Annotated in this window: 59 protein-coding genes and 1 tRNA gene (2 of these 60 cut by a window edge); 34 read left to right on the top strand and 26 right to left on the bottom strand. The window is 72.6% G+C overall.

From position 1 onward, the window contains the following. The 4 genes from LG396_RS28935 to LG396_RS28920 all read left to right on the top strand — a co-directional run. Positions 1-107, top strand: the end of a protein-coding gene (locus LG396_RS28935) for a DUF3052 domain-containing protein (protein ID WP_018839008.1). It extends 334 nt beyond the left edge of the window; 107 of the gene's 441 nt are visible here — the last part of the coding sequence; its start codon lies off the left edge, out of view; it ends in the stop codon at positions 105-107. A 179-nt stretch (positions 108-286) separates the two neighbouring features. Next, a complete protein-coding gene (locus LG396_RS28930; protein WP_027743949.1) occupies positions 287-772 on the top strand; it encodes a peroxiredoxin in 486 nt (161 codons plus the stop codon). A 289-nt stretch (positions 773-1,061) separates the two neighbouring features. After that, the gene (locus LG396_RS28925) at positions 1,062-2,216 is read left to right on the top strand and encodes a DUF475 domain-containing protein (RefSeq protein ID WP_100302683.1); all 1,155 of its coding nucleotides are present in this window, start codon (positions 1,062-1,064) and stop codon (positions 2,214-2,216) included. A gap of 90 nt (positions 2,217-2,306) precedes the next feature. Then, the gene (locus tag LG396_RS28920) at positions 2,307-3,041 is read left to right on the top strand and encodes a TerD family protein (RefSeq protein ID WP_018839011.1); all 735 of its coding nucleotides are present in this window, start codon (positions 2,307-2,309) and stop codon (positions 3,039-3,041) included. Between the two features lie 15 nt (positions 3,042-3,056). On the opposite strand, the gene LG396_RS28915 is transcribed toward LG396_RS28920, so the two are convergent. Beyond that, positions 3,057-3,860 (bottom strand): TerD family protein, encoded by an 804-nt coding sequence (locus LG396_RS28915; protein ID WP_225797022.1) that lies wholly within the window; start codon positions 3,858-3,860, stop codon positions 3,057-3,059. 162 nt (positions 3,861-4,022) lie between these two features. On the opposite strand from LG396_RS28915, the gene LG396_RS28910 reads away from it, so the two are divergent. Genes LG396_RS28910 through LG396_RS28895 form a run of 4 tightly spaced genes read left to right on the top strand, consistent with a single transcriptional unit; the run spans position 4,023 to position 9,416 of the window. Further along, positions 4,023-5,207: an HpcH/HpaI aldolase/citrate lyase family protein gene (locus LG396_RS28910; protein WP_225797021.1), complete on the top strand. Its 1,185-nt coding sequence runs from the start codon at positions 4,023-4,025 to the stop codon at positions 5,205-5,207. Then, a complete protein-coding gene (locus tag LG396_RS28905; protein WP_225797020.1) occupies positions 5,207-7,933 on the top strand; it encodes a phosphoribosyltransferase in 2,727 nt (908 codons plus the stop codon). The genes LG396_RS28910 and LG396_RS28905 overlap by 1 nt, the downstream gene beginning before the upstream one ends. Beyond that, positions 7,930-8,742: an HAD family hydrolase gene (locus tag LG396_RS28900; protein ID WP_225797019.1), complete on the top strand. Its 813-nt coding sequence runs from the start codon at positions 7,930-7,932 to the stop codon at positions 8,740-8,742. Before LG396_RS28905 ends, LG396_RS28900 begins: the two co-directional genes overlap by 4 nt. Continuing rightward, positions 8,739-9,416, top strand: coding sequence for an O-methyltransferase (locus LG396_RS28895; RefSeq protein WP_018839016.1), 678 nt, complete (start codon positions 8,739-8,741; stop codon positions 9,414-9,416). The genes LG396_RS28900 and LG396_RS28895 overlap by 4 nt, the downstream gene beginning before the upstream one ends. Here LG396_RS28895 and LG396_RS28890 read toward each other — a convergent pair. From LG396_RS28890 to LG396_RS28880, 3 genes are all read right to left on the bottom strand, one after another. Next, entirely contained in the window at positions 9,394-10,083 is a 690-nt protein-coding gene (locus tag LG396_RS28890; RefSeq protein ID WP_225797018.1) for a DUF4383 domain-containing protein, read from the bottom strand. The two genes, LG396_RS28895 and LG396_RS28890, sit on opposite strands and share 23 nt — an antisense overlap. Before the next feature lie 110 nt (positions 10,084-10,193). Continuing rightward, complete coding sequence (locus LG396_RS28885) at positions 10,194-10,418, bottom strand: FmdB family zinc ribbon protein (RefSeq protein WP_026276536.1); 225 nt, start codon at positions 10,416-10,418, stop codon at positions 10,194-10,196. 59 nt (positions 10,419-10,477) lie between these two features. Then, positions 10,478-11,749 carry a coiled-coil domain-containing protein gene (locus LG396_RS28880; RefSeq protein WP_018839019.1) on the bottom strand — a complete coding sequence of 424 codons (1,272 nt, stop codon included), beginning with the start codon at positions 11,747-11,749 and terminating at the stop codon, positions 10,478-10,480. Positions 11,750-11,889: 140 nt separating this feature from the next. Between LG396_RS28880 and LG396_RS28875 the strand changes: the two genes are divergently transcribed. After that, a tRNA-Val gene (locus tag LG396_RS28875) sits at positions 11,890-11,961 on the top strand. Positions 11,962-12,462: 501 nt separating this feature from the next. Here the strand turns inward: LG396_RS28875 and LG396_RS28870 are convergent. Genes LG396_RS28870 through LG396_RS28860 form a run of 3 tightly spaced genes read right to left on the bottom strand, consistent with a single transcriptional unit; the run spans position 12,463 to position 14,064 of the window. Further along, complete coding sequence (locus tag LG396_RS28870) at positions 12,463-13,317, bottom strand: helix-turn-helix domain-containing protein (protein WP_018839020.1); 855 nt, start codon at positions 13,315-13,317, stop codon at positions 12,463-12,465. 5 nt (positions 13,318-13,322) lie between these two features. After that, a complete protein-coding gene (locus LG396_RS28865; RefSeq protein WP_225797017.1) occupies positions 13,323-13,838 on the bottom strand; it encodes a DUF6879 family protein in 516 nt (171 codons plus the stop codon). Beyond that, positions 13,813-14,064, bottom strand: coding sequence for a hypothetical protein (locus tag LG396_RS28860; RefSeq protein ID WP_018839022.1), 252 nt, complete (start codon positions 14,062-14,064; stop codon positions 13,813-13,815). The genes LG396_RS28865 and LG396_RS28860 overlap by 26 nt, the downstream gene beginning before the upstream one ends. Positions 14,065-14,233: 169 nt before the next feature. On the opposite strand from LG396_RS28860, the gene LG396_RS28855 reads away from it, so the two are divergent. The 5 genes from LG396_RS28855 (at position 14,234) to LG396_RS28840 (ending at position 15,864) form a co-directional block, all read left to right on the top strand. After that, the gene (locus LG396_RS28855) at positions 14,234-14,416 is read left to right on the top strand and encodes a hypothetical protein (protein ID WP_225797016.1); all 183 of its coding nucleotides are present in this window, start codon (positions 14,234-14,236) and stop codon (positions 14,414-14,416) included. 2 nt (positions 14,417-14,418) lie between these two features. Beyond that, on the top strand, positions 14,419-14,631 hold the full coding sequence (locus LG396_RS28850; protein ID WP_225797015.1) for a hypothetical protein: 213 nt from the start codon (positions 14,419-14,421) through the stop codon (positions 14,629-14,631). A 138-nt stretch (positions 14,632-14,769) separates the two neighbouring features. After that, positions 14,770-14,892: a hypothetical protein gene (locus tag LG396_RS39440; RefSeq protein WP_018839024.1), complete on the top strand. Its 123-nt coding sequence runs from the start codon at positions 14,770-14,772 to the stop codon at positions 14,890-14,892. A 68-nt stretch (positions 14,893-14,960) separates the two neighbouring features. Further along, the gene (locus LG396_RS28845; protein WP_225797014.1) at positions 14,961-15,398 is read left to right on the top strand and encodes a hypothetical protein; all 438 of its coding nucleotides are present in this window, start codon (positions 14,961-14,963) and stop codon (positions 15,396-15,398) included. Between the two features lie 286 nt (positions 15,399-15,684). Next, the gene (locus LG396_RS28840) at positions 15,685-15,864 is read left to right on the top strand and encodes a superinfection immunity protein (protein WP_225797013.1); all 180 of its coding nucleotides are present in this window, start codon (positions 15,685-15,687) and stop codon (positions 15,862-15,864) included. A gap of 76 nt (positions 15,865-15,940) precedes the next feature. Here LG396_RS28840 and LG396_RS28835 read toward each other — a convergent pair whose 3' ends face one another. Both LG396_RS28835 and LG396_RS28830 read right to left on the bottom strand, forming a co-directional pair. After that, a complete protein-coding gene (locus LG396_RS28835; RefSeq protein ID WP_225797012.1) occupies positions 15,941-16,465 on the bottom strand; it encodes a hypothetical protein in 525 nt (174 codons plus the stop codon). Between the two features lie 196 nt (positions 16,466-16,661). After that, positions 16,662-17,297 (bottom strand): GH25 family lysozyme, encoded by a 636-nt coding sequence (locus tag LG396_RS28830; protein ID WP_225797011.1) that lies wholly within the window; start codon positions 17,295-17,297, stop codon positions 16,662-16,664. Between the two features lie 352 nt (positions 17,298-17,649). Between LG396_RS28830 and LG396_RS28825 the strand changes: the two genes are divergently transcribed. The 3 genes from LG396_RS28825 to LG396_RS28815 all read left to right on the top strand — a co-directional run bounded on the left by LG396_RS28825 (position 17,650) and on the right by LG396_RS28815 (position 19,061). Then, positions 17,650-18,015 carry a hypothetical protein gene (locus LG396_RS28825; RefSeq protein ID WP_225797010.1) on the top strand — a complete coding sequence of 122 codons (366 nt, stop codon included), beginning with the start codon at positions 17,650-17,652 and terminating at the stop codon, positions 18,013-18,015. Then, positions 18,012-18,218: a hypothetical protein gene (locus LG396_RS28820; RefSeq protein WP_018839030.1), complete on the top strand. Its 207-nt coding sequence runs from the start codon at positions 18,012-18,014 to the stop codon at positions 18,216-18,218. The genes LG396_RS28825 and LG396_RS28820 overlap by 4 nt, the downstream gene beginning before the upstream one ends. A gap of 69 nt (positions 18,219-18,287) precedes the next feature. Further along, positions 18,288-19,061 carry an MBL fold metallo-hydrolase gene (locus LG396_RS28815; RefSeq protein WP_225797009.1) on the top strand — a complete coding sequence of 258 codons (774 nt, stop codon included), beginning with the start codon at positions 18,288-18,290 and terminating at the stop codon, positions 19,059-19,061. A gap of 124 nt (positions 19,062-19,185) precedes the next feature. Here the strand turns inward: LG396_RS28815 and LG396_RS28810 are convergent, their stop codons facing one another. Then, positions 19,186-20,592 (bottom strand): pyridoxal phosphate-dependent decarboxylase family protein, encoded by a 1,407-nt coding sequence (locus LG396_RS28810; RefSeq protein ID WP_225797008.1) that lies wholly within the window; start codon positions 20,590-20,592, stop codon positions 19,186-19,188. Between the two features lie 291 nt (positions 20,593-20,883). On the opposite strand from LG396_RS28810, the gene LG396_RS28805 reads away from it, so the two are divergent. After that, complete coding sequence (locus LG396_RS28805; RefSeq protein ID WP_225797007.1) at positions 20,884-21,921, top strand: glycoside hydrolase family 113 protein; 1,038 nt, start codon at positions 20,884-20,886, stop codon at positions 21,919-21,921. Between the two features lie 200 nt (positions 21,922-22,121). Further along, a complete protein-coding gene (locus tag LG396_RS28800; protein ID WP_225797006.1) occupies positions 22,122-23,096 on the top strand; it encodes an SGNH/GDSL hydrolase family protein in 975 nt (324 codons plus the stop codon). A 40-nt stretch (positions 23,097-23,136) separates the two neighbouring features. Here LG396_RS28800 and LG396_RS28795 read toward each other — a convergent pair whose 3' ends face one another. After that, positions 23,137-23,739 carry a DedA family protein gene (locus LG396_RS28795; RefSeq protein WP_018839035.1) on the bottom strand — a complete coding sequence of 201 codons (603 nt, stop codon included), beginning with the start codon at positions 23,737-23,739 and terminating at the stop codon, positions 23,137-23,139. Between the two features lie 313 nt (positions 23,740-24,052). Beyond that, the gene (locus LG396_RS28790) at positions 24,053-26,146 is read right to left on the bottom strand and encodes an MDR family MFS transporter (RefSeq protein ID WP_225797005.1); all 2,094 of its coding nucleotides are present in this window, start codon (positions 26,144-26,146) and stop codon (positions 24,053-24,055) included. A gap of 225 nt (positions 26,147-26,371) precedes the next feature. On the opposite strand from LG396_RS28790, the gene LG396_RS28785 reads away from it, so the two are divergent. Continuing rightward, entirely contained in the window at positions 26,372-27,628 is a 1,257-nt protein-coding gene (locus LG396_RS28785; RefSeq protein ID WP_225797004.1) for a peptidoglycan-binding protein, read from the top strand. A gap of 15 nt (positions 27,629-27,643) precedes the next feature. Here LG396_RS28785 and LG396_RS28780 read toward each other — a convergent pair whose 3' ends face one another. Further along, the gene (locus LG396_RS28780; RefSeq protein WP_018839038.1) at positions 27,644-28,222 is read right to left on the bottom strand and encodes a helix-turn-helix domain-containing protein; all 579 of its coding nucleotides are present in this window, start codon (positions 28,220-28,222) and stop codon (positions 27,644-27,646) included. 90 nt (positions 28,223-28,312) lie between these two features. Between LG396_RS28780 and LG396_RS28775 the strand changes: the two genes are divergently transcribed. The 4 genes from LG396_RS28775 (at position 28,313) to LG396_RS28760 (ending at position 31,165) form a co-directional block, all read left to right on the top strand. After that, complete coding sequence (locus LG396_RS28775) at positions 28,313-29,635, top strand: MFS transporter (protein WP_225797003.1); 1,323 nt, start codon at positions 28,313-28,315, stop codon at positions 29,633-29,635. Positions 29,636-29,722: 87 nt separating this feature from the next. Next, positions 29,723-30,343 carry a TetR/AcrR family transcriptional regulator gene (locus tag LG396_RS28770; RefSeq protein WP_225797002.1) on the top strand — a complete coding sequence of 207 codons (621 nt, stop codon included), beginning with the start codon at positions 29,723-29,725 and terminating at the stop codon, positions 30,341-30,343. Then, positions 30,340-30,807, top strand: coding sequence for a DUF6069 family protein (locus LG396_RS28765; protein WP_225797001.1), 468 nt, complete (start codon positions 30,340-30,342; stop codon positions 30,805-30,807). Before LG396_RS28770 ends, LG396_RS28765 begins: the two co-directional genes overlap by 4 nt. A 49-nt stretch (positions 30,808-30,856) precedes the next feature. Continuing rightward, positions 30,857-31,165, top strand: a complete 309-nt coding sequence (locus LG396_RS28760; RefSeq protein ID WP_018839043.1) for a hypothetical protein — start codon at positions 30,857-30,859, stop codon at positions 31,163-31,165. Positions 31,166-31,242: 77 nt separating this feature from the next. On the opposite strand, the gene LG396_RS28755 is transcribed toward LG396_RS28760, so the two are convergent. Beyond that, complete coding sequence (locus LG396_RS28755; protein ID WP_225797000.1) at positions 31,243-31,779, bottom strand: DUF2087 domain-containing protein; 537 nt, start codon at positions 31,777-31,779, stop codon at positions 31,243-31,245. A 99-nt stretch (positions 31,780-31,878) separates the two neighbouring features. Beyond that, positions 31,879-33,297 carry an amidase gene (locus LG396_RS28750; RefSeq protein ID WP_225796999.1) on the bottom strand — a complete coding sequence of 473 codons (1,419 nt, stop codon included), beginning with the start codon at positions 33,295-33,297 and terminating at the stop codon, positions 31,879-31,881. Between the two features lie 100 nt (positions 33,298-33,397). Between LG396_RS28750 and LG396_RS28745 the strand changes: the two genes are divergently transcribed. Further along, positions 33,398-33,991, top strand: coding sequence for a TetR/AcrR family transcriptional regulator (locus tag LG396_RS28745; RefSeq protein WP_225796998.1), 594 nt, complete (start codon positions 33,398-33,400; stop codon positions 33,989-33,991). A gap of 85 nt (positions 33,992-34,076) precedes the next feature. Beyond that, entirely contained in the window at positions 34,077-34,739 is a 663-nt protein-coding gene (locus tag LG396_RS28740) for an HAD-IA family hydrolase (RefSeq protein ID WP_225796997.1), read from the top strand. 174 nt (positions 34,740-34,913) lie between these two features. Here LG396_RS28740 and LG396_RS28735 read toward each other — a convergent pair whose 3' ends face one another. Together LG396_RS28735 and LG396_RS28730 are read right to left on the bottom strand one after the other, a co-directional pair. Then, positions 34,914-35,495: a TMEM165/GDT1 family protein gene (locus LG396_RS28735; protein ID WP_027768003.1), complete on the bottom strand. Its 582-nt coding sequence runs from the start codon at positions 35,493-35,495 to the stop codon at positions 34,914-34,916. 193 nt (positions 35,496-35,688) lie between these two features. Beyond that, positions 35,689-36,540, bottom strand: a complete 852-nt coding sequence (locus LG396_RS28730; RefSeq protein WP_225797068.1) for an ABC transporter permease — start codon at positions 36,538-36,540, stop codon at positions 35,689-35,691. A gap of 182 nt (positions 36,541-36,722) precedes the next feature. On the opposite strand from LG396_RS28730, the gene LG396_RS28725 reads away from it, so the two are divergent. From LG396_RS28725 to LG396_RS28715, 3 genes are all read left to right on the top strand, one after another. Then, positions 36,723-37,385 carry an HNH endonuclease family protein gene (locus LG396_RS28725; RefSeq protein WP_037749510.1) on the top strand — a complete coding sequence of 221 codons (663 nt, stop codon included), beginning with the start codon at positions 36,723-36,725 and terminating at the stop codon, positions 37,383-37,385. A gap of 244 nt (positions 37,386-37,629) precedes the next feature. Continuing rightward, a complete protein-coding gene (locus LG396_RS28720) occupies positions 37,630-38,352 on the top strand; it encodes a hypothetical protein (protein WP_372483580.1) in 723 nt (240 codons plus the stop codon). Then, positions 38,349-38,948: a hypothetical protein gene (locus LG396_RS28715; protein WP_225796995.1), complete on the top strand. Its 600-nt coding sequence runs from the start codon at positions 38,349-38,351 to the stop codon at positions 38,946-38,948. The genes LG396_RS28720 and LG396_RS28715 overlap by 4 nt, the downstream gene beginning before the upstream one ends. A 304-nt stretch (positions 38,949-39,252) precedes the next feature. Here the strand turns inward: LG396_RS28715 and LG396_RS28710 are convergent, their stop codons facing one another. After that, a complete protein-coding gene (locus tag LG396_RS28710) occupies positions 39,253-39,645 on the bottom strand; it encodes a winged helix-turn-helix transcriptional regulator (protein ID WP_225796994.1) in 393 nt (130 codons plus the stop codon). Positions 39,646-39,764: 119 nt separating this feature from the next. Between LG396_RS28710 and LG396_RS28705 the strand changes: the two genes are divergently transcribed. The 5 genes from LG396_RS28705 (at position 39,765) to LG396_RS28685 (ending at position 47,891) form a co-directional block, all read left to right on the top strand. Further along, positions 39,765-42,005: an LLM class flavin-dependent oxidoreductase gene (locus tag LG396_RS28705; RefSeq protein WP_225796993.1), complete on the top strand. Its 2,241-nt coding sequence runs from the start codon at positions 39,765-39,767 to the stop codon at positions 42,003-42,005. Beyond that, complete coding sequence (locus LG396_RS28700; protein WP_225796992.1) at positions 42,002-42,904, top strand: LLM class flavin-dependent oxidoreductase; 903 nt, start codon at positions 42,002-42,004, stop codon at positions 42,902-42,904. Before LG396_RS28705 ends, LG396_RS28700 begins: the two co-directional genes overlap by 4 nt. Next, a complete protein-coding gene (locus tag LG396_RS28695) occupies positions 42,904-45,675 on the top strand; it encodes an AAA family ATPase (protein WP_225796991.1) in 2,772 nt (923 codons plus the stop codon). Before LG396_RS28700 ends, LG396_RS28695 begins: the two co-directional genes overlap by 1 nt. Before the next feature lie 158 nt (positions 45,676-45,833). Further along, positions 45,834-47,273: an aldehyde dehydrogenase family protein gene (locus tag LG396_RS28690; protein ID WP_225796990.1), complete on the top strand. Its 1,440-nt coding sequence runs from the start codon at positions 45,834-45,836 to the stop codon at positions 47,271-47,273. A 27-nt stretch (positions 47,274-47,300) separates the two neighbouring features. Next, positions 47,301-47,891, top strand: a complete 591-nt coding sequence (locus tag LG396_RS28685; RefSeq protein WP_225796989.1) for an antibiotic biosynthesis monooxygenase — start codon at positions 47,301-47,303, stop codon at positions 47,889-47,891. A 31-nt stretch (positions 47,892-47,922) separates the two neighbouring features. Here LG396_RS28685 and LG396_RS28680 read toward each other — a convergent pair whose 3' ends face one another. From LG396_RS28680 to LG396_RS28645, 8 genes are all read right to left on the bottom strand, one after another. Next, positions 47,923-48,174, bottom strand: coding sequence for a hypothetical protein (locus LG396_RS28680; protein WP_225796988.1), 252 nt, complete (start codon positions 48,172-48,174; stop codon positions 47,923-47,925). A 43-nt stretch (positions 48,175-48,217) separates the two neighbouring features. Continuing rightward, a complete protein-coding gene (locus LG396_RS28675; protein ID WP_225796987.1) occupies positions 48,218-49,360 on the bottom strand; it encodes a Gfo/Idh/MocA family protein in 1,143 nt (380 codons plus the stop codon). Between the two features lie 167 nt (positions 49,361-49,527). Then, positions 49,528-50,250, bottom strand: a complete 723-nt coding sequence (locus LG396_RS28670; RefSeq protein WP_225796986.1) for an alpha/beta fold hydrolase — start codon at positions 50,248-50,250, stop codon at positions 49,528-49,530. 51 nt (positions 50,251-50,301) lie between these two features. Continuing rightward, positions 50,302-51,207, bottom strand: a complete 906-nt coding sequence (locus LG396_RS28665) for an NADP-dependent oxidoreductase (RefSeq protein WP_225796985.1) — start codon at positions 51,205-51,207, stop codon at positions 50,302-50,304. Between the two features lie 115 nt (positions 51,208-51,322). Next, positions 51,323-52,405 carry an MBL fold metallo-hydrolase gene (locus LG396_RS28660; protein WP_225796984.1) on the bottom strand — a complete coding sequence of 361 codons (1,083 nt, stop codon included), beginning with the start codon at positions 52,403-52,405 and terminating at the stop codon, positions 51,323-51,325. Positions 52,406-52,452: 47 nt separating this feature from the next. Next, positions 52,453-53,568, bottom strand: a complete 1,116-nt coding sequence (locus tag LG396_RS28655; RefSeq protein ID WP_225796983.1) for an NAD(P)-dependent alcohol dehydrogenase — start codon at positions 53,566-53,568, stop codon at positions 52,453-52,455. Between the two features lie 194 nt (positions 53,569-53,762). Continuing rightward, positions 53,763-54,854: a Gfo/Idh/MocA family protein gene (locus LG396_RS28650; RefSeq protein WP_225796982.1), complete on the bottom strand. Its 1,092-nt coding sequence runs from the start codon at positions 54,852-54,854 to the stop codon at positions 53,763-53,765. 77 nt (positions 54,855-54,931) lie between these two features. Continuing rightward, on the bottom strand, positions 54,932-55,243 hold the 3' portion of the coding sequence (locus LG396_RS28645) for an aldo/keto reductase (RefSeq protein WP_225796981.1). The gene runs 660 nt beyond the window's last position; the window shows 312 of its 972 coding nt (coding positions 661-972); its start codon lies beyond the right edge, outside the window; the stop codon is at positions 54,932-54,934.

Below are 55,243 nucleotides of genomic sequence, written 5' to 3'. Positions count from 1 at the left end.
CGGCGCAGACCGCAGGTCTGGCCCAGACCAAGAGCATCAACGCGGGCAAGGACTGGAGCGGCAGCCGCCTGGTCACCCCGAAGGGGGCCCGCTCGACCAAGCGCTGACGCACCTGCCACCGGGACTGCTCGGACGGTCCCGCCGGGGCTGCCGGGCAGTCCCGCGGCTGCCGCGCGGCCGGGTGCCGGCCGGCGCGACGGCATCCCGGCGGGGAGCGGAGCACGCCCCCGCCGTACGCTCGTGACCCGGTTCGGGTTCGGCCGGCCGACAGGACCGGAGGTCACGCATGGCACTGGACGGGATCGAGGCCCTCGCGCCCGGCGCCGAGGCGCCGGACTTCGTGCTGCGCGACGAGCACGGGCAGACGGTGCGGCTCTCGGACTTCCGCGGGGAGAAGGCGGTCGTCCTGCTCTTCTTCCCGTACGCCTTCACCGGCGTCTGCACGGGCGAGCTGTGCGCGCTGCGCGACCGGCTGCCCGCGTTCGTCAACGACGAGGTCCAGCTGCTGGCCGTCTCCTGTGACACGCCCTTCGCCCTGCGCGTCTTCGCCGACCGGGAGGGCTTCGGCTACCCGCTGCTCAGCGACTTCTGGCCGCATGGCGCCACCGCGCGCGCGTACGGCGTCCTCGACGAGCAGAAGGGCTGCGCGGTCCGCGGCACGTTCGTCATCGACACCGCGGGCACCGTCCGCTGGACGGTCGTCAACGACCTGCCGGACGCCCGCGACATCGACGAGTACGTCACCGCGCTGAAGGCCCTCGCCGCCGCCTGACGTCCCGCGGGCGGTCCCGGCCGGCGGTCCCGTCGCGCGCGGGACCGGTGTTCGTTCGGGTGTTCGGCGAGGTGGACCTCCGGGGAGTGGAATCCCGCACGATCCGGCAGCGGTGCGGCTCCTGACGCTTCCGGACCCGGGAAGTGTCAGGGCTTGACACCGCCGGGGAAGATGGGGGCACGACGTACGTGCCGGGTCCGGGTGAACCGTGCGGGTACGGTGACGACAGCCCGGTGCCGTGCAGCGCCGCGGAGACGGACGGACACACGATGAGAATGGACGACTGCCAGTGGTGCTGAAAACCTTCGGCTGGTCTTTCGCGGTGACCGCCGCGGGCCTCGCCTGTGCCGCGATCTTCTGGGGGTGGGAGGCGTTCGTCCTGGTGGCGATCCTCTCCATCCTGGAGATCTCGCTCTCCTTCGACAACGCGGTCGTCAACGCCGGCGTGCTGAAGAAGATGAACGCCTTCTGGCAGAAGATCTTCCTCACCATCGGCATCCTCATCGCCGTCTTCGGCATGCGCCTGGTCTTCCCGGTGGTGATCGTCGCCATCACGGCGAAGGTCGGGCCCATCGAAGCGATCGAGCTGGCCGTGGACGACCCCGACCGCTACGAGCAGCTGGTCACCGACGCGCATCCGTCGATCGCGGCGTTCGGCGGGATGTTCCTGCTGATGATCTTCCTTGAGTTCCTCTTCGCCGAGCGGGAGCACAAGTGGATCCCGATCATCGAAAAGCCGCTCTCGAAGGTCGGCCGGATCGACGCGATCTCCGTGTGCATCGCCCTGATCGTGCTGCTGACCACCGCGATGACGATCGCGACGAGCGCGATCCAGCACGGCGGCGGACATGTGGACAAATCAGGGACGGTCATGTCCGCCGGCATCGCCGGCCTCATCACATACCTCATCGTCGGCGGCCTGTCCGGGCACTTCGAGAACAAGCTCGAAGAGGAGGAGGAACGGGAGCACGAGGCGGAGGAGGCGGCCAAGCGCTCCGGCCAGCAGCCGAGCGCCGTGGGGCTCGCGGGCAAGGCCGCGTTCTTCATGTTCCTCTACCTGGAGGTGCTGGACGCCTCGTTCTCCTTCGACGGAGTCATCGGCGCCTTCGCCATCACCAACCACATCTTCTGGATGGCGCTGGGCCTGGGCATCGGCGCGATGTACGTGCGGTCCCTGACCGTCTACCTGGTCCGGCAGGGCACCCTCGACGACTACGTGTACCTGGAGCACGGCGCGCACTACGCGATCGGCGCCCTGGCGACCATCCTGCTGATCACCATCAAGTGGCACATCCACGAGGTCATCACCGGCGTCATCGGTGTCGCCTTCATCGGCCTCTCCCTCTACTCCTCCATCCGCCGCAACCGGCGCATCGAGCGGGAGGGCGGAGACGGGGGAGGAGAAGACGAACCGGCCGAAAAGGAGCTTCCCTCCCGCGTGTAGGTTCCGCGCGCTCCCCGATGCGGAAGGATTCCCCTCGGGGCCGGTCGTCCGGCCGGTCCCGAGGGGTTTTCTCATGCCTGGGGGTGCGAGGTGTCGTTCTGGGGCAACTGGCGGCGGGAGGGGGTGCCGCAGTTCGACAGCGCGGGTGCGTCGTACTCGGTGCAGCTCACCAAGCGCAAGCCGCTGCTCTCGCTGACCAAGCAGGGATCCGACACCGGCAACCTGCGCATCAACCTCTCCTGGCGCATGCGCACCTCCGACCTCGGCGGCCGCACCCGCAGGAGCGGCGGGACGCTGCTGCACCCGGCGAAGCTCTTCCGGCCCGAGATGGTGCAGGCCCAGGGGCCCGCGGTGGTCAACGTCGACCTCGACCTGGCGTGCATGTACGAGCTGGCTGACGGCACGCGGGGCGTGGTGCAGCCCCTCGGCAACCTCCTCGGCGACATCAACGACGCGCCGTACATCAAGCTCAGCGGCGACGACCGGTTCGGCTCGGGCTCCGGCGAGACGGTGTACGTCAACCTCGACCACAAGGACGCCTTCCGGCGGCTGCTGGTCTTCGTCTACATCTACGACGGCACGCCCGCCTTCGACCGCACCCAGGCGGTCGTCACGCTCTACCCGTCCAGCGGCCCGCGCGTGGAGATCGCGCTCGACGAGCGGGCGCCGGAGGCGCGCTCGTGCGCGGTGCTGCTGATCGAGAACAAGAAGGGCGAGCTGACGGTGCGGCGCGAGGTGCGGTACGTGTACGGGTTCCAGTCGGAGCTGGACCGGCTGTACGGCTGGGGGCTGGTGTGGGGGCGGGGCTTCAAGTCGAAGACCTGACCCCGTGGGCGGCGGTCAGCGGCCGATGAACTGGGGGCCCTGCGGCGGGAGGGTGAACGCCGGGGGGTAGCCGTACGCGATGGGGGGCGCGGGCTGCGGGGCGGCTTGGGGCTGCGCCTGCGGCTGCGCGGACTGGGGCTGCTGGGCCGGGGCGGACCGGGCGCTCTGCGCGGACGGGGCGCTGTGGGCGCTCTGCGCGCTGTGCCGGTCGCCGGACGCCGGGTCGTTCGCGGCCTCCGGCGTCGGGTGGTGCCCGGTGTCGGTCTCGTCCACGGAGATGCCGAACTCGCCGGCGACGCCGACCAGGCCCGTGCCGTACCCCTTCGTCACCGCCCGGAACTGCCAGCCGCCGCCCGCCCGGCGCAGCTCGCCGCAGATCAGCGCGGAGGACGCGCCGCCGTCCGGCTGGATGTCCACGTACGCGAACGGCTCCCCGCCCGCCGCCTCGCCGGCGCCGGCGCCGGCGTCGTGCAGCTCGACGCGCAGGTTCCGCACCCGCGCCAGGGTGCCGCCGTCGGCGGAGGCGATCAGCACCATGCGGTCGACCGACGGGTCCTGCCGGGTGAGCTGCGCCTCCACGGAGTCGGTCAGCCCCTCGCCCTGCCGCTTCTTCGGCAGCTTGCGGGCGAGCCCGGAGGGGTGCCGGGGCTGGTTGTAGAAGACGAAGTCGGCGTCCGAGCGGACCCGGCCGCCCTCGTCGAGGAGGATGACGCAGGCGTCGACGTCCGGGATCCCGGCGCCCGGGGTCCAGCGCAGCACCGCCCGCACCGCAGCGACGGATACGGACATGTCGGATCCCTGCGCCATGGCGTGCGTCATGCGGGCTATCCTGCCCTGTCGCCAGCGGCGTCGACAATGCGGGGCGATCGGGGAACGGTGGAGGTCTCCCGGACGTCCCTTTTACCGAATCATCGCCTTACTTCGACGTTCCTTTACCCACCCCGGCCCCGACCCGGCCGCGACGACCCCCGGGAGTACCGCATGCGCCACTTCGGGCACGTCTCCCCGGACGTACGTGCCGCGCTGTTCCACCGCGAGCCCGCCGAATTCACCGCCGACGCCCCGCCCGCCGAGCTGGCCATGGCCCTCGGCGCGACCCTCTACAGCCCCGCCACCCGCCCGCAGCTCGCGCGCGACATCCGCGTGCAGGCGGCGCGCGGGGTGGTGTCGATGGTGCTGTGCCTGGAGGACTCCATAGCGGACGACGAGGTGCCGGAGGCGGAGGCGAACGTCGTACGGCAGCTGAAGGAGCTGGAGCGGCAGGACGCCGGCGGTGTCCTGCCGCTGCTGTTCGTCCGGACCCGGGAGGCGGGCCAGATCCCCGACCTCGTGGCGCGCCTGGGCCCCGCGGCGCGGCTGCTGTCGGGGTTCGTGCTGCCGAAGTTCACGGCGGTGCAGGGGGTCGCCTTCCTGGAGGCGGTGATCAAGGCGGAGCAGTCGACGGGGCCGGGGGGCCGGCGGCTGTACGCGATGCCGGTGGTGGAGTCGCCCGAGGTGCTGCACCTGGAGTCGCGGGCGGCGGCGCTGCGGGGCATCGCGCGGGTGCTGGAGCAGTACCGGGAGCGGGTGCTGGCGGTGCGGCTCGGGGTCACGGACTTCTGCGCCGCGTACGGGCTGCGGCGCTCGCCGGACATGACGGCGTACGACGTGCAGCTGGTGGCGTCGGCGATCGGGGACGTGGTCAACGTCTTCGGGCGGGCGGACGGGAGCGGCTTCACGGTCACGGGGCCCGTGTGGGAGTACTTCCGTCAGCAGGAACGATTGTTCAAGCCGCAGCTGCGGAGCAGCCCCTTCGCCGCCGGACGGGCGGAGGAGCTGCGGGCGGCACTCATCGAGCACGACATGGACGGGCTGCTGCGGGAGATATCCCTGGACCGCGCGAACGGGCTGCAGGGCAAGACGTGCATCCACCCCAGCCACGTGGCGCCGGTGCACGCGCTGTCGGTGGTGAGCCACGAGGAGTACATGGACGCGACGGACATCCTGCGCAAGTCCGGCGCGGGGGGCGGGGTGATGCGGTCCGCGTACACGAACAAGATGAACGAGGCGAAGCCCCACCGGGCGTGGGCCGAGCGGACGCTGCGGCGGGCGCGGGTGTTCGGCGTCGCGCGGGAGGACACGACGTTCGTGGAACTGCTGGCGGCGGCGGGGCAGGGGGACGGCTGATGGACGCGCCTACGGCCGCTTCCGGCGGAACCTGGTCCGGGGAGTGGGTGGAGAGCAGGCTCGGCGTCGAGCTGTCCGGCCCGGCGGAGCTACGGGACCTGGTGGGCCTGGCGCTGCGCCGCAACCCGCGCCGGGCACACCTGCTGGTCTCCACGGTCCTCGGCAAGCACGTCCCGCAGCGCCCCTCGCGCATCCACGGCGCCGGCCTGCGCCTCGGCGGCCTCGCCCGGGACCTGCTGGGCGCGGACGCCGCGGCCCGGGCGGTGGTCCTCGGCTACGCCGAGACGGCCACCGGCCTGGGCCACAGCGTGGCCGACGGCCTGGGGGCCGCCGCGTACCTGCACTCCACCCGCCGCCCGGTCGCCGGAGTGACCAGGGCCGCGGGCTTCGAGGAGGAGCACAGCCACGCCACGGAACACCTGCTGCTGCCGGCCGACCCCGGCCTGCTGACGGGGGACGGCCCGCTGGTGCTGGTGGACGACGAACTGTCCACGGGCCGCACGCTGCGCAACACGATCGCGGCCCTGCACGGGGCCCGCCCCCGGGCGCGGTACGTGGTGGCGGCGCTGACCGACATGCGCTCCGAGGAGGACCGCAGGGCGCTGGAGAAGTCCGCGGCGGACCTGGGCACGCGCGTGGACGTGGTGTCGCTGGCCGCCGGCACGGTCCACCTGCCGCCGGACGTCCTGCACCGCGGCACGGAACTGGTGGCCCGCCACGAGCGCCTCGCGGAGACCGGGGGTTCCGCCGCGGACGGCGGCGCGGGGCCCGCTGCGCGGGGCGCGGCGGGGGAAGCCGGTACGGCGCCTCCGGCGGCGGGCGCGGGCGCGACGACCGCACCGCCGCGTGCGGGCGGCGACGCCGGGGCGTCGGCCCGGTCGACGGATGCCGCGCCCGTGCGGCGCATAGCGCTCGGGTGGCCCGCCGGGGTACCCGACGGTGGGCGGCACGGGTTCAGCGCCGCCCACCGGGAGCGGCTCGACGCCGCCCTGCCCGCCATGGCCGCCCGTATCGCCGAGGCCCTCGCCCTCCCCGGGACCCCGGCGGAGCCGCCCCGCATACTCCTCCTCGGCACCGAGGAGCTGATGTACGCGCCCCTCCGCCTCGCCACCGCCCTCGAAGACCTCCTCCCCGGCGCCGACGTCCGGTTCTCCTCCACCACCCGCTCGCCCGTGCTCCCCGTCGACCACCCCGGCTACGCCATCCGCAGCCGCCTCGCCTTCCCCGCCCACGACAACCCCCACGACGACCCCGACGGCCCCCGCTACGCCTACAACGTCGCAGGCGGCGACACCTCCGACCCCTACGACGCGATCGTCACCGTCACCGACTCCGCCGCCGACACCCCCGCCCTGCACGCCCCCGGCGGGCTCCTCGACGCGCTCGCCCCGCACACCCCCCGGGTACTCCTCGCCGTGATCCCCTCGTACGTCCCCCGCACCGCCGAGCCCCTGCGCGGGCCCGCCTTCTCCTCCTACGCACCCGACGAGGTCGGCTGGCTCCTCAAGGACCTCTCCGACGTCGCCCTCGAAGCCCCCACCGAGGAGCGCGAGGAGGCCATCCAGCGCGGCGGCGCGCACTACGCCGAGTCGCTGCCCGTCGAGTACCAGCCCAGCCCCGACTACGTACGCCTCTTCCACAGCGCGCTCGACGCCACCGCGGGCCGCATCGCCGACGCCGTCGCCACCGTCACCGAGACCGTGCTCGCCGAACGCTCGCCCCGCCCCGTGCTCGTCTCCCTCGCCCGCGCCGGCACCCCCGTCGGGATCCTCATGCGCCGCTGGGCCCGGCACGCCCACGGGCTCGACCTGCCCCACTACGCCGTGTCCATCGTCCGCGGCCGCGGCATCGACACCACCGCCCTGCGCCGCCTGGCCGCCCACCACGACCCCGCCGACGTCGTGTTCGTCGACGGCTGGACCGGCAAGGGCGCCATCGCCCGCGAACTCGCCGCCGCCCTGCGCGACTTCCCCGCCTTCGACCCGCGGCTCGCCGTCCTCGCCGACCCGGGCCGCTGCGTGGACACGTACGGCACCCGCGAGGACTTCCTCATCCCCTCCGCCTGCCTCAACTCCACCGTCTCGGGCCTGATATCCCGCACCGTGCTGCGCGCCGACCTCATCGGCCCCGCCGACTACCACGGCGCGAAGTTCTACCGCGAACTCGCCGGCGACGACCTCTCCGGCCACTTCCTCGACGCCGTCACCGCCCGCTTCCCCGCCCCCGCCGCGGTCCGCCCCATGCCGGCCGCGGCGGAGCGCACGCCCACGTGGGAGGGGTGGGCCGCCGTGGAGCGGATCAGCGAGGCGTACGGCATCGGGGACGTCAACCTCGTCAAACCCGGCGTCGGCGAGACGACGCGGGTGATGCTGCGCCGGGTGCCCTGGCGCGTACTGGCACGGCGCGGCGCGGGCGCCGACCTGGACCACGTGCGGCTGCTCGCGGAGCAGCGCGGGGTGCCGGTGGAGGAGACGGACGACCTGCCGTACACGTGCGTGGGGCTGATCCATCCCCGGTACACCAGGGGCGCGACCGGCGCGGACGGCACCGCCGCCGCGAACGGGACCGACGCCGCGAACGGGACCGACGGCGCGAGCGGGACCGACGGCGCGAGCGGGACGGCGGCGCACGCGCCCGGCGCGGCGCACCCCGACCCGGCGCCCGGCCCGGTTCCCGCCTCCGTTCCCCGCCCCGCCCCCGACACCCCCGGGAAGTCCGCCCCGTGACCGTCATCGCCAGCGACCTCGACCGCACCCTCATCTACTCCCCGGCCGCCCTCGACCTCGCCGTGCCCGACGCCGACGCGCCGCGCCTGCTGTGCGTCGAGGTCTACGAGGGCAGGCCGCTGTCCTTCATGACCGAGACCGCCGCCGCGCTCCTCGCCGACCTCGCGGGCCGCGCCCACTTCGTACCCGTGACCACCCGCACCCGCGAGCAGTACCGCCGCGTCCGGCTCCCCGGCCCGCCGCCGCGGTACGCGATCTGCGCCAACGGCGGCCACCTGCTCGTCGACGGCGAGGCCGACGCCGGGTGGCGGGCCCGGGTGGACCGCGAACTGGCCGCCGGCAGCGCGCCGCTCGCCGAGGTCCGCGCCCACCTGGAGCGGGCCGCGGACCCGGCGTGGCTGCGGAAGCTGCGTACCGCGGAGGACCTCTTCGCCTACCTGGTCGTGGAGCGCGCCGCGGTGCCGGAGGAGTGGCTGAAGGAACTGGGGGAGTGGGCCGGGGGCCGCGGCTGGTCCGTATCGGCGCAGGGACGCAAGATCTACGCCGTGCCGCGCCCGCTGACGAAGAGCGCGGCGCTCGCGGAGGTGCTGCGGCGTGTGGGCGGCCCGGCGGCCGGAGGGGACGTACTCGCCGCCGGCGACTCACTCCTCGACACCGACCTCCTCCTCGCCGCCGACCGCGCCTGGCGCCCCGGGCACGGCGAACTGGCCGCCCGCGGCTGGACCGCGCCGCACGTCACGGCCCTCGGCGAACGCGGCGTGGCCGCCGGGGAGCTGATACTCCGGCAGATGGCAGGATGCCTTTCATGACCACTGCCTCTTCCGCGGGCCGCGACAAGCGCCCCGACCAGACCCCGGAGCTGTACCGGTACGTGCTGGACCACAACCCGCCGCTGGACCCCGTGCAGCGCGACCTCGTGGAGCTGACGCACACCCGCTTCCCCGACTCGGCGAGCATGCAGTCCGCGCAGGAGCAGGGCCCGCTGCTGGCGTTCCTCGTCCGGCTGGTCGGCGCGCGGCACATCGTGGAGGTGGGCACCTTCACCGGGTTCTCGTCACTGTCCATGGCCCAGGCCATGGACGACGGCGGGAAGCTCGTGGCCCTCGACGTCTCCGAGGAGTGGACGGCGTACGCGCGCGAGGCGTGGGAGAAGGGCGGCGTCGCGGACCGCGTCGAGCTGCGGATCGGCCCGGCCGCCGACTCGCTGCGGGCGATGCCCGCCGAGCCGCACATCGACCTGGCCTATCTGGACGCGGACAAGCCCGGCTACATCGAGTACTGGGAGGAACTGGTGCCGCGGATGCGGCCCGGCGGGCTCGTCGTCGCCGACAACGTCCTCTTCCACGGCCGCGTCACCGACCCCGCGGCGACGGGCGGGGCCGCGGCGATCCGGGCGTTCAACGACCACGTGGCCGCGGACGCCCGGATGGACTCGGTGCTGCTGACGGTCGCGGACGGCCTCACCGTCGCGCGGCGCCGCTAGCGGACGACTCCCGGGCCGCCTCCGCCGCGTCCGCTGCGCCCGCCGCCTCCGCCGCGGATCCGGCTTCCGGTTCGTCCGCGTCCAGGTTGCGGGTGCGCCAGTACGGGTTGTCGTGGGGGAGCCGGCCGCTGACGCGCCCGTACATCCCGAACATCGCCAGGACCATGCCCAGGATGAAGCTGAACAGCACGTTCTGCATCTGGAAGGCGAGGAAGTTGGCGCTCGTGTCCAGCAGGGCCAGGTTGACGAAGCCGCTGAGGACGAAGAGGCCGCCGACGACCATGTTGAGCGTCGAGGCGAAGTTGCCGCCGCGGACCATGCCGTAGAGCAGCAGTGCGCCGACGACGATGGACAGGGTGCTCAGCGCGCCGTTGGTGTTCAGGCCGAGGGTCTTGTCGCCGCCGGTGTCGAAGAAACCGATGCGGTCGATGAGCCCGAGGATGCCGAACACCACGAGGAAGAGGCCGGCCAGGCCGGCGCCGGCGCGGTAGACGTTGCTGAGGTGGTGGTCGACGGGCAGGTGCTCGTCGAGCCTGGTGTGCTGGTGGGCGGGATGCCCGACGTGGACGATGTCCGTGAGGGCTTCGCGGCTGCCGGGCACCTCGCCCTCGGGCGGTTCGGCCAGGGGATGCGGCAGGGCCTCCGTGACGTGCTCCTGCTCGGCCATGGCGTGACCTCCTTACGGCGGTCGTACAGCGGTGCCGTAATCCAGGATCCGCCCGGCGCCATACCGGGGCAAGTCGCCCAAGGGGTGCCGTACGCTACGGCGCTCCGCGGCTACGCGCAGCAACCTCCGCCGCAGCACCCGCCCCCGCCGCCCGCGCCGGCCTGCGGCGCGGCACCGGCCCCGGTGGCGGCGCCGCCGACGGCGACGGTGGACAGCAGCTTGACGGTGTCGTCGTGGCCCTGCGGGCAGTCCGCGGGGGCGGAGGACTCGGCCATGGGCCGGCTGACCTCGAAGGTCGTCCCGCAGGAGCGGCAGCGGTACTCGTATCGCGGCATGGCGGACAGCATATAGCGGGTACGGAACGGGCCGTAGGGCGCGCGGCGGCAGCCGGGTCTCAGCGGCCGGTGCCGCTGCCGCGTTCGGTCCGTATCGCCTGGACCACCTCGGCGACCGTCTCGCGCACCGCCTCCAGCTCCTCCAGGAAGCTCCAGTAGTCCGGATGCCGCCCCGTGAGCGCCGCCTCCGCCCGGTCGACCCGCTCGACCGCCGCGTCCAGCGGTCCCGCGTGCCGGGGGTCGGGCCGGTCGCGGCCGGCCATCGCCAGGCGCTGCGCGTCGCGGATGGCGAAGCGGGTGCGGTCCACCTCCGAGGTGCGGTCCTTCTCCACCTCGTCGAGGCGGTGCAGCCGGTCGCGGGCGGCGTCCACGGCCTCGTCGGTGTGGTTCAGCAGCGCCCGTACGCTCGCCAGCAGCGCGATCGCGTCCGGCCAGCGCTGCTCGCGGCGGGCCCGGCCGGCGTCGGCGATCTTCTCCTCCGCCTCCGTGACGGCCTGCGCGGCGCGGTTCGGCACCTCCTGCAGATCCCGCCAGCAGGCCAGCGCGAACCGCCGGCGCAGCTCGCTGAGCACCGGCTTGACCTTCTCGGCACGGGTGGCCAGCGCCTGCGCGCGGGTGCGCAGGCTGACGAGGCGCCGGTCGATCTCCTCGGCGCGCTGCGGCAACTGCTCCGCCTCGCTGCGCAGCGCCTCGGCGTCGCGCTGCACGCCGACCGCGCGGTGGATGGTCTCCTGCACGCCGTGCCGCCCGGCGCCCTCGTTGAGCTTCGTCAGCTCCGGGCCGAGCCGCGCGAGCCGGACCGCGAGGTCGTCGGCCTGGAAGCCCTTGCCGCGCACCTCGTCCAGCGCCGTCGTCGCCGCCAGCAGCGCCTGCCGGGCCCGCTCCACGGCGGGCGCGAGGCGCGCGAGCTGGCTCTCGGCCTTGTCGAGGAGGGGGCCGAGGCCGTGCGCGAAGTGGTTGAGGTCCGAGCGGACCTTCTCCAGCCCGTTGGTGGCCTGCTGGAGCTCCTGCCGGGCGCGGGAGGCGGTGCCGTGGTCGAGGTCGTCGCGGTCCAGGTCGTAGGTGTCGACGGCGGTGATGTACGTGTGGCTGACCTCGTCGATCCGCTGCCCCAGGGCGGCGAAGTCCGAGGCCGCCTTGCGGGCGGCCGGCGAGTCGTCGACGGCGGCGATCGTCTCCACGGAGATGCGCAGGTCGCGCTGCGCGGTATCCAGCTCGTAGAACGCGGTCGCGGCGGCGTCCTTGGCCGCCTGTGCCTCGGCCCGAGCTCCGTCGCCCCGGTCTCCCCAGCCCCACCGCCGGGTGCCGCCTCCGCCTCCGCCGAATGCCACGAGACCCCTTTCCTTGCCCTGCGCTCCCCTGGAGAGTCATTCTCCCACCAGGGGTGAACGAACACACGGCCCGCGACGATCCCCGCGGACCCCGCAGGTCGATCGCCGTCGGCGGGGCACGGTACGCTGTCCCCGCATCCGGGCGCGTAGCTCAGCGGTAGAGCGCTGCCCTTACAAGGCAGATGTCGGCGGTTCGAACCCGTCCGCGCCCACCCGGAGATCAGGCACCCTGACCAGCAGGGGAGCCCGCATTCTCCCTCTCACCATCGGCCTCGGACCCCCTGCGCGGCCTGACGAGGAACCCTTCGACGGCAGCCCCGGCAACGGCCCCGGCCCGCTCGTCGGTGCACTCGACCCTCAACGACGCCGTCCCTGACTATCCCCCCGCGCCCCGCCCGGCACCAGCCGGGCGGGCGCGCTTCGCGTTCCACTCCGTACTCAGGAGGGGTACGGCGGAGCTGTGCGCGCTTCTGAGTACCCGACCGGATGTCACCGTGGGTGTTTGTGGAGCCGCCTGGCAATCGCGGAGTCTGAAGACCGGGACTTGCATCGACGACCGACAAGAACTGGACTTACCTGGTCACCCACAACTGCAACGGCGGCAACTACCAGCGGTGGAACTGGTAGAAAGGCGCTCCGAGGGCCCAACCCCCGGACGACACACCCCCATCGCCTGGCCTTCGAGCCGGGCGGCGGGGGCTCCTTTGTCGCTCTCAGTCCAGGGCCTCGATCGCGCGCAGGATCAGCGCCCGTGCCTCCGCGCCGTACACCGCAAGCTGTGTGAACTTCGCGAACGCCTGCTCGTACAACTCGATCTCGCTGGGCGCGGTGACTCGCACGCGCGCGGCGAGCAGTTCGACGTTGACCTGCGAGTCATCGAAGATCGTGAACGCTTCCAGCGGCCACATGACCCCCTCGCGCGGCGAGGCCGTGGGCACGACGCCGAGGGAGACCGCGGGCAGCGTCATACAGGCAAGCAGGTTGCCCAACTGGCCCGACATTACGCCCCCGTCGCCAAGGCGGTGGTTCAGCACATGCTCCTCGACGAGTACCGCAAAGCGGTGATCGCCTTCGCGGATGACCCGTGAGCGTCGCATGCGCGCGGCCACGGCCTCGCTCACGTCGTCCGGGGTGCCGCGGAAGCCGGCGATGGTGCCCATCAAAGCGGCGGCGTAGGCCGGTGTTTGCAGGTAGCCGGGTACGACATTCGAGGCGTAGGTGCGGAAGGCCCGGGTGCGTTCGTACAGCGGTGCGGCGGCTTCCTGCAGTCGGCGGAGTCCGGTGCGCTGGAGCCGGCGCCACTGGACATACATCTGGTCCGCCTGCCGGTTGGCGGCGATGAGGTCGAGCGCCTGTCCCTCGACGTTGCACGCGGTGCACCAGGCGCGTATGTCGGCGTCAGACGGGGCCGTGTGAGCGTTCTCGATTCGCGATGGCTTCGCGACCGACCAGCCGCAGCGCGCGGCGAGTTCCTTGCTGGTGATCCCCGCGTCCAGGCGCAGCTCCCGCAGCCGGGCCGCGAGAGCTGCGCGCGCCTCATGGGCACTGGACGACGGGGAAAGGGGCATCGGGGTTACTGGATCTCGTACTTGTCGTGCGGGATCGCGCGAGCCCAGACCTTCTCGAACGCTGCAGCGCAACTCTCGACGAGGGACGGATCGACCTGCAACTCCTTGTCGACCCACTGTCCGTCACCGGAGAAGTGGTGGATGCGGATGAACCGGTCGTCGAAGATCCAGAAGTCGCAGCCGGGGAGCAGCAGGTCTGCGGTGTGGCGCCGCGGCAGCCACCGCACCGACTCGCCGGCCTTGACGTTGGCGGTGGTGACGTAGTGCTCCCAGCGGATGTACTGGGTCACCGGCTCGCTGACTACCCGGGCCCGGCGCATCGACACACCGCGGGAGACAGCAGCTGCGACGTCGTCGTGGAACGGCCGCCACCAGGATGCCCGGTCCTCCCAGTCGACGCGGTGACCACGCTGCCACGCCTCGAAGCGCGGGTTCGAAAAGTACCGATCGCGCATCTCCAGGTGGACAGCGGACTGCTTGGCGTCGGCGAGGAGTTCAGCGAACTCCGGGATCGAGTTCATCGCACGCCCTCCTGAGTGCGGGGATCATCCTCTGCGGGATCCTGATGATTGTCTCCTCCGGCGGCTTCGGCGATCGCGCCGGTGATGTGCTGTCGCAGGCGGCAGTCGTCTCCTCGTCGGCGGCGTAGCTCTGGACGAGTAAGTCTCCCGCCTCCGGGTCGACCCACACTGTGGGGCATCCGTCTTCGTCCGTCTCCGGGTCGATCTCAACGAATCGAATGGTCATGGCAACCCTCCTGTCTCGCGAGCTGGTTACGGGGAATTTCACCACCATCAGCCGGTGAGGTGACGCCGTCAAGGGCGCATTGTGGTGGCACACCAGCACACTTCAAGGCGTGCGTAATTCTGTGTAACCCGTCTCCAATCCGCCGCCCGGCATCCCTACCTTCCTGGGCATGGCTGCCCAAGCAGAGGCGCCGTCGGCGCCTGAACGTCCGTTGCTGACCCTCCGTGTGTCCCGCGACAGCGGGCGCACCTACGAGCCCGAGAAGCGGTTCTACTCCCGCGACTGCGAGCCCTCTCTGCTCAACGGCGTCATGCAGCCCTGCGAGTGCCCCCGCTGCGTTGGAAAGCCGTGAGCGTGAGCGCCGCTGCCGGGGACGTGACCGCCCCGCAGACCTACCCCTCGTCACCCGTGTTCCTGCCCGTCCGCGAGGGCCAGGAGGCGCGGCCCGTCCTCGACCGCGAAGGATGCAGCCGGCTCGACCAGGAGCGCCGGGCGGCACGCAACCGCGGCGACCACTCGGCCGCCAGCGACTGCTCCGTTCGCATCCGCCGACACCCCCACCACTGAACTCCCGCCCCCTGGCCGCCTGTCCGAACCGCCAGGGGGCGGGCCAGAAGCCCCGCCCGCCGTTACGCCGGCTCCGGCGGGCGGGGCGCCGCATCACCGCCCCGGGCGTTCCGGGGCGCTGGAGAGGAGGCACACCCGATGACCCGCAACCCGCTGACGATCAACCCTGCTGTGTCGGGCGAACCCGGCGACGAGGACGACAACACCGACATCGAGGACGGCGACGGAGGCGGCGGCAACCCGTCCCCGGGGCACCGCTGAGATGTCAGGAAATGTCAGTCCCCGCGGCTACGGTGCCGCGGGGGCCGACACAGAGCGACAGGAGCGCCATGGGCAGCGAGCAGACCGGCACCGGCCGCGTCACCGTCTTCCCGCTCACCCACCACTGGCCCGACCGCCGCTGCCTGGTCGCCTACACCACCACCGGCCACTTCGGCACCACCGCCATCGTCGGCATCCTGCCGGTGCCCGAGCTGGAGCACCCCGACCTGCTGGCCGTCGCCGCCGACCACCACCCCCAGGGCCTCTACGGCTCCCGCGGCGGGCACGAGATCGCCTGCGCCGGCTGGGTGATCTGCACCGGCTGGTCCGCCCGTATCGGAGGCTCCGGACCCCGCCTCGACATCAAGAGCACCGCCTGGAGCCTGCGCCTGGACCGCCGCATCACGCTGGACAAGCAGATGTACGGGCACGACGTCCTGCACACCGGCACCTTCGCCCTCGACGACGGCGAGCTGGCCAAGCAGGCCCTCCAACTCGTCCGCTGAACGCCCGCCGCCAGCACGGCCGGCGTCCCCCTTGACCCCGGCCGCGCCCACCAGGCCGACCAGCGCCGAAGCCCCGCACCGAGACCGCTGCGGGGCTCTTTCGGCACCGGGCGGGAGCGGGGCGCCGCGGGGACCGCGGGTGGCGCCGTCGCGTGCCGCATTCGGCCAAATTGCCTGGACACCGGGCGACTTCTTACGCCCCGTGGAGAATCTCGTTACGCTGAGTGCGGAACCCGAGGTCCGGCAGGGGGGCGACATGGTCTCAGGTGTGTCCTACTTACCCATCGTGATCATCTACTTCATCCCGGCAGTGATCGCGTTCGCGCGCAGCGTTCGGAATGCCGGTTCGGTGCTGGTGATCAACCTGTTTCTGGGGTGGACGCTGGTGGGCTGGATCGTGGCTCTGGCGATGGCCGTGCGAACCAAGGACAGGGACCCGGGACCGGACAACCGCCGAGCGGGATAGCAGCCCACGAGCGGACCCCGGTTCTGCCGCACCGACGGCACCGCGCCCCCGCCGTCCCGGCAGCGGCACCCCAGGGCTACGGGGCGGGCGGTGTAACGGTGATACGTGCCGTCCGGCCCTTGTCGTCGCGGTACGCGGCACCCGCGAGCACGGCGGCATTGGCGAGGAAGACGGTTCCCCCGGTGTCGAACCACCGCTGCTCCGCCTTCACCGCCGACACGTACGTCTCGCGGGAGACCGCCTCGCGCTTGCCCTTCTCCTTGAGGTAGTAGCCGCCCGCCTCCTTCACCGGCCGGCCGCCGCCCGGGTCGTCGCCCCCGACAAGACACGTCACCGCGCCCGCCGTCATCGCGACGGCGCACACCAGGACCCAGCGGGGCGTGTCGACGTAGATCCAGAGGAAGTCCGGGCCGCGTACGGTCACACCCGCCCGCACACAGCGCAGCACGCCGAGGCCGAAGACCGGCAGAGCGGAACCGAAGAGGCCGAACGCCACCGCGCCGGGCACGACCGGAGCGCCGGGCACGAGCGTCAGCACCGCGACCGCCAGCGACGTGGCGGCCAGCCCGAGAGCCACCCAGATGTGGATCCTGTAACTCACCGGCACACCGCCACCACCCGCCCGGCTCCCCGCCGCTCCTGCACCGCACCGCCGCCGGCCGTGATTCTCCCTTCACCGGCGGCGCGCGGGCAGGCCGCAAAGAGGCACCGGTCAAAGGCTTTTACTGCCGGAATACGGCAACCAGTGCCGGGATACGGCAACTACTGGCGGGATACGGCGACTACGGCGCTGCCGGTCAGTCGGCTATCGGTTCCCCGGCGCCGTCGTCGGGGTCCGTTTCCGTTGCCGTTGCCGTGAGTTTTGCGTCGAAGCGTTCCCGCGCCCACGACCGCAAAGCCGAACGCGAGCTGAAGCGACCCACGTTCGTGTCGATCGGGGACGACGTGTACTGGTGGAAGCGCCACGACGCCTGGATGTCCGGCTTGCCCGGGTCGCCGTTGTACTGGGCGATCCACAGGCCGTCGCCGGCGTAGCTGGTGGTGTCGCGGTTGAGCCAGAAGTCGCGGTTGCAGTAGAGGAGCACCTTGTGGCGGGGCCTGAGCCGCTTCACCTCCTTGATGAACGCGTCCTTCTCCTTGTTGCTCGCCGCGGTGCCCTCGCTCGTGTGCTCCCAGTCGCAGGCGAGCATGTCGCCCGGTTTCTCCTTCGCCTTGTCGACGAAGTACTGCGCCTGCGCCTTGATGTTGCCCGGCCACAAGAAGTGGTAGAACCCCAGCACCAGGCCCGCCTCGCGGCCGTGCGCGGCCTGGTCGCCCTGCTTGGGGTTGACGTAGCTGCGGCCTTCCGAGGCCTTGACGAAGACGAAGTTCATGCCTCGCGTGGAGTAGTTGCCTGACTGGTGCGAACTGACGTCGATGCCCTTGATGGTCATCATTCGTCCCTTTCGAGTGGGGGTCGGGACGGGACGGTGGCCGAATCCCTCGCGCTGTCCGTGGGTGCCCGACGGGTGCCCGGCGGGTGATCGCCGGGGGTCCGTGCTGTCTCGTGCATTTCTCCCCTCATCCCCGTTGCGGACGGGACGCAAGCACCCCTGTGGAATCTCACGCCCCCCGCGCGCGCCCCCAAAGCGCGGGCGCGCGCGGGGAGTTCGACGGGATATTCCGAGGCCGCCGGGCGATACGGAACAGGGCGTTCAGGTTGTGGTTCAGGGGGCCCTTGTGCGGGCATCTCCCGTGTGAGAAGGCCGCTTTACCCGAGGTGGCCACGGATCGGGGGATCTGACCATGAATCTGTACATCTCTGTGTTACGCACCTTGGTTCCGCTCTTCGTCGGCTGGGTCGTGACCGCCGCCGGCGCCTTCGGCGTCGACGCCGACTCCACCACCGTGGCCGCAGGGGTCACCGCGCTCGTCACCGCCGCCTACTACGCGGTGTTCCGGGCGCTGGAGGAATGGGCGACGAAACAGGACTGGAAGCCGCTGCGGCTCGCCGCCGGCGTGCTGCTGGGCTGGGCACGGCCGCCGGAGTACCCGGCCCGGACACCCGCCGCGCAGACCGCTGGTGCGCAGACCGCCGGGGAGTCCGCCGCGGAGTCGGCCAAGGCGCACCCCGTACCCCCGCCCGACGCCGCCGAAGGGCGGACCGCATGAGCGGCGCCGACTGGATCTGGGGCGGACTGCTCGCCCTCGGCGCCGTCGTCGAGGTCGTCGCACTGCGCACCCCGCAGAAAGGCGACACGCTCTCGGAGCGGACCCGGGACTGGTTCCGGGTGCGCACACCCGTGGGCAAGGCGGTCTTCGTCGCGGCCTGGGTGGGCTTCGCCGGCTGGTTCCTGGTACATATTGCCTGGTGACCGGCCCAGCACGCCGTTACCGTGGCCCACGGGGCGCTCCCGCCCCCGTGTGCGTACCGGAGGAACGGCATGAAGCTCACCGTGCTCGGCGGCCGCGGTGCCTGGCCCACCGCGGACGCCGCATGCAGCGGCTACCTCGTCGAGCACGACGGCCACCGGCTGCTGCTCGACCCCGGCTACGCCGTGATGCCGCAACTCCTGCGCCGGCTGCGGCCCGGTGACGTCGACGCCGTCGTCGTCACCCACGGACACCCCGACCACTGCGCCGACCTCAACCCCCTCCTGCGCGCCCGCGCACTGGCCGACACCCCGGCGCCCGCACTACCCGTGTACGCCCCGGCCGGCGCGCTCGACGCCGTACTGGCGCTGGACCGGCCCGGGATGCTGCAGGGCTCGTACGACCTGCGCGCCTTCGACCCCGCGACGGAGCCGGAGTTCACCTCCGGCCCGTTCCGCATCGCGACCCGCTCCCTGCCCCACCACGTCCCCAACGCCGGCCTGCGGCTCACCGCCGCAGACCGCGTCCTCGCGTACACCGGCGACACCGGACCCAGCCCGGCGCTCGCCGAACTCGCGGACACGGCCGACCTGTTCCTCGCCGAGGCCACCTACCCCGAGGACGTGCCCGCGGAGGACGCGCCGTACCTGTCGAGCGCCCGCCAGGCCGGCGGGCACGCGGCCCGCGCGGGCGCGCACCGGCTGCTGCTCACCCACCTGTGGCCGGACGCCGAAGCGGACGGGAGTGGCGACGGGTACGCGGCCCTCGCCGCGGCCCGCCGCGGGTTCGACGGAGAGGTGGGCGTGGCGCGGCCGGGGGTGGTCGTGGAGCTGGGCGGGGAGTAGGACCCGCGCGCCGGCGGTCCTCCCCGGTGCTGCGCCCCGCCGCGCCGGCCGTGCCGTCGCCGGGTGGCGTCCGCCGTGCCGGTCGCCGGGTCGCGAGTCGCCGGCGGTGTGCCCGTACGCCTCGCTACACCCCCCGCGCCGCCGCCATCAGCGCCTCCACCGCCCGGTCCACATCCCCCGGCCCCGTACGCCAGTTGCTGAACGCCGCCCGCAAGCCGTGCGTCCCCCCGTACACCGTCGGCGTCACCACCACCTCCCCGCCCGCCGCCGCGGCCTCCGCCACCGCAGCCACCCGCTCCGCCGTCGGCGATTCCGCCAGCGTGAAGCACACGACGTTCAACCGCACCGGCGCCAGCAGCCGCAACCCGCTCCCCGCCGCGCTCTCCACCCCCTCGCCGAACCGCCGCGCCAGCGCCGCGTTCCGCTCCACCACCTCCCGGTGCCCCTCCCGCCCGTACGCCGCCAGCGTCAGCCACGCCGGCAGGGCACGCAGCCGGCGGGAGTTCTCCGGCGTCAGGTGCACGAAGTCGGGGTCGTCGCCGGCCGGCGCACCCAGATACGCGGCGGCGTTGCGGAAGACCCGGACCTGCAGATCCCGGCGGCGCGTGAACTGCACCGCCGCGTCGTACGGTACGTTCAGCCACTTGTGCAGGTCCACGCAGACCGAATCCGCCTCGTCCAGCCCCGCCACGAGGTGCGCGTGCTCCGGCGACAGCGCCGCGAACGCCCCGAACGCGGCGTCCACATGCAGCCAGAACGGGTAGCGCTCGCGCAGCGCGGCCAGCGCAGGCAGGTCGTCGAAGTCCACGGTGTTGACCGTCCCGCAGTTCGCCACCACGATCGCCGGCCGGCCCTCCAGCTCAGCCAGCACCCCGGACAGCGCCGCCACGTCCACCGCCTCGCGCCCCGGCAGCAGCGGCACCGCACGCAGCGCACCGCGGCCCAGCCCGAGGAGCGACAGCGCCTTCGGGACGCTGGAGTGCGCCGCACCCGACAGGACCGCGACCTCGCCCAGCGCCCCGGCCCCGGCGTCCGCGACCGACACGCCGAGCCGTTCGCCCAGCCACTCCCGGGCCACCGCCAGGCCCGCGACGTTCGACATGGTCGCCCCGGACACGAACGCACCCTCGTGCGCCGCGCCCAGCCCGAACAACTCCCGCAGCCAGCCCACCGTCTCCCGCTCCAGCTCCGAGGCCGCGGAGTCGCCGGCGGCGACCACGTTCTGGTCGTACGCACCCACCAGCCAGTCGCCCGCCACCGCGGCCGGCGTCGCGCCGCCGGTCACGAACCCGAGATAGCGCGGCCCCGCGCTCCCCGACAGGCCCGGCTCCCAGCGCTCCCCGAACCGCGCGAGCGCCGCGGCACCGCCGGCACCGCGCTCGGGCAGCGGCTCGTACGGGCCGCGGGCGTGCGGCGCGGGGGCGGCGACGGGGCGCTCGGCGAGGCCGCGGAGGGCGGCGACGGCGCGGGTGCGGGCGGCGTCGAGGAGTTCGTCGAAGCGGTCGAGGTCGGCGGCGAGGGCGGGATGCACGGTGGCCTCCTGGGCGTACGGCGACGGCGCGGCGGGCGGACGGACGGACGCCGGACGATGTCGGCGCGCGGGCCGTGCGGCCCGACCGCCTCGCGGGTCCGCGGGTCCGCCGCGACCTGCGGCGACGCGGCCGCCGTCCACCCCTGTCCGTACGCTACGGTCCCCCGCCCACTCCGGTCCGGGGCCACTTCCACCCCACTGGCCCCTGGAACGCGCTGATCGGAGCGCGCCGATCGGATATCAGCCTCGGCGACGACGCGCGGCGGGCCGCCGGTCGCCACCATGGCCGGTATGAGCCTGACCGTCAGAGGGATCTCGTACGTCACGGGCGAGACGGGTGCCGACGCCGTACGCGCCGACATGCGCGCCATCCGCGACGAACTCCACTGCACCACCGTCATGCTCATCGGCACCGACGTGGCGGCGCAGGCCGAGGCCGCGCGGATCGCGCTCGACGCCGGGCTCGACGTCTATGTACGCCCCTACCTGGCCGACCGCCCCCGCGCCGAACTGCACGCCCACCTCGCCGAGACGGGCGCCGCCGCCGAGAAGCTGCGGGCCGCGTACCCGGGGCGGGTGACGCTGCTCGTGGGCACCGAGTTCTCCCTCACGCAGCGCGGGATGCTGCCGGGGCCGCGGCTGTTCGTGCGGCTCCAGGTGCTGGTGCGCTGGCGGCGGTTCTTCGACCGCCGGATCACCCGCAAGCTCCGCCCGCTCCTCGCCGACGCCCTCGCCACCGCGCGCGGCGTCTTCGACGGTCCCGTCACGTACGGGGCCGGCTACTGGGAGGACGTGGACTGGACCGGCTTCGACGTCGTCGGCGTCAACTACTACCGCATGGGCACCGACACGGCCGCCTACGAGCGCGGCCTCGACGCGCTGCGGCGCACGGCGGAGGAACAGGGCAAGCCGCTGGTGGTCACCGAGTTCGGCTGCGGGGCGCACGCGGGGGCGGAGCGGCGCGGGCCGGGGTCGTTCATGATCGTGCAGTGGTTCGCGGACAAGCCGAAGGTGCGAGAGGGGCACGTACGCGACGAGGGCACCCAGGCGGCGTACCTGACCGAACTCATCGACCTGTACGCCGAGCGCGGCGTGCACGGCTGTTTCGTCTACACCTTCGCCATGCGGGACTTCCCGCACACCCCGGACGACCCGCGGCACGACCTGGACATGGCCGGCTTCGGCGTGGTCCGGTTCGCGGAGGGCGAGACGGAGCGGTGGGAGAAAAAGGAGGCGTACGAGGCGGTGGGAGGCCGCTACGGGCGCGTCGGTACGGGGCGGGGCGGTAGCGAAGAAGGCGCGGACCGGCGGGGCCGGACGACTGACTGATGACGACTGACAGTCGACGGATGACAGCTGACAGTTAACGAAATCTGTCATCCGGCGCACCTCGGCCAGGGCCCTCGTGCTGCCCCCGCGGGGCGAGGCGGCGGGCCGCAATCCGTCGTGGGAATGGGCCGAAGGGCCTCGACCCGGGAGCGGTCGACTCCCTACCCTACTGGCCAGTTGTCACCGTGCCGGAGGATCTGATGGAGACGAAGCGCTGGGCGGCTCCCGTGCTCGCCGTCGTGCTGGTGGCCGTGGCCGTCGGCTGGGGCGCGGTGTCGCGGTCCGACGACGGGGGCACGGTGGACAGCGCCGTACGGAACCAGTCGCCCGACCGCTCCCACTACACCTCGCCCGACCCCGCCACGCCCGCCCCCGGCGGGTCCGCCCCCGGCGAGTCCGCCCCCGGCTCCTCCGGCGGCGACGCACCCCCGCGTACCCCGCAGGACGTGCTCTACCTCGGCGACTCCCTCGCCATGGAGGCCCAGGACGTCCTCGGCGCCCGGCTGGAGCGCTCCGCCCGCGTCGGCTCGTACACCAGCGAGCCCGTCGCCGGCGTGACCGTCTGCGACTACCTCCAGGGCCGTCCGGGCCGTTCCCTCGTCCCGTCGGAGGACAAGGCCGCCGCCCTGGTCAAGGAGCGCGAACCGGGCGTGATCGTGCTGCAGTTCTGGGGCAACACCTGGGGCTACACCCCCTGCATGGAGGGTGTCGAGTGGGGGACGTCCGCGTACTTCGAGCGCTACGCCGCCGACCTGCGCGCCCTCACCGGCCAGATCGCCGACGCCGCGCGCGCCGCCGACGTGCCGCGGCCCCGGATCGTATGGGTGCAGCAGCCGCCCGACGCGCTGCACCCGGACCGGATCGACCAGGTCAACGACCTCTACGAGCAGCAGGCCGCCGCCTCCGGCGACCTGCTTGCCGACGGCGGGCGCGAACTGCGCGACGGCGACGGGAAGTGGACGCAGTACCTCCCGTGCAACGACTACGAGCAGAGCACCGCCGGCTACTGCACCGGCCCCGGCGACACCGCCCAACTGCACCGCGACGACGACCCGTTGCACTTCTGCCTCGCGCCGACACCGGAGGGCGGGCAGCCGTGCCGGGCCACGTCCCCGGGCCTGGAGCGCTACACGCGGGCGGTCGCGGACGAGGTGGACGCCTACCTGCGCGGCTGACGCATCCGGGCGCCCACGTGCCCCGTACGCCCCCGGTGTCTCAGTCGGTCGTCGTCGGCTGCGGGCGCGGCCTGCGGACCAGGTACGCGGCGCCGAGCCCGGCGACGAACAGCGCCAGCACCGACACGCCCGTCGCCAGCCACCCCGCGCCCAGCCAGCGGCTGCCGAAGTACCCGAGCGTCACGCCGTACGCGGCCCACAGCAGCCCGGCGAGCGCGGACCACGGCAGGAACTCCCGCACCTGGCGGTGCATCGCACCCGCGCCGAGCATCACCACGCTGCGCCCCGCGGGCGCGAACCGGGCCAGGACGACGATCCCGCCGCCGCGCCGCCCGCTGAGGTGGTGGCCGAGGCGCTCCTGCGCGCGGACCAGGTAGCGGGAGTTGGCGAACTTCTCGCGGCCTCTGCTGGCCAGCCGGAACGCGAGCATGTCGCCGAGTACGGAGGCGGTGGCGGCGCAGAGCAGCAGTGCCAGCAGCTCGACGAGGTGGTCGGCGGCGGGCAGGGTGGCGCCGTTGCGTACGGCGTCGGCCGCGGTGGTGGTGCCGGCGGCGGCGGTGGCGGCCATTATGACGAGCGCGCCGCTGGGCAGGAGGGGGAGGAAGACGTCGAGGAGGACGGAGGTGGCGACGATCGCGTACATCCACGGGGTACCGCTCAGTGACCCCACAAACTCCACTGTTCCCCTGCTCCCCGTGTCCCGGTGGTCATCCGGTGGTCGTCTGCCGCGGACGAGAGCGCCGGGCGGGTCACAGCGTACGCCTGGCGCGTCGCCACAAATCGCACGGGGGGACCAGATGTAACCTGCATCACTCCTGAGCACCCGCTCACCTGCCGTCACGGCGGTACGGCACTCATACCGCACTCATACCGCACTCCCAGCGCACTCATGCGGCATCCGCGGCCCGTACCCGCGGCCGTCGCGTCGTACGGAGGCGCGTGCCGCGCGCCGCTCCTCAGGCGGGGGGCTTCGGCGGGGAGTCCCGGCCCGGCCGCCACTCCTCGACGGGTTCGCCGGGCGGTGCCTCGCCGTCGGAGCCGCACAGCTCCGCGGACAACTGCTCGACGAGTTCGCTGAGGTCCGTGGGCCGGTCGGGCGTCCACCAGTCGCCCAGCATCTCCGCCAGCGCCTCCTGCCGTGCGGCGGCGAGCCGCTTCGCGGCCCGGGTGCCTTCGTCGGTGCAGAGCAGCGGGAGCCCTTCGCGGCGGGTCAGGCCGTGTTCCTCCAGTTCCTGCGCGGCACCGAGGATCACTTCCAGCGGCAGCCCGGTGCGTTCTGCCAGTGCGACGGGTTCCACCGGGTGGGCCCGGTCGGCGGCATCGTGGCGCCGGACGCGCAGCAGCAGCCAGCTGGAGGCGGGGTGCAGGTCGAGGCCGGCGCGGCGGGTGATGTCCTCGTACAGCTCGCGGCGGCCTTCGCGGGTGCTGAGGGCGCTGAGTGCGCGGCAGACCTCGTCGCGGGGTGAGCGTTCGACGGGGTTGGTGGCGACGGTCTCGCTGCCGTCGGGGACGGTGACGGTGCCGCGCAGCGGGTCCTCGCGGAGGAAGAGCGCGATGACGAACGCGACGAGGGCGACGGGTGCGGCGTAGAGGAAGACGTCGGTGATGGAGGTGGAGTAGGCGTTCACCACCTCGGGTTGCAGGGACGCGGGCAGCCGGGCGATGGAGCGCGGGTCGGATTCCAGGGTGTCGGTGTCGAGTCCGGGCGGCAGGGGGACGCCGCTGAGTTCGGTGTCCAGTTTGTGGTGCAGCCGGCTGGTGAAGATCGTGCCGAAGACGGCGACGCCGAAGGACGCGCCGATGGAGCGGAAGAAGGTGGCGCCGGAGGTGGCGACGCCGAGGTCGCCGTAGGAGACGGCGTTCTGGACGGCGAGGACGAGGACCTGCATGACGAGGCCGAGGCCGAAGCCGAAGACGAAGAAGTAGGTGCCGAGTTCCCAGTTGCCGGTGTTCTGGTGGAGCCGGTGGAGCAGGAGGAGGCCGGCGGTGGTGACGGCGGTGCCGAGGACGGGGAAGACCTTCCAGCGGCCGGTGCGGCTGATGAGCTGCCCGGAGCCGGTGGAGGCGATGAGCATGCCGGCGACCATCGGGAGCATGTGGAGGCCGGAGGTGGTGGGGGAGACGCCGCGTACGACCTGGAGGAAGGTCGGCAGGTACGTCATCGCGCCGAACATGGCGAAGCCGACGACGAACCCGATGACGGAGCAGAGGGTGAAGGTGCGGATGCCGAAGAGCTTGAGGGGGATGACGGGTTCCGCGGCGCGGCGCTCGACCTGGACGAAGGCGGTGAGCAGGGCGACCGCCAGCAGCCCGGCGGCGGCGACCTGCCAGGAGCCCCAGTCCCAGGTGGTGCCGCCGAGGGAGGCGACGCCGACGAGGCAGATGGCGAAGGAGGCGATGAGGGCGGTGCCGAGGTAGTCGATGCGGTGTCTTGTGCCGCGGCGCGGGATGTGCAGGACGACGGCGATGACGATGAGGGCGGCCAGGCCGATGGGCAGGTTGATGTAGAAGACCCAGCGCCAGCTGAGGTGTTGGGTGAAGATGCCGCCGAGGAGGGGGCCGAGGACGCTGGTGGTGCCGAAGACGGCGCCGAAGAGGCCCTGGTAGCGGCCGCGTTCGCGGGGCGGCACGATGTCGCCGACGATGGCCATGGCCAGGGACATGAGTCCGCCGCCGCCGATGCCCTGGAGGGCGCGGAAGGCGATGAGCTGGCCCATGTCCTGCGCGATGCCGCAGAGCGCGGAGCCGATGAGGAAGATGACGATGGCGGTCTGGAAGAGCTTTTTCCGGCCGTACTGGTCGCCGAGTTTGCCCCAGAGCGGGGTGCCCGCGGTGGCGGCGAGGAGGTAGGCGGTGACGACCCAGGAGAGGTGGTCCAGGCCGCCGAGGTCGCTGACGATGGTGGGCAGGGCGGTGGCGACGATGGTCTGGTCGAGGGCGGCGAGGAGCATCCCGGACAGGAGGGCCGCCATGGACAGCAGGACGGTGCGGCGGGGGAGGCCCTGGCCGGGGACTTCGGCGGCGGGCGGGGCGGCGGCGTCCTGGGACATGCGCGGCTCCCCTCGGGTGGCTCGTCCGTGCGGCGGGTGGTGTTGAGTGGGGCTTGTGGGGCTTGTGGTGTCTGTGATGTGCGGATCGTTTGCCTCATAGTCGCCCGGATGGGCCGATACGGCCCGCCGGGGCGGTCCGCTCGGGCCGGATTGCGGCCGGGGTGCGGTGCGCGGGGTTCCGGGGGGTCTGCATAATCGCCTCCATCCCACAGGAGGGGGAGCACGGTGATACCTCGCGCATGCCGCACCTGCGGCGAGCCGCTCCAGGAGTCGGGCGGGCCGGGCTGCGGCTGCGGCACGGGCGGTGCGGGCGGTACGGGCGGTGCGGAGAGCGGTGCGCGGGAGAGGCCGCTGGTACGGCCGTACGTCATGAAGGCGCCGGGTCCTGTGGGGGGATGGGACGACGGGGAGGGCATCGGGCCGGGCGGTCCGCCGCCGCACGGGGCCGCGGGGCCGGACGGAGGGCCGCCGGATGCCGGGGGGCCGGGGCCTGACCCGGTGGCGTACGGCGTGACGGCGGGCGGGGCGAAGGGACCGGCACCGGGTACGCCCGCCTCCGTACCCGGAGCGCCGGCAGGCCCGGGCGGCCCGCTCCCCGGGAGCCCGCCCGCGGACGGCGCCCCCGCGGCGCCCTACGGCCCGATCGGCGCAGCGCCGGAAGGGCCCGCGGACGCCGACCTCGGCCTCTTCGCCGACGGACCCGCCGCGGCCCGCGGCGGGTCGCGGGACGTATACGACGACTACGACGCGGACGACGCGGACGGCCCCGGTGACCCGTATGGCCCCGGTGACCCGTACGGTGCGCGCCGCTCCCGCGGCCGGCTCGCCGCCCGGCGGCGCCGCCGGCTGACGCTCGTCCTGACGGTGGGCGGCGTCGTGGCCGCGCTCAGCGTCGGGCTCCTGGGCTCGGGGCTGTTCTCGGGCGACGGGGACGAGGACCGTGCCGTACCGAAGCCGGACACCATCACCGCCGTACCCACCGGCGGCGGTACGCGGCCCGGCCCCGACGACCCGCACAGCGGCGCACCGTCCGCCCCCGCCGACGGCGACGACGCGGCGGAGCCCAGCCCGACCGGCTCCGGGGCGACCGGCACGGAGGCGGGCGACCCGGACGGGGCGCCCACCGGGCGCACCGAGGCCGGCCAGGTCACCGCCGCCCCGCCCGACTCCGACACCGGCTCCGGCGCCGACCCCACCGCGCCCGGCGGCCCCACTCCGGGCACCACCCCCGACGACGGCGACACGCCGGCCCCGCCGCCGACGCTGCGCGAGGGCGACACGGGGCCGGAGGTCGCCGAGATGCAGAAGCGGCTCATCGAGGCCGACTACAACGTCCTGCGTGACACCGACGGTGAGTTCGACTTCTTCACCCGCCGGGCGGTCGAGCGCTTTCAGCGCGACAACGACATCGAGGGCGACGCGAGCGGCGTCTACGGTCCGGCGACGCGCCGGGCGCTGGAGTCGGTGACCAAGGAGCCGTGAGGCGCCTGCGGGTGCTCAGCCGCGGGCGGTGCGCAGGTGGATGCGTTCGCCCGACTTGCCGAAGAGGCTGAGCACTTCGACGGGGCCGCGGCCCGCGGCGCCGAACCAGTGGGGGATCTGGCAGTCGAACTCCGCGGCTTCGCCGGCGCCCATGACGAAGTCGCGGTCGGCGAGGCGTACGCGCAGCCGCCCGCGCAGCACGTAGAGCCACTCGTGGCCCGCGTGCGTCCGCAGGTGGGGTTCCTTGTCGTGGGCCGGGATGGTCATCTTGTACGCGCGCGGTTCGCCCTGCTGCCGCGACAGCGGGATCAGCACCCGCCCGTCGCGCGTGGTGGGCTGCTGCGGCACCCGGGGGTCGACGATGCGGGGCGCGGCGACGACCTCGTCGAGCGGGACGCCGAGGGCCGCGGTGACCGGCAGGAGCAACTCCAGGCTCGGCTTGCGCTGGCCCGACTCCAGCCGGGACAGGGTGCTGGTGGAGATGCCGGTGGTGCGCGCGAGGCCGGCGAGGCTGACGCCCTTGTTCTCCCGGATGCGGCGCAGCCGGGGGGCGATCTGGTCGATGACGGCGCCGACGCTGGGCTGGTCGTCCATGGGCGCAGTCAATCAACGCGTCCCGGAATCGGCAACGGAAGTTGCTGCTTTCGAACGCGGGGACGGACTCTGCCCGCGGAGGTGGTCGACATGCAGACGGGGAACGGCCCGACGCAGAAAGGCCTCGCGGGGGACGGCCCGACAAGGGGCGGCCCGGCGGGGGACGGTACGGCCGGGGGCGGCCCGGAGCCTGGGCGGAAGGGCGCGAGGCTGCCCGCGGGCGTGTACCTGCTGGCCTTCAGCCTGTTCGCCATGGGGACCGCGGAGTTCCTGCTCGCGGGGGTGCTGCCGGCGGTGGCCGGCGACCTGGACGTCCCGCTCTCCTCGGCGGGGTTCCTGATCACCGCGTTCGCCCTGGGGGTCGTGCTCGGCGGGCCGCCGTTCGCGGTGCTGAGCCTCCGCTGGCCGCGCCGTACGGCGCTGCTGGCGACGCAGGGCGTCTTCGCCGCGGGGATCGCCGTAGGGCTGCTGGGCGGCTACGAGGTCCTGCTGCTGACCCGGGTGGTCTCCGGCGTCGCGTACGCGGGCTTCTTCGCGGTGGCGTCGGTGACCGCGATCAGCCTGGTCCCCCGGGACCGTACCGCCCGCGCGTCGGGTGTCGTGGTCAGCGGGCTGAGCGTGGCGATGGTCGCCGGCGGTCCGGCGGGGACGCTGCTCGGCCACTTCGTCGACTGGCGGGGCGGCTTCTGGGCCGTCGTCGTCCTGACGCTGGCGGGGATGGCCGGCTGCTACGCCGGCATCCCCGCGGGCGCCGCCCGGGGGGATGCCGGCCGGGGGGCCGGGGGCGGGCGACCGGGCGTGGCGCGGGAACTCGCCGCGATGCGCGATCCGCGCCTGTGGGGCATCTATGCGATCACGGTCCTGACCACCGCCGCGTACATGATCACGTTCAACTATCTGGCGGCCATGCTCGCCGAGGTCACCGCGCTGCCCGAGGTGTGGATCCCCGCCGTCCTGGCCCTCTTCGGCGTCGGCGCGTTCCTCGGCCTGTCCGTCGGCGGGCGCCTCTCGGACGGGCGTCCGCACGCCGTGCTGCTGGCCGGTTCGGCCGGCCTCGTGCTGCTGTCGCTGGTGATGGCGGTCGCGATCCGCCACGCCTGGGCGGTGGTGCCCGCGGTGTTCGTGCTGGGAGTCGCGGCGTTCGTCGTCAATCCCGCCGTCTACGGCCGGGTCTTCGCGATCGCGGCGAACGCGCCGACGCTCGCGGGGGCGACCACGGTCTCGGCCTTCCAACTGGGCATCAGCGGCACGCCGGTCCTGGCGGCGGCGGCGCTCACGCGGGGTGCGGGCCTGGCGTCGGTGTGCCTGATCGGGGCGGTGCTGGCGGTGTGCGCGATCCCCTTCATCCTGGCGGACCGCGCGAGTGCGGGGCGCGTACGCGACGGGGCGGGCGACCAGGGGGCCGGCGGCTAGCCGGGCGGGCGGGTGCGGCGGTGCGCACGGTACGGAGTGAGTCCTCACTCATTGACGGAGTGAGGACTCACTCCGTACGCTCGTGCCATGGCTGAACCCAAGGAGAACAAGACCGTTCGCCGCCGCGCCCCCGGCATGTCGCCGGAGCAGCGCCGCGCGATGATCATCCAGACCGCGATCCCGCTGGTCGCCGAGTTCGGCGCCGCGGTGACCACCGCGAAGGTCGCCCGCGCCGCGGGCATCGGGGAGGGCACGATCTTCCGGGTCTTCGCCGACAAGGACGAGCTGCTGCAGGCCTGCCTGGCCGAGGCGCTCTCCCCCGAGCACGCGGTCCGCGAACTCGGCGCGATCGACGTGTCCCAGCCGCTGCCCGACCGGCTCGCCGAGGCCGCCGAGGCGCTCCAGGCGCACCTGGCGCGGATGGGCGCGATCGCCGGCTCCCTGCTCGCCTCCGGGCACCGCGGCGGCAAGCACCCCGGCACGGTGCGCGGCGCGGGCCGCGACGAGTCGACGACCCGTATCCGCGCGGCCCTCGCGGATCTGCTGGAGCCGGACAGGGCCGCCCTGCGCAGGCCGCCGGAGCAGGTCGCGGCCCTTTTCTTCGGCCTGCTGTTCACCCAGCCGCACCTGGAGGACGAGCCGGAGCTGAGCACGGGGGAGCTGGTGGAGGTCTTCCTGCACGGCGCGCTCGCGGGCGGCGCGGCGTGAGTACGCGCAGGCGGCGCCCGGCCGTTGCGGGGCTGACGGTCCTGGCGCCCCTCGCGGTGTGGCTGGTCGCGGACCCGCTGCTGGGGCACCGGCAGCGGATCGTCGACGGCGACGAGACGCTCGGCATCGGTGCGGTGGCGGTGGTGCTGGTCGCGCTGCCGGCCGCGCTCGGCGCCTGGGGGCTGCTGGCTGCGCTGGAGCGTTTCGGGGTACGCCGTGCCCGTACGGTCTGGACCGCGGCGGCCGCCGCGGTCCTGGCGCTGTCCGCCCTGCCGCTGACCGGCGGCGGCATGACCGGGGGCACCCGCACGGTGCTGGCCCTGATGCACCTGTCGGTGGCCGCGGTCCTGATCCCGGGCCTGCGCTCGACCGCGGCCCCGGCGCCGCCGCAGCGGCTCCCCGCCGCGTTCGCGGGAAAGTCCCGCCGGGGCCGTCGCCGCTCCGTTGACCTGAAGTCCAGCTGAGCTTCTAGGCTCTGCTACGCCGATGTCGACGTAGCGGAGAGGAACGGCCATGAGGACGCTGGTGCTGGGAAGGTCGCCCGACAGAGTGGCGGCCGTGCTGGCCACGCTGCGCGCGGACGGCTTCGACGCGGAGGGGGCGAGCACCGACGACGAGGCCAGGGCGATGCTGGCGGGCGACGGGTTCGGGGTGCTGATCATCGGCGGGGGCGTGGAGCCGGACTCCCGCGCGGCGCTCAAGGAGTTCGCGGCGGAGCACCGGGTGCGGCGCGTCGTCGACGGGGCGCTGTCGGCGCCGTTCGACGCGTACGTGCGGCGGGAGTTCGAGCCGGTGATCCGGGAGGTCGCCGCCGCGGGGTGACCGGGCCGCGGCGCCGCCCGCGAGGCGGTCCCGGGCGGCGGGCGGCGGCGTTCTCCCGGGGGAGGACTTCGGGGGCGTCAGGCGCGTTCGTACGCGGTGCCGGACTCGTTCCTGCGCAGCAGGCCCTCGTCGACCAGGGCGCGGCGCAGGCTCACCCAGTCGTCCAGCCATTCGCCGCAGACCGCGTTGACCTTCGCCTCGGAGTACGTGGTGCCCGCGTCGAACGAGTCCGCCACCACCGCCAGCACCCGGGCCCGCACCTCCGCGTTGCCGGGGATCGACGTCAGCCGGCCGCGGCGGAAGTAGCCGCCCGCGCCGTCGCCGCCGCCCCGGCCGGAGAGCCTGACCTCGGCCTGGACGGCGAGCCGGAAGGTGTCGTCGCGGAGCGTGTACGCGCCGGTGCCGGCGTCGAGTTCGGCGATCCCGCCGGCGGTGAGCCTGCGGAGCGCCGCGGCGGCGGCCGGGGGGCGGAGCCCGGTGCGTTCGGCGACGCCGGCCACCGAGGTCGCGCCGAGGGCGAGCGCGGCGTAGGCGGCGCGGCGGTCGGGCTGGGCGAGGAGGCCGACGAGGTCGCGGCAGGAGGGCTGGTGGTCCTCGGCGGGGGCCGTGTCCATGGCTGTCCGTTCAGTTGTGGTGCGGTCGTCTGTGGTGCGGTCGTCGTCCCGTATACGTAACGCGGTCCCGGGCTGCCGCGGAAGTCGTTTTCCGCGGCGTCATGCGGGCCCGGGGCCGATCGGCGTCAGCACCCCGAGCCGGTCCTCGACCGCCTGGGCCGCCTCCAGGCACAGGTCCTCCCGGAACGGCCGCCCCACGATCTGCACTCCCACGGGCAGGCCGTCCACGACACCCGTCGGTACGGCCACGCCCGGCACCCCCGCGAAGCTCGTCGCGCTGCACAGCCGCATCGCCGCGGCGACCCGGTCCCGGCCCGCCCGGTCGCGGGACTCCAGTCCCGGCTCGACGGGCGGCTCGGTGAACGACGGGCCCAGCAACAGCGGGTAGGTGTCGAGGAATTCGGCCCACGAGCGGCGCACGGACAGCCATGTGCCCATCAGCCGCACCAGTTCGTCCGCGGTCGCGGGCGCGGTCTCCTCCATCGCCATCGCGATGTAGCGGTCGCCGCCCTCGCCGAGCAGCGTGCGCACCGCGGGCCAGGTGGGGGCGAACTCGGTGACGGTCAGCCGCCCGTACGCCTCCAGCGCCTCGTCCAGCCGCGGCACGTCCGCCACCTCGCGCACCGCGTAGCCCGCGTCGCGGAGCGCGTCGGCCGCGGTGTCGACGGCCCGGCGGATCGCGGGGTGGACGCCGTGGCCGCCGGGGTCCGCCACGACCGCGACCGGCAGCGGTCCGGGGAGCGCCTCGCCGTACGGCGGCACCGGTACGGCCCGGGGGTCGCGCGGATCTGTCCCGGCCAGCGCCTCGTACGCCAGCCGCAGGTCGGCCACCGTCCGGGCCAGCGGTCCTTCCGTGACGAGCAACTGGGACGCCGGGCCCGGGTCGTCGGGGCCCAGGACGCGGTGGTCCGCCGGGAACCGGCCGGTGGACGGCTTCAGCCCGGCCACCCCGCAGAACTGGGCCGGGACGCGCACCGAGCCCCCGGCGTCGCTGCCGAGCCCCAGCGCCGCCATGCCCGTGGCCACGGCGACCGCGTCGCCGCCGCTGGAGCCGCCCGGGGTGCGGCCGCTGTCCCACGGGTTGACGGTGTCGCCGAAGAGTTCGCTGCGCGTGTGCATCCCCGCCAGGATCAGGGTGGGGACGTTGCCGTGTCCGATCGGGACGGCCCCGGCGGCGCGCAGCCGCGCCACCGGAAGCGCGTCGGCCGCCGCCACGAGATCGCGGAAGCGCGTCACGCCGAACGTGGTCGGCACCCCCTCGACGGGCGTGCTCTCCTTCACCGTGAACGGCACGCCCGCCAGCGGCCCCAGCGCCTCGCCGGCGGAGCGCCTGCGGTCCGTCCGTGCCGCGGCCTCGTGTGCGTGCTCCGCGAGGAGCTGGGTGACCGCGTTCACCTTCGGGTTGACCTCGGCGATGCGGTCGAGGTGGCTGCCGACCAGCTCGACGGCCGAGACGTGGCCACCGCGTACGGCTTCCGCCTGTTCGGCGGCCGTCATCCTCCACAGGTCGTCCGACATGGTCCCTCTTCCTCCCCGACGTTCCGATGCGCTCGCATCGGAACGGTCACCGTACCCTGGATCCGATACGTGTGCATCGAATAAGGAGGCGGCCGGAAGCATGCCCAGACAGGTGGACCACGCGGGCCGGCGCCGCACCATCGCCGAGGCCGTCTGCCGCCTCGCCGACGAACGCGGCCTGGAGGGCGTGACCCTGCGCGACGTCGCCGCCCGCGCGGAGGTGTCCATGGGTGCCGTCCAGCGGTGCTTCCGCACCAAGGAGGAGATGCTGGTGTTCGCGCTCGGCTACGTGGGCGAGCGGGTCGGCGAGCGCGTGCGGGCCCGCCTCGTGCGGAGCCCCGCCCAGTCGGCGGGTACCGCGCTGGGGCACGCCGCCGCCGAGGTGTCGCTGCTCGGGGACGAGTACCGTGCCGAGGCCAGGGTCTGGCTCGCCTTCGTCGCGCAGGCCGCCGTCAGCGACGCGCTCGCCGGGACGCTGCGGGCGAACTACGCCGGCCTGCACGAGGTGTTCGTCCGCCTCCTCGCGGAAGCCGCCGAGGACGCCGGACGGGAGGCGCCCCTCGACGCGCAGCGCGAGGCCCGTACGCTCCTCGCCCTCGCGGACGGCCTCACCGTGCACGTCCTCGTCGGCCATCTCGCCCCGCACGAGGCGTACGACGTCCTGCACGCGCACCTGGCCGGCCTTTGGGAGTGAGCCGGCTCATACCGCCCTTGGCGTGCGGTGGAACCTTTTGTATCGTGGAGAAACAAACACCGTTCTCCACCCCTGGGGGTTACGTATGGGCAGGCCCACGGACATAGGTGCCTTCAAGGCGCTGCTCCTCGACATGGACGGCACGCTCCTCAACTCCGACGCCGTCGTCGAGCGCATCTGGCGCCGCTGGGCCACCGAGAACGGCAAGGACGCCGAGGAGATCCTGCGCCACGCCCACGGGCGGCAGGCGCACGCCACCATGGCGCACCTCTTCCCCGAGCGGCCCGTCGAACAGAACCTCGCCGACAACGCGCGCATGCTCGCCTGGGAGACCGCCGACACCGACGGCATCGTCCCCGTGCCCGGTGCGCCGGAGTTCCTGGCGGCCCTGGCCGGGCTGCCGCACGCGCTCGTCACGTCCGCCGACCGCGCGCTGTCGCAGGCCCGGATGGCCGCCGCCGGGCTGCCGGTGCCCGCGATCGCCGTCACGGCCGAGTGCGTGAGCGCCAGCAAGCCGGACCCGGAGGGGTTCCTCAAGGGCGCCGCCGACCTGGGGTTCGCGCCCGCCGACTGCGTCGTCTTCGAGGACGCGGCGGCGGGTATCGCGGCGGCGCGGGCGGCCGGGATGCGGGTCGTGGGCGTCGGCCCGCGGGCGGCGGGGGAGGGGCCGGACCTGCACGTGGAGTCGCTGGCGGGGGTACGGATCCGGCCGCTGGGCGGCGGCGCGCTGCAACTGGCGCTCGCGTAGCCGGAGGAGCGCGCGGCCGGGGCCGACCGCCGCCGGGGCTCCGGCCGGCCGCCGCCGGGGGCCGGGGCGGCGGTCCCGTACCGCCCGGGGTCCGCATACGGCACTGTGCGCCTGCGCCGGCCGGAACGTCAGTGCCGCGGCCTACCCTTGGGCGGGTGTGCGGGGGAGGGCGCCTCAGCCCCTGATCGCCTCGTAGATGCTGAAGCCCGCCAGCACCAGCATGACTCCCGCAGCCACCTTCGTGATCAGCTTCAGCGGCACGTAGCGCATCAGCGTCCGGCCGCCCAGGATCCCGATCGCCGCCACCGCCCACAGCGCGAGCACCGCGCCGATGCCGACCGACAGCCAGTCGTCGTAGCGCGCGGCGAGGTTGGCGGTCATGATCTGCGTCAGGTCGCCGAACTCGGCGACCAGGATCAGCATGAAGCCCGCCCCCGCCACCTTCAGGAAGCTCTGGTCGGCGGGGGCCTTGACCTCCTCCTCGTCGTCGTCCTTCTTCAGCAGCAGGACCAGCGCGCCCGCCAGGAACAGCGCGCCGACGATCGCCTGCACCGGCCGCTGCGGGAGCTGCGCGAGCAGGCTGCCGGCGGCGATGGCGAGGCTGACGTGGACGACGAAGGCGGCGGCGACGCCGGCGAAGACGTAGGAAGGGCGGTAGCGGGTACCGAGCATGAGGCCGGCGAGCGCGGTCTTGTCGGGGAGTTCGGCGAGGAAGACGACGCCGAAGACGATCGCGACGGTGCTGATGCTGAGCAAGGTTCCTACTCTCGGTCGGGCGCCGTACCGAGAGGGTATGCGGTGGGCAGACCTCGGCACGGCAGCGTCACAGGACACTGCGGCCGAAGGTCTCGCCGGCGCGGACTTCCCGCGGCCCTGCGGGCCGTGCGGTTCCGCGCTCCGGGCGCCGGCCCAGCGGGCTGGGCAGTATGTCGACGACACCGGCTGAGGGCTACTCCCCTTCAGACGTCCCCGAGTGTAGGCGATGCACCCGGCCGCGGGCGACCAGCTCCAGCACCACCGCGACCGCCACCGCCTGCACCGCCATCAGCGCGACCAGCACGAAAAGCTGCACCGCACCTGCCTCCACCGGCGACGCGCCGCCCAGCAGCATGCCGACGTACGCGCCGGGGAGTGTGACGAGGCCCACGGTGCGGGTCTGGTCGAGGCCGGGGATCAGGGCGTCGGAGGCGGCCGGGCGGGCGATCTCCAACCGCGCCTCGCGGTCCGGCAGGCCGAGCGCGAGGCCCGCCTCCACCTCGCCGTGCCGGGCTGCCAGCTCGTCGAGCGCGCGGCGCCCGGCCAGTACGGTGCCGGTCAGCGCGCCGCCGATGAGGATGCCGCTGACCGGGATGAGGGCGATGTCGTCGACCGCGACGAGGCCGGTGAGCAGCAGCACGGCGATGACCGGGGCGACCCCGGCGGCGATGGGGGCGGCGGCCCAGCGCCAGGTGCGGTTGTGGGTGATGCGGCGGCCCGCGGTCCGGGCGGCGACGGCGAACATCAGCGCCACGAAGGTCAGGAGCAGGGGCACGGCGCGGACGACGTAGCCGATGACGAGGGAGACGGCGGCGAGTTGGGCGGCGGCGCGCAGCCCGGCGGTGGCGATGGCGCGCGCGTGTGGTGAGCCCCCGAGGGTTTTCCGGCCCTTCCCGCCCCCTTCGCCCGTGCCGCCGCGGGCGGGCTTTCCGGTCTGCCGGTGCTCCTGCCCCTCGCCGAGCCGGGCCACCGCGGCGACGCTGACCGCGGCGGCCAACAGGGCCGTGAGCACGGCCGCGAGGGTGATGTTGACGGGCAGCACCACCCGAGCGTAGTCGGGTTGCGGGGAGGCGGCGCCGGGGGCGCGGGAGGACAAACCCGCGACGCGGTCTTGCGGGTGACATGGCCATGTCCTCAAGGTGTTACCTGGCGACTGCAGAAACGACACTTCGCATCGCCAGCATCACGTGCACGTGCACAACACCCCCCATAGATCCGGGAGTTCGTATGTCCGGTATTTCTCTGCCGCCGCTGTCGCGGCTCAAGGTCTACGCGCGTCACCTCGCCGCGCCGCTCGCGGCCGCGGCCCTGCTGCTGACCGCGGCACCCAACGCCCAGGCCGAACCGCCCGCCCCGCCGAGCCCCGACACCGCGCTCGGCTACCTCGCCGAGGTCACCACCGCGCCCGAAGGCTCCTCCGACGGCTACGACCGCGACCTGTTCCCGCACTGGAGCACCCAGTCCGGGGCCTGCAACACCCGCGAGGTCGTCCTCCAGCGGGACGGCGAGAACGTCGAGCAGGACGCCAGCTGCGCCGCGGTCAGCGGTTCGTGGTACTCCCCGTACGACGGCGAGACCTGGACCGCCTCCTCCGACGTCGACATCGACCACATGGTGCCGCTGGCCGAGGCCTGGCGCTCCGGCGCCAGCGGATGGAGCACCGGCGACCGCGAGAAGTTCGCCAACGACCTCGACATCGCCCAGCTGCTCGCGGTGACCGACAACGTCAACCAGTCCAAGGGAGACAAGGACCCGGCGGAGTGGATGCCGCCGTCGACCGAGTACCACTGCACCTACGCGAGCATGTGGGTGTGGGTCAAGCACACGTACGACCTGACCGCCGACGAGGCGGAGAAGTCGGCACTGGAGTCCGTCCTCTCCGGCTGCTGACGGCCTGACGGCCTGACGGCCTGTGGGCCGCCGGACCCCCGGGCCCGGCGGCCCACGGCGGCCCACGGCGGCCCACGGCGGCCCCACGGCACGCGGTGCGCGGCGCGGAACTCCCGTGCCGCGCACCGCGGTTCGGGTGTCGCCGACCGGGCGCCGCGGCCCCGCCCGCAGCGCCGCGGGCAGCCGCCCGACGCCAACCCCCGTGTTTGCCGCGGGCGATACGGGCTAGCCGCCTTCTATGACTGTGTGGCTGATCATCATCGTGGTCGTGGCCGTCGCCGCAGCAGCGGCCCTGATAGTCATGGGCAACCGCGGAGACCTCCTCGGCCTCCGCCTGCCAGGCGGTACGCGAGGACTGCGGCGGCGCTTCGGACCGGAGTACGACCGTACGGTCGAGCGCCACGACGGCGACCGCGGGGCCGCCGAGAAGGAGCTGGCCGAGCGCGTCCGCAAGTACGGCAAACTGCGGACCGCAGGCCTCGACCCCGCGGCCCGCGAGCGCTACGACGCCGAATGGAGCCTGGTCCAGGAGCACTTCGTCGACTCGCCCACCCGCGCAGCCGCCGAGGCCGACCGGCTCATCGCGCGGCTCGCCGCCGACTGCGGCTACCCCGCCGAGGAGTACGACGAACGGGTCGCCGCCCTCTCCGTCCACCACCCGCGGCGCGTCGGCGACTACCGGCGGCTGCACCGGCTGGCCCAGACCGGGCCCGGCGGCGCGGGCGCGGAGCCGCCCACCGAGGAGGCCCGCACGGCGCTGCTCCGCACCCGGGAGCTGTACACGGAACTGGCCGGCCGGCCCGCCCCCTCCGGCGCACTGCCGAAGGCGCCGGCGGCGGAGGACCCGGAGACCGCGAAGGCCGCGCCCGCCACCCGTGCGGGCGGCGGCGGGCGCCGGCTGGCCGAGCGCGTACACGCGCCGTGGGCGGCGCGCCGCGGCGACGGCCGGGACGGGAGCGGATCGTGACGGGCGCGCGGGAACGCGACGCGGCCGAGGACCGGCGGACCGGCGGCGCCGGGGTCCGCGAGCGGGACGACGTCGAAGCGGCGGCGGAGGCCCGGGAGCCGGCCCGCACCGAGCCGTCCGGCGCCCCGGTGCCGGCGAAAGCCCGCCCGGCGCAGGGTGGCCCCACGGCGACCGATCCCGTAGCGACCGCCGGGGCGGTGGCCGCCGACCCGGTGGCGGTCGCCGACCCCGTGGCCCCCGCCCCCGGAACCCCGGCGTCCCCGGCGTCCGGTCCGGTGCCGTCCGCGGACGACGACTCCGGCGGTACGGCCCGACCGCTGCTGGCGCGGGCCGAACGGGACGAGTTGGGCGACCGGCTGCACCGGGCCACGGGCCGCTTCGTGGACGACCCGCCGGGTGCCGTCGACGACGCCTGCGCCGTCCTCGGGGACCTCGGCGAGCGGGTCGCCGCGCTCCTCGCGGAGCGCCGCGGCACCTGCCGCGACCTGAGCCGCCGCGCCCGCGGCGCCGAGGGTGCCGAGAACGCGGAGACCGAGCGCCTGCGCCTCGCGCTCCGCGACTACCGCGACCTCGCGGAGCGGCTGCTGAAGTTGTAGCTCTGCCGCGGGCCCTGCGCCCACAAGGCCGCCCCCTAGGTGCCTGTGGGGAGTCGCGATCAAGGTGTCGGTTGGAGGCTGTGAAGCCAGATGACGGTGCCGCGGAGGTGGAGGGCGGCGAGGTAGCTGTCCGGTGTCTTGTCGCATGTCGAGGCCGCCGGCCACGCCACGGGAAAGATCGTCCTGGTCCCGTAACCCGTTCCTGTCCCCGCACCGCTGAAGCCACATCGCGAGCGGCCGCCCGCGCAATCACCGGTCCCAGTACGCAACGGATCGGGTGCGTGGGCGGCATGCGACCAGCTCGTCAGGTGTCCATGACCTCGTTCTTGGCGCTCCATTCGATCAGCGGATGCAGGACACGCATCAGGCTGGCGCCTTGTTCGGTGGGCCGGTACGTGATCTGGACCGGCGTCGTCGGCACCACGAGCCGCTCAATGAGTCGGTGGCCCTCGAGCTCACGCAGACGCTGGGACAGAAGGTGGTTCGAGATTCCGGGGATCCGCGCTCGGTAGTCGACGAATCGGCGCGCGCCCCGCATCGCCGCCAGGAGCACCGCGGCGCTCCACTTCTTGCCCACGATCTCGACCGAGCGCTGAAAACTGCGGCACACGTCGTCGTCGATGTGTTCGTAGCCCGCTTCCGGGCGGCTCTGGCCCGCGGTGGCGGAGGAATCATCGGGCTGTCGAGGACCGGTCATACGGTCACGATACTGGAGCGTGTCACTTTTGATGACCTGGTCATGTCCCGTTTGTTGCCTGTGATCATCGCCGTGCAGCCTTGGTCCATGAACGCACACTCGGCCTGTCACCACGCGCTATGAACTACGGGCACGCGCTGAGGTTCGGGCTGCACCTGCCCTCTGACGCCGACTGCGGACCCGGCCGGTTGGTCGAAGTGGCGGGCCTGGCCGAGCAGTGGGGGCTGGACTTGCTGGTCGTCCCGGCCGGAACCGCAGGCGACGATCTCGAACCGTCGACTGTGGCGTCCTGGATCGCCGCGGCGACGGTCTCTCCCGGACTGGTGCTGGAGGCACGCCCCGCCACCCTCCATCCGGCGATGCTCGCACGAGCCGTCGCAAGCCTGGATCGGCTCACCGAAGGCAGGGTCGAACTGGCTTTCCGAGGGGGCCCGCCAACCGCCGCGTCCGGGACAGCCGATTCGGTCGCGGCACTGGGTGAAGAGATCGCCGTCGTTCGCGAGCTCTGGAATGTCCTCGACCGTGGCCTCGGCCGGTTCACCGGCCGCTTCTACCGTCTCGCGGGAGCTGAGAAGGCCGCGCCCGCGCACGACGTGCCGATCTCCGTGGACGGCCAGGGCCAAGACCTGCTCCGGTTGGTCGGGCTGCGGGCTGACGAGTGGTCGACGGGGTGCGACGCCGTCACGTTGACGCAGGGCAACCGCGCAGTCGACGAGGCGGCGCGAGGGGCCGGCCGCGATCCCCGTGAGATCCGCAGACGGATCACGATCCGCGGTGGCTTCGGCGAGCGGACAGGCAGGTTCACCGGGACCGCCGCGGACTGGGTGAACGACCTGCTGCCACTCGTCGTCGAGCACGGGGTGGGCACCATCGTGCTGGACGCCGTGGAGCGAGACGTCGCGGCAGGCTTCGCGAGCGAGGTCGCCCCGGCCCTGCGGGCGGCTGCGGACGCGGTGCTTCCGCGCGGATGGTCGGGCGCGCGGGTCAGGCGGTCCGCCGTGCGCGCCAGGCGCCTGCCGGGGATCGACTACGAGGGCGCTCCGCCGGAGATGGCCGAGGTCGTCGAGCCCGGTGATCCGGCCTACGCCCGGCTGCGGTCCGGGTACCTGCGCGGCGGTGCGCCCGGGATCATCCTGCGGGCGGCGACGAACGAGCAGGTGACCCAGGCGCTCGCGTTCGCCCGCCGGCATCCCGGCGTGGCCCTGTCTCGGCGAAGCGCCGGGCACGGGGTCTCCGGCCGCTCCACCAATGACGGCGGGATCGTCATCGACGTGTCACTGATGAATGCGATCGAGGTGCTCGACAGGAAGACACGCCGGGTGCGCATCGGCCCGGGTGCGCGCTGGGCCGAGGTGGCGGCCGCACTGGAGCCCTACGGCTGGGCGTTGAGTTCGGGCGACTACGGGGGTGTCGGGGTGGGCGGCCTGGCCACGGCGGGGGGCATCGGGTACCTCGCGCGCGGGCACGGACTGACCATCGACCGCCTGCGGGCCGTGGAGATGGTGCTCGCGGACGGCTCCGTCGTGCGGGCCGACGATTCGGAGAACCCCGATCTCTTCTGGGCCGTGCGAGGGGCGGGCGCGAACTTCGGGATCGTCACTGCCTTCGAGTTCGAGGCCGACGACGTGGGCGCGGTCGCCTTCGCCCGGCTCACCCAGGATGCGGGCGACCTCGAGCGCTACCTCGTCGAATGGGGCCGGGCGGTCGAGGACTCACCGCGGGACCTCACCAGCTTCGTCATCGTGGCGCCTCCGCGCGGCGGGCGACCAGCGCTCGCGGTGAGCCGCACCATGGTCGACTCCTCGGACCCGGAGACCGTGCGCGCCCGGCTGGAGCCACTGGCCGCGATCTCCAAAGTGTACGCCCAGGACATCGTCATCACGTCCTACGCGGCCGCGATGGACAATGCGAGTGATGACCCACCGGTCTCCCACGGTGAACCGGTCTCACGCAGCGGTCTGCTCCGGCACGTGACCCCGCAGTTCGCCGCGGCGGCGGCTCGCGTGATCCGCAGCGGCGCGATCGGATGGTTCCAGCTTCGCTCGGTCGGCGGCGCCGTCGCCGATGTTCCCGCGGACGCCACGGCCTACGCCCACCGCGACGCGACCTTCTCGCTGGTGGTGATGGGCGGTGCCGACGAGGTGGTCGACCGGGCCTGGGCCCGGCTGAGCCCCTTCCTCGACGGCCTCTACATCAGCTTCGAGTCCAGCCTCCGGCCCGAGCGGATCGCCGCGGCCTGGCCCCCACGGACCCTCTCGCGTCTGCGTGAGCTGAAGAGCGTCTACGACCCCGAGGGTGTGTTCGGCGACAACTTCGCCCTCACGCCCGCCGCGAACCACCCCGGAGGAAGCACCCCATGAGCGACTACGGCCACGAACTGTGGTTCGGCAGCTTCATCACCCCCACCGCCCGCCCGCCTCAGGTGCCGGTCGAGCTGGCCCTGACCTCCGAGAGGGCCGGCCTCGACCTGGTCAGCTTCCAGGACCACCCCTACCAGTCGGCGTTCCAGGACACCTGGACCCTGATGTCGTACGTCGCCGCACGCACCGAACGGATCCGGATCACCGGCAACGTGCTGAGCCTTCCGCTGCGGCCCCCCGCCGTACTGGCCCGCGCCGCCGCGAGCCTGGACCGGCTGACCGGCGGGCGAGTCGAACTGGGCATCGGCGCGGGCGCGTTCTGGGACGGCATCGTCGCGATGGGAGGCCGCCGGCTCGAACCGGCCCAGGCCGTGCGGGCGGTGGAGGAAGCCGTGGACGTGATCCGGGGGCTGTGGGCCACCGACGAGACCGGTCCCCTCCGTGTCACCGGGGAGTTCTACACCGTGAACGGCGCCAAACGCGGCCCGGCACCCGCCCATCGCATCCCGATCCGCATCGGTGCCTACAAGCCGCGCATGCTCCGGCTGACGGGCAAGATCGCCGACGGTTGGCTGCCCTCCCTGGGATTCCTGCCCGAGGGCCCGGCATCGCTGCGCGCGATGAACGAGCAGATCGACGAGGCCGCCTCCGCCGCCGGTCGGGAGCCCGCGGCGGTCAGCCGCCTGCTCAACCTGAGCGGCCGATTCACGTCCGGCGCCGGCGGCGGCCTGCTGCAGGGGACTCCCGGCGACTGGGCCGAACAGATCGCCGACCTCGCCCTGCAGTACGGCGTGTCCGGGTTCATCCTCGCCTCGGACGAGCCTGCCGACCTGAACCTCTTCGGTCACGAGGTCGCGCCGCGCGCCCGCGAACTCGTCCAGTCCGAACGCGTGACGTGATGCGGTGGGCGCGTGGCGGGCCCGGTGACGGAGCTGCGACAGCGGCAGCGCCGACGGAGCTGTTCGGGCGCCGCGAGGAGGCCGCGGTTCTCGACGGGCTGCTTACGCAGGCCCGCGGCGGGAGCGGTGGCGCGCTCGTGGTGTGGGGCGAGCCGGGTATCGGCAAGTCAGCTCTGCTTCACCACGTGCACGGCCAGGCCGCGGACTTCGTCCGGCTGAGCCACTCGGCCACCCGGCCCGAGTCGGACCTGGCTTTCGCGGGGCTGCACGGGCTGCTGCGACCGCTGGCCGATCGTGTCGAGCTGCTGGCGACGGCCCAGGCCGCCGCTGTGCGTACCGCGCTCGGGCTGAGCGGTGAGCCGACGGACCGCCTGGTGGTCGGGGCGGCCGTGCTGTCGCTGCTCTGCGGACTCGCCGAGCGGCGGCCCGTGCTCGTCGTGGTGGACAACGGGCAGTGGCTCGACGAGGCCACCGCGCTGTGCCTGGGGTTCGTCGCTCGACGCGTAGGAGCGCATCCCGTGGTCGTCGTGCTCGCCGATCACAGCGATCCGGCCGCCCGGCCCTGGGAAGGCGTGGCCGACGTGCGGGTCGACGGCCTGAGCGACGAGAGCGCGCGGCAGCTTGTGGGGGCCGTGGCGCCGCTCACCGACAAGGCGACGACGCGGAACATGGTCCGGGAGGCCGGGGGCAACCCCTTGGCGCTGCACGAACTGGCCACGCTCGGGGGCGACCTGGACGACGGCGAGCATCGCCGGAAGCGAGGACGACCGCCCGTCGGGCCGCGCCTGCAGCGGGCTTTCCGTGCCGGGATCGAGGCCCTGAGCCCTCCGGCGCAGTTGCTGACCGTGCTCGCGGCGGCCGAGGAGCACGGCGACCGGCTCACGGTGCAGCGGGCCGGCCGTGCGTCGGGTGCCGGTGACGCCGTCTGGGAAGAAGTGACCAACGCGGGCCTGCTCCACGTGGCGGGCAACCGCGTCGGTTTCCGGCACCCCGTCGTGAGCAGAGCCGTCTACGAGGGCTGCGGTGCCGCGACGAGGCGCCGGGCTCACCGCGCCCTGGCCGCCACGATGCCCGACGAGGCGGAGGAACGCGCATGGCATCTCGCCGCCCTGGCCCACGGACGCGATGAGGACGTCGCGCGGCTCCTCGAACGGACCGCCGCCCGCTCCCGGCTCCGCGGGGCCACGAACACGGCGGCACGGGCGTGGTGGCGGGCCGCCGAACTGTCGGCCGCACCGATCGACGCCTCACAACGCCTTGCCGAGGCGGCCCGGGCTTCCTGGGACGCCGGGTGGGCAGCCACGGCGGAGCGCCTGCTCGATGACGCGGAACGGCTGGCCCCCGGTGCTCACGTCGCCCGGCGGAGCCGGGGTCTGCGAGGGATCATGGAGTTCGCCCGGGGCATGCCCGAGATGGCGCACCACTTCCTGATCACCGACATGAAGCGCGTCCCGGAACCGGGAACGGCGCTGGAACTGGGCACGCTGGCCATGCGCGCCGCCTGGTCCGTCGGACGCGGCGACCTGCGGGACAGAGCGCTGGAACTGCTGCTCGAAGACGAAGTCGCGGGCCGGACCGGACTACCCGGCACGCTTGCCTGGTGGAGCGACGACGTGTCTGCCGACGCGGCGCCGGCGGACCCCCCCGACCCCGGTGATGCCGCCGCGCGGGCCCGTACGACCATCCTGCCGTTGCTGCCGCCGACACCCCTCGCCCTGGCCTGGGGGATCGACAAGCCGATGGCGGATGCGCTGCGCCGCCGGCTACCGCACCTGCGGCGGCGCAACGAGCGCGCTCGGCTCGCCGCCGCCCTGGCCCAGACCGCGATGCTCGACAACGCTGCCGGCCGCTGGCCGCAAGCGGAGTCCTCGGCCGCGGAGGGACTGCGGCTGGCCCAGGACCTGGGTGCCGACCACATCGCCTCCCACTGCCGCACCAGCCTGGGCTATCTCGCCGCGGCGCGTGGTGACGAACGCGCCGTCGCGGAGACCACCGCCAGGACTCTGGAGACGTCACTCCCGCAGGGCGTCCGCGCGCTGAGCGCCGCCGCGTACTGGAACCGCGGCCTGGCCTCGCTGTTTCGCGAGCGTCCCGAGGAAGCACTGGACATTCTGGTGCGCCTGACCGAGCCGGGCCATGGCGCGGAACACCCGACCTTCGCGCTCCTGGCCGCTCTCGACACAGCCGAGGCGGCCGTGCGCGTCGGCAGAAGCGACCTCGCGGACGAACGGGTACGGATGCTCGAAGCCTGGGCGCGGCGCACCGGAGCGCCGTGGGCCCGCTGCGCCGCGCACGTCACGCGCGGGCTCCTCGGCGGCGCCGGGGCCGAGGGCGCCTTCCAGGCCGCACTCGACGCGCCAGGTGCCCGATCCCACCCGCTGCTCTACGCGCGCGCTCAGTTGTCCTACGGCGAGTGGTTGCGACGGGGCCGCCGGCGGACCGATGCGCGCGCCCGGATCGGCGCCGCTTTGGAGGCGTTCGACCGGCTCGGTGCCGAGCCGCTGCGCCAACGCGCGCAGCGCGAGCAGGACCTCACCGGATCGCCGGGGCGCCGGGGAAACTCGGACACCAGAGCAATGAACCGGCTCACCGCCCAGGAACAGCGAGTCGCCCAACTGGCCGGCGAACAGCTGACGAATCGCGAGATCGGCGTACAACTGCGGATCAGCCACCGCACCGTGGGCCACCACCTCGGGAACGTGTTCGCCAAGCTCGGCATCAACACGCGAACCGAGCTGAGCCACCTCCACGCCGGTTGTGAGCCGCCGTGAGCGCAGGGAGGCCGCGGCGGAGCGGGCACACGACGCCTCCGGCGGAAACGACGGATTGCCCGCCCGATTCGCCCACCGGCCCTGATTTGTAGCGTCGCTGACGTTGGCCCGCGAACCTGCGGCGAAACGCCGTGCGACGCATGACGAGAGGTCACCTCATGCCCACATCCGAAACCCTGCCCCACGCGCGCCACTACATCGACGGGCAGTGGCAGGACTCCGGCTCCCACGGCGAGTCACGCAGCCCCGCGACCAACGGCCTGCTCGGCACCTTCGCCGACGGCGGTGCGCGGGAGGCGAGGTCCGCCGTGGCCGCAGCCCGAAGGGCCTTCGACTCCACCGCCTGGTCCCGCGACCGCCACCGGCGTGCGGCAGCGCTGCACGAACTGGCCGACCGACTCGAGCACTGCAAGGACGAACTGATCACCCTCCTGGCGCGGGAGAACGGGAAAGTACTCGCCGAGGCGGCCCTCGAAGTCGAAGGCACCATCCCCAAACTCCGCTACCACGCCGCGCTTACCCTCACCGACCACGGCAGGGCCGGGGAAGTGCGGCCCGGCATGTACTCGATGACCCTGCGCGAAGCCGCGGGCGTCGCCGCGGTAATCGTGCCGTGGAACTCACCGGTCATCCTCTCGGCGCGATCCTTCGCACCCGCCCTGGCGGCCGGCTGCACCGTGGTCATGAAGATGCCGGCGCAGACCGGCCTGGTCAACGGAGTGCTGAGCGAGATCATCGCCGACACGCCGAGCCTGGACCCGGGCGTGTTCAACGTCTTCACCGAGAGCGGAAACGCCGGGGCTCCGGAGCTGGTCTCCTCCCCGGACGTCGACGTGATCAGCTACACCGGCTCCACCGCGGTCGGCCGCGTGATCATGGAACAGGCCGCCCCGACGCTGAAAACGCTGTCCATGGAGCTGGGCGGAAAGACGCCGATGCTCGTCTTCGACGACGCCGACCTGGACGCCGTCGTGCCCGTGCTCACCAAGGCCGTCACCATGTTCGCGGGCCAGTTCTGCATGACTGGCAGCCGGATTCTGGTCCAGCGCAGCGTGGCCGACGAACTCCGGCGGCGGCTCGTCGCCGCCCTCGAAACGGTCCGGGTCGGGCCCGGCGACGACCCCGCCAGCGAGATGGGCGCCATGATCGACGAAGGAAACGCCCAACGGGTCGAACAGACCGTCGCCGCCGCTGCCGGCTACGCCACCGTCCTCGTGCGGGGCAAGCGGGATCGGGCGCTCCTCGGCCCGTCCCTGATCGAGGTCGCCGACGTGTCCTCGCCGATCGTGCAGCGCGAAGTGTTCGGGCCGGTCGCCACCTTCGAGGTGTTCGACTCCGAGGCCGACGCCGTGGCGCGTGCCAACGCCACCGAGTTCGGCCTGGCCGCGAGCATCTGGACCCGTGATGTCGACCGCCCCCTGCGCGTCGGCCGCGAACTGCAGGCCGGGACCGTCTGGACCAACACCTGGGCCATGGTCCACGACCAGTTCGAGGAGGGCGGCTTCAAGCAGTCGGGAGTGGGCCGCCTGAACGGCATCCGCGGGATCGAGGAATTCCAGGAGACCAAGCACCTCGTGCATGTGGCACCGCAGCTCTGACAGCTCTCGACGGCGGAATGAGAATCGATGACCGACACGGACGACGTCGGCCCGGCCGACGTCACCCTGCTGACCGCGCGCGCTGTGGAACCCGGCTACGAGCAGGACTTCCGGGAGTGGTTCGGGCGGGTGACCGACACCGCCTCAGCGTTTCCCGGACACCTGGGCGACGGGTTGTTCCGGCCTGCCACGGCCGCCGGGCCATGGGTTCTGATCCACCGGTTCCGCGACCAGGAGTCCGCGCGGCACTGGACGACGTCACCTGAGCGGGCCGCACTGTTCGACCACTGCGAGGGCCATCATCAGAGCGAGGTGGCGCGTCGCGAACTCTCCGGCATGGAGACCCTGTTCACCACTGCGCACGACACGCCCACGACGGCGCCGCCCCGGTGGAAGATGGCGCTCGCCGCCTTCGCGGCCGTACTCCCGATCTCCCTGGTCGGCAACGGTCTTTTGGGGCCGGCGCTCCGTGCTTGGCCGCTTGTGGCGCAGGTGCTGATGCTCGCGCTGCTGTTCAGTACGTTGATGACGTATCTGATGATGCCGGCTGTGACCCTCGTCCTGCGCCGTTGGCTCTATGCCGCCACCTCAACCGCGCGCGAGGGACCGACGCGATGACGCGGCCCCCGGGGCGAACCGCGCCGTCTTTTCAGCGTGACAGTTCCATCGTCTGACGCAGCAGTTCCAGGGCCTGGTCCACGCCTTGGTCGGCCAGGTGGACGAGGTCGACGAAGACGTGGTCGACGTCCGTCTCGTCTCCCGTACGGAGGATGACGTCCGCGATCTCCGGCACCGTTGACTCGGTGGTGGGGTTGATCCTCAGGATGGCGTCGATGCCGGCCGGGTCGCGGCCCTCGGCCCCGGCGAGGCGGCGGATTTCCCGCAGCGGCTGGTTGATCACGGTGGCGGGGTCCTCGGGTCCTGCGGCAGTGCCTCTCTCGGGTTCAAAGATTGGAGTTGATTCGGTCGGAGCGGGACAGATGCTGCCGATGACCTGTTTCAGCGGCCCGTGTGATCGCCTCGAGTACCCGGTGGCGATCGATTGCGACCGCGAAATCCGGCGCATCGGCGGTTCCGTCGCGGAGGTCGGCGGCGAACTGGGCGTAGAGGCGGGCGACCCCCGCTGCGGGTGCGTCGAGTTGCAGGTCAGGAGCCGTATAAGCGGGGGGGACTTGTAGCAATTGGACAGGCTCGCTGCCGCGGCGGAGCGTGATGGTGAAATCGGTGAAATGGATGTAGCCCGACGCAGACTCCACACGCACACTGCCCTCGGTGCCCTGGATCTCCCATACCATCGCCGAGCCGGCAGACTGCCCGGCACTGTAGTGCAGCGAAGTGACGATCCCGCCTTCGAGAACGCCGGCGACGACGATCTCATCCGGCGTGTCCTTCGGCAGCGACGCGCCATCGGAGAGGCGGACGCCGTCACCGCGCTGATTGGCGACGACGGCGGACAGACTCTCGAACGTGCCGAGCACGCGCGCAAGCGGTTCGAGCCCGTGGCCGAGCATGATGCTCAGAAGCGTGGCGCCATGCTTTGCGTGAGCCATGTACTCGACCGGCGGGTCATATCGGCCGACCCACATGTCGTCGGTCAAATGCGCTCGGATGCTCGTGCTGAGCGGCTTGCCGATCACGCCTTGCGCGATGAGGTCGCGAAGGAAGAGGATCGGCGGGTGCAGGCCGCCCTGCAACCCGACAACCGTACGCAGCCGCCGCTCGCGGGCAAACCCCTCCAGCGCTTCGGCCTCCGATAGGTTTCTTGCGAGCGGCCATTCGCAATAAACCATCTTGCCCGCGGCCAGCGCGTCGGAAACAATCTGCTTGTGCTCCGGCACCTTGACCGCAACCACCACCAGGTCGACCTCCGGTCGCACGACCAGAGCCTCATGTGTGTCGAAGGCGAGATCGGCGCCCAGCCGACGAGCGGTCGCGTTCGCGCTCTCCATACGAGTCGTACTGACGGCGCGGATCTGGAACGCGTCGAGCGCCTGCAGCGCCGGGACGTGAGCAATTCCGCCCCAACCCCGATCGGCACTAGCCCCGATAAGGCCGACGCCGATCCGGGTATTTGCTGAATTCGTCATTAGGATGCTCCTGCCGTGTGCAGCCCCGGCAACGCTCTCCGGGCTGCGTCACGATGATTCGTTTCCGGACAATGCGTGGGCACTCGGGCTCACCATGGCGAGCGAGCAATTATTGCCGTTCACGTAGCGGCCGCGGGGTTTGAGCCCGAGTGACCCAAGCGCAGGTTTTACACGTGAGCCCAGTGGGCCTCGAGTTCGCGCGCGACATCGGCCGGACGCTCTATCATCGGCCAGTGCGAGCTGCGCAGCTTGAAGACGGCACGTGCGCGTGTGGCATTACCGAGCTCGTCGGCGAAGCGGTGAGGAAGAAACGGATCGTCCAGGCCCCAGATCACTAGCGCTGGTGCGGTCACGTTGCTCAAACCTGGCTTCCACTCCGCCCCGACCTCGATCGCCGAACGGTAAAGGGCAAGAATGCTTGCTCTCATAGTGGCATCGAGATGCCGGACCGATTCGTTTGCCGCGTCGCGCGGCATCTGCGCCTCGTTGAGGCTTGCCGCGAACGCCTCGAGGTCGAGGTCCGCCATCCACTGCTCGCCCTCGCCTGGAGTTTGCCAGATCTTGGCAAGATAGTGCCACGGATACTCCGGATCGATTGGTCCGCTGATACCTGTCCATGTCCGCACCAGATCTGGTCGGACAGACGCGAGACGGCCCGTGAGCAGAGACCCCCAATCATGACCGACCAGGTCGACGGGTTCGCCGACTTCTTCGATCTTCTCAATAAGCCAATCGAGATACTCTTCTTTCGTCGACGTGAATCCCGCTGGTAGGGGTACGCCAAACCCGGGGAGATCGATCGTCACAATATCTTCGCGTTGAAGATAGGAACGGACGGTGTCCCAAAGCCGGTGGGTATCAGGTACACCATGGACGAGGACTGCAGGCATTTCGGATTCTCCAATTCATTGTTGTCGTGCTTGAATGGCCGGTCGGCCGAGTCAGGGAAGGAGGATGACTTTGCCGTGGGTGTGGCCCGTGGCGACGAGCCGATGAGCGTCCGCGGCCTCGTCGAGTGGGAAGCTCCGGCCGATGCGTGCGGTCCATGCGCCGGCGGCGATCAGATTCAGGGCTTCCTGGACAGGGCCGCGGTCGCGGTTCCCGCTGCCCCCGGGGCTGAATGCGACGCCGTGTTGTGCGGCATCGCGGTCGGCGAGCGTCACGATCCGGTCGGGGCCGCCGAGAAGATCGACGAGGGCGGGAAGGAGCCCCTTGCCGGCGGTGTCGAGCGCGGCGTCGACCCCGCCCGGAGCGGCGGCACGGATGCGATCGACCAGGCCCGGACCGTGGGCGACAGGGGTCGCTCCGAGACTCCTGACGAAGTCGGCGTTGGCAGTCCCGGCGACGCCGATCACCGTCACACCGCGCTGTCGCGCGAACTGCACGGCGGCTCCGCCCAGAGCACCGCTCGCGCCGGTGACCACGAGCGTTTCACCCGGGCGAATGTTCAGAAGCCCGAGAGCCCTCGCCGCGTTGTCGGCGCCGATGACAGTAGCCGCGGCCTCCTCGAAGGAAACGCCGTCGGGGATCGTCGCGAAGTTGCTGCTGACCGTGTACTCGGCGTAGGAGCCCTGGGTGGCGGAGTCCGGCCACCCGGCGACGCGGTCGCCGACCACGCCCCCGTCGACGCCCGGGCCGACCGCCTCGACGACGCCGGCGAACTCGAATCCGATGATGGCGGGAGCACGCAGGCGGAACGCTCCGGCGCGTGCCTGGATCTCCGCCGGGTTCACCCCGGCGGCGTGAACCCGCACCAGTACCTGACCCGGACCCGGCACCGGTCGCGGAGCCTCCGCGACCCGCAACACGGAGGGTTCGCCGAACGAGGTGATGACGGCGGCTTTCATGATGATCCTTCTCCTTCTCATATCGAGCCGGCGGCACTTCCGCTGCGGCGTGCTTCGGCGTGCTCGCTCACGCAGGCCCGGTAAGGGTCATTTGCTCGCACCGTTCAGAACGGTGTCAGGTCAGGAAGACCGGAGGATTCTCGCCCCGCAGGCGGTAGTCGGGCCGGGGCCGTTCGAGGCGGATCGATTCCAGCACGGTGTACGCGTGGTACTTGGTCTGGGTGGTGGCTCCTGCCAGCCGTTCCCACCAGAGCCGGCCGTCGCTCGTCTCCTTCTCGAGGACGTGGCGGGTGGTGTAGTTCGCCATGGAGCTGATCCAGTTCTCGGTACCGACGAAGATCCTGTTCCAGCCGGTGCCGGTCACGATGTCGGCGAGCGCATCCGAGCGGCTGAACCGCTCGACCGCCGCAGTCGCCCCCTCGAGCACGTCGGTGAAGTACTCCACGCACAGCTTCACCTGCTCGTAGGTGCCGTAATACATGTGGTGCCCGCCGACGAAGTAGTCGAAGTCGTATTCGAGGATCTGGGACTGAGCTTCGTACCAGCCGGAGATGTTCTGCGAGGCGTCGCAGTGCATGAACGTGACGCTTCCCGGACTGACGATGTCGACGGCCGTGAGCACCTTCTGCCGCGGTGCGTAGATGAAGATGTTGCCGGGGCAGTGGTTCTCTCCCCTGTAGGAGAGCTGCAGGCTCACGCCGCCCACTTCGAGGACGAGTTCGTCGTCGAACGTCCTCGTCGGCAGGGGGCGCTTCGGGTCGGGGAAGCGCTCCAGGAGTTCCTTGGTGATGCGGTGGGCGACGATCTCGACGTCGGGACCGAACACGGAGGCCGCGCCGATGTGATCGGCGTGCCAGTGGCTGTAGATGACGTGGGTCACCGGTCGGTCGGTGACGTCCTCGATCGCCGCCAGCATGTTCTCGCCCAGCGTCGGGGGTGCGTCGATCGCGACCACGCCGTCCTCGGTCACCACGAATGCGGCATCGTAGCCGGCACTGGTGACCCAGTAGAAGCCGCCGCGCAGTTCTTCCACGTGGTAGCCGTACTTCTGGAAGTGCTCGCTCTGGAGATACGGGGGGTAATAGCCCGCGGGGTCCAACGGGTCGTCCGCCCCCGCGCGGGGGAATCCATAGTGGTCGATCCCGTAGAAGCTCGGGGTTTCTTCGACGCTGATGGGTATCTGACTGCTCTGGCACATCGGCGGGACGCCCTTCTGTGTTCTTGGGAAGCTGTCGAACGCGTGGTCTATCCCGGTGACGTGAATCGAAGGACCGCCTTGGTGACGCGGCCTGAGCCCGCATCCTCGAACGCGGTGTTGATATCGGCGAAGTCGTAGAAGGACAGCAGTCGGTCGATGGGGAACCGGCCCGCTCGATAGAGCTGGGCAAGGTCGTTGATCAGGAGCGACGAGACGGCGTCGCCCTGGATGATGCCCTGAAGCGACTGGCCGAGCGTGAGCCGGCCGGCGTCGAGCACGGCGCCCGCTCCTTCGTGGAACGCCACGAAGCCGAATCGGCCCATCGGTGCCAGGGCGCCGACCCCGGCGTCGAGGTTCTCTGCGCGGCCGCTCGTGTCGAGGACGTACTCCAGACCGCGTTCGTCGACGGCGTGGAGCGCGCCGGTCAGATCCTCGACCCGGCCGGGGTCGACGAGGTGCGTCGCTCCGAGATCACGGGCCAGATCGAGGCGGTCGGCGGCGACGTCGACGGCGACGATGGTGGTGGCACCCGCGACATGTGCCGCCATGACCGCCGCCAGGCCCACCGCTCCCACGCCGAAGACCGCGAAGGACGCTCCCGCCGGCACGGCGAGGGCCTTGAGTACGGCCCCCGCGCCCGTCTGCAGCCCGCACCCCAGCGGAGCCATGACGTCGAGGGGCAGATCGCGGGGGATCTTGATCGTGTTCCGTTGGTGCGTCAGGGCGTGGGTGGCGAACGAGGACTGGCCGAAGAAGTGACCGTGCGGCTCAGCACCGTGGGCGACGTGGAGACCGTTCGAGCCGTCCAGGCGGGCACCTGCGAAGTTGGCCGCCCAGACGTTGTCGCAGTAGGCCGCGTGCGAGGACATGCACGGCTTGCAGCGGCCGCACGAGTGGTAGGAGAGGACGACGTGGTCACCGGGCTCGACGGTGGTGACAGCGGCCCCCACGCGTTCGACGACTCCTCCTCCCTCGTGCCCCAGCACCACCGGCAGCGGCGTCGCCATGCGCTGTGCCCGCACGTGAGCGTCGGTCGCGCATATTCCGGTCGCGACCATGCGAACGAGTACCTCGTCGGACCGCGGGTCCTCGATCTCGATGTCGCGGAATTCGAAGGGCCCGTCCTGCGCTTCGAGAACAGCGGCGCGCGCGGAGGTGGTCATACGCCGTGAGCCTGCCGCGAAGCGCCGCGAGGGCCATGGTGACGAGGGACCGACATCATCAACGACTCCCTGATCGGGGGGTGGGCCTCAGGAACCCTTCAGCGGGTCCGAACCTATGTCGGCCGCCCGTGCCCGCGGATCGGTCGCCGTATCCGTCACAGCAGTAAGGCACGGTGCCGCGAGGTGCGGTGGCGTCAGTGCCGGACGCCGGTCCGAGCGGCTTGTTCGACTCGGGCGATAAGACGGCTGTTGTGGGCGGCGTGCTGGAATCCCGGGGTGTGGTGGGTGCCGTTCGTGATGTCGCGCGCCAGGCTGGCGTAGACCTCGCCGACGTTGATGGAAGCGCCCGTCCAGATGTCGGCGGCGGTGGGTCCCGTGCCGGTGGCGACCGGGCGGTCGGGCGCGGTGAAGTCGACGCTCGACGAGAGGGTGAGGTCGCCGACCTGAACGCCCGCGGGGTGGTCGCCCGTCAGCTTCAGCCAGCCCTCCGATCCGCGTACGTCCAGACTGAAGTGGGCGTCGGAGGCGGGCACGCCCGCCAGGATCTGCACCCCGACCGGCGCCCCCGAGGAGGTCTTGGCGATGGCGTCGAGGTGATCCGGGACCTCGCGGACAGATATCGCGCCGGTGTCGACCAACTTCACCTGGGGCCAAAGGAGTTCGGTGCGGGCGTCGATCTCGGTGATGTCGCCGAGAACGGCCTCGACCACATCCAGGACGTGGCCCGCGGCGATGGTGAGGAAACCGGCTCCGGACGCTGCCTTGTCGAAGTACTCGTACGCGCTCACCGACTCCGGGCCGTTGCCAAAGGTCGTCGCGGCGACTCGCGCCGAGAGCAGCCGCCCGAGCCGGCCCTCAGCGATGATCTCCGCCGCGCGGCGTACCGAGGGGTTGAGCCGGCCCTGCAGGCCGATCGCGGTGTGCAGTGAGCCGGCCGCGTCAGCCATCTCTTCCGTCTGCGCGACGGTCGCGCCCAGCGGCGACTCCGCGTACACGGACTTGTTCGCCGCGAGGGCCGCCAGGACGAGCTCGCGGTGAGCCGGGACCTTCACCGCGACGGTGACGACGTCGATCGAAGGGTCACCGATGAGCGCGTAGGGGTCCGCGAACCAACGCTCGGCGCCGAACGCCTCGGCAGCGCCGCGCGCGCTCTCCTCGTGCCGCGTCGCCACACCGGCCAGGTGGAAGTCGGGCTGTGCCGCCAGCGCGGGTATGTGCGATGCGCCCGCCCAGCTCGCCTTCGTGTCCGCGCCGATGATGCCGACCCGAATGAGATTGCTTGACATGATGTGGTGTTCCATTTCTTTCGCTGAAGCAAGACGTGGTGTGGTGCGCGGGGCGAATCGGCGCCTTCGCGCTTCTCTCACTGGTCGACGGCGGCCATGTCGGGCTCGGCATGGCGTTCGCCGGACGCCGGTGTGAGGTTGTTCAGGCGGGCGATCTGGCCCGGGGTGAGTCGGATGCCGTCGGCGGCGCTGTTCTCCTTGAGGCGGTCGATGCGTTTCGTCCCCGGAATGGGCGCGATGCCGTGGCCTTGCGCGAGCAGCCAGGCCAGAGCGACCTGCGCGGGCGTGGCCCCGACCTCGTCGGCGACCTCGCGTACCTGGTCGACGATGCGCAGGTTGCGCGTGAGGTTGTCGCCGGTGAACCGGGGATTGGAGCGGCGCCAGTCGGT

The organism is Streptomyces aculeolatus, assembly GCF_020400605.1.
In the GTDB taxonomy this organism is placed as follows: Bacteria; Actinomycetota; Actinomycetes; order Streptomycetales; family Streptomycetaceae; genus Streptomyces; species Streptomyces aculeolatus.
This window is presented reverse-complemented; position numbering and strand designations above follow the sequence as displayed.

Coding starts and splice junctions, on each gene's coding strand:
- LG396_RS28885 (WP_026276536.1), bottom strand. CDS start 10,418: ATGCCGCGATACGAGTACCGCTGCCGCTCCTGCGGGACGACCTTCGAG.
- LG396_RS28795 (WP_018839035.1), bottom strand. CDS start 23,739: ATGTACGCGATCGTCGCCACCTCCGTCCTCCTCGACGTCTTCCTCCCC.
- LG396_RS28800 (WP_225797006.1), top strand. CDS start 22,122: ATGGAGACGAAGCGCTGGGCGGCTCCCGTGCTCGCCGTCGTGCTGGTG.
- LG396_RS28855 (WP_225797016.1), top strand. CDS start 14,234: ATGGCTGCCCAAGCAGAGGCGCCGTCGGCGCCTGAACGTCCGTTGCTG.
- LG396_RS28860 (WP_018839022.1), bottom strand. CDS start 14,064: ATGACCATTCGATTCGTTGAGATCGACCCGGAGACGGACGAAGACGGA.
- LG396_RS28830 (WP_225797011.1), bottom strand. CDS start 17,297: ATGACCATCAAGGGCATCGACGTCAGTTCGCACCAGTCAGGCAACTAC.
- LG396_RS28910 (WP_225797021.1), top strand. CDS start 4,023: ATGCGCCACTTCGGGCACGTCTCCCCGGACGTACGTGCCGCGCTGTTC.
- LG396_RS28740 (WP_225796997.1), top strand. CDS start 34,077: ATGGGCAGGCCCACGGACATAGGTGCCTTCAAGGCGCTGCTCCTCGAC.
- LG396_RS28790 (WP_225797005.1), bottom strand. CDS start 26,146: ATGTCCCAGGACGCCGCCGCCCCGCCCGCCGCCGAAGTCCCCGGCCAG.
- LG396_RS28820 (WP_018839030.1), top strand. CDS start 18,012: ATGAGCGGCGCCGACTGGATCTGGGGCGGACTGCTCGCCCTCGGCGCC.
- LG396_RS28755 (WP_225797000.1), bottom strand. CDS start 31,779: ATGGACACGGCCCCCGCCGAGGACCACCAGCCCTCCTGCCGCGACCTC.
- LG396_RS28695 (WP_225796991.1), top strand. CDS start 42,904: ATGCGGTGGGCGCGTGGCGGGCCCGGTGACGGAGCTGCGACAGCGGCA.
- LG396_RS28705 (WP_225796993.1), top strand. CDS start 39,765: ATGAACTACGGGCACGCGCTGAGGTTCGGGCTGCACCTGCCCTCTGAC.
- LG396_RS28655 (WP_225796983.1), bottom strand. CDS start 53,568: ATGACCACCTCCGCGCGCGCCGCTGTTCTCGAAGCGCAGGACGGGCCC.
- LG396_RS28760 (WP_018839043.1), top strand. CDS start 30,857: ATGAGGACGCTGGTGCTGGGAAGGTCGCCCGACAGAGTGGCGGCCGTG.
- LG396_RS28870 (WP_018839020.1), bottom strand. CDS start 13,317: ATGCCCCTTTCCCCGTCGTCCAGTGCCCATGAGGCGCGCGCAGCTCTC.
- LG396_RS28690 (WP_225796990.1), top strand. CDS start 45,834: ATGCCCACATCCGAAACCCTGCCCCACGCGCGCCACTACATCGACGGG.
- LG396_RS28805 (WP_225797007.1), top strand. CDS start 20,884: ATGAGCCTGACCGTCAGAGGGATCTCGTACGTCACGGGCGAGACGGGT.
- LG396_RS28660 (WP_225796984.1), bottom strand. CDS start 52,405: ATGTGCCAGAGCAGTCAGATACCCATCAGCGTCGAAGAAACCCCGAGC.
- LG396_RS39440 (WP_018839024.1), top strand. CDS start 14,770: ATGACCCGCAACCCGCTGACGATCAACCCTGCTGTGTCGGGCGAACCC.
- LG396_RS28895 (WP_018839016.1), top strand. CDS start 8,739: ATGACCACTGCCTCTTCCGCGGGCCGCGACAAGCGCCCCGACCAGACC.
- LG396_RS28670 (WP_225796986.1), bottom strand. CDS start 50,250: ATGCCTGCAGTCCTCGTCCATGGTGTACCTGATACCCACCGGCTTTGG.
- LG396_RS28745 (WP_225796998.1), top strand. CDS start 33,398: ATGCCCAGACAGGTGGACCACGCGGGCCGGCGCCGCACCATCGCCGAG.
- LG396_RS28815 (WP_225797009.1), top strand. CDS start 18,288: ATGAAGCTCACCGTGCTCGGCGGCCGCGGTGCCTGGCCCACCGCGGAC.
- LG396_RS28675 (WP_225796987.1), bottom strand. CDS start 49,360: ATGACGAATTCAGCAAATACCCGGATCGGCGTCGGCCTTATCGGGGCT.
- LG396_RS28780 (WP_018839038.1), bottom strand. CDS start 28,222: ATGGACGACCAGCCCAGCGTCGGCGCCGTCATCGACCAGATCGCCCCC.
- LG396_RS28825 (WP_225797010.1), top strand. CDS start 17,650: ATGAATCTGTACATCTCTGTGTTACGCACCTTGGTTCCGCTCTTCGTC.
- LG396_RS28930 (WP_027743949.1), top strand. CDS start 287: ATGGCACTGGACGGGATCGAGGCCCTCGCGCCCGGCGCCGAGGCGCCG.
- LG396_RS28700 (WP_225796992.1), top strand. CDS start 42,002: ATGAGCGACTACGGCCACGAACTGTGGTTCGGCAGCTTCATCACCCCC.
- LG396_RS28750 (WP_225796999.1), bottom strand. CDS start 33,297: ATGTCGGACGACCTGTGGAGGATGACGGCCGCCGAACAGGCGGAAGCC.
- LG396_RS28890 (WP_225797018.1), bottom strand. CDS start 10,083: ATGGCCGAGCAGGAGCACGTCACGGAGGCCCTGCCGCATCCCCTGGCC.
- LG396_RS28865 (WP_225797017.1), bottom strand. CDS start 13,838: ATGAACTCGATCCCGGAGTTCGCTGAACTCCTCGCCGACGCCAAGCAG.
- LG396_RS28650 (WP_225796982.1), bottom strand. CDS start 54,854: ATGTCAAGCAATCTCATTCGGGTCGGCATCATCGGCGCGGACACGAAG.
- LG396_RS28775 (WP_225797003.1), top strand. CDS start 28,313: ATGCAGACGGGGAACGGCCCGACGCAGAAAGGCCTCGCGGGGGACGGC.
- LG396_RS28915 (WP_225797022.1), bottom strand. CDS start 3,860: ATGACGCACGCCATGGCGCAGGGATCCGACATGTCCGTATCCGTCGCT.
- LG396_RS28685 (WP_225796989.1), top strand. CDS start 47,301: ATGACCGACACGGACGACGTCGGCCCGGCCGACGTCACCCTGCTGACC.
- LG396_RS28725 (WP_037749510.1), top strand. CDS start 36,723: ATGTCCGGTATTTCTCTGCCGCCGCTGTCGCGGCTCAAGGTCTACGCG.
- LG396_RS28770 (WP_225797002.1), top strand. CDS start 29,723: ATGGCTGAACCCAAGGAGAACAAGACCGTTCGCCGCCGCGCCCCCGGC.
- LG396_RS28665 (WP_225796985.1), bottom strand. CDS start 51,207: ATGAAAGCCGCCGTCATCACCTCGTTCGGCGAACCCTCCGTGTTGCGG.
- LG396_RS28905 (WP_225797020.1), top strand. CDS start 5,207: ATGGACGCGCCTACGGCCGCTTCCGGCGGAACCTGGTCCGGGGAGTGG.
- LG396_RS28845 (WP_225797014.1), top strand. CDS start 14,961: ATGGGCAGCGAGCAGACCGGCACCGGCCGCGTCACCGTCTTCCCGCTC.
- LG396_RS28710 (WP_225796994.1), bottom strand. CDS start 39,645: ATGACCGGTCCTCGACAGCCCGATGATTCCTCCGCCACCGCGGGCCAG.